Source organism: Serratia sp. P2ACOL2 (assembly GCF_003691565.1).
GTDB lineage: Bacteria > Pseudomonadota > Gammaproteobacteria > Enterobacterales > Enterobacteriaceae > Serratia > Serratia liquefaciens.
This window is the reverse complement of record NZ_CP033162.1, coordinates 634,386-692,056: the sequence shown is the minus strand read 5'-3', so window position 1 is coordinate 692,056 and position 57,671 is coordinate 634,386. Positions and strand designations below refer to the sequence as shown.

52 protein-coding genes, 6 tRNA genes, 3 rRNA genes and 1 other annotated feature (2 of these 62 cut by a window edge) are annotated in these 57,671 nt (G+C 53.8%); of the genes, 12 read left to right on the top strand and 49 right to left on the bottom strand.

Annotation, left to right across the window (positions count from 1 at the left end; all coding sequences use genetic code 11):
- The 16 genes in view from EBA31_RS03300 to EBA31_RS03225 are tightly spaced (at most 38 nt apart) and all read right to left on the bottom strand, a layout consistent with a single transcriptional unit that may run on beyond the window.
- Nucleotides 1–317, bottom strand: the beginning of a protein-coding gene (locus EBA31_RS03300; protein ID WP_122077349.1) for a beta-ketoacyl-ACP synthase. It extends 913 nt beyond the left edge of the window; only the first 317 of its 1,230 coding nucleotides appear in the window; the start codon lies at nt 315–317; its stop codon lies beyond the left edge, outside the window.
- Nucleotides 314–1,045, bottom strand: a complete 732-nt coding sequence (locus EBA31_RS03295; RefSeq protein ID WP_115060019.1) for a 3-ketoacyl-ACP reductase FabG2 — start codon at nt 1,043–1,045, stop codon at nt 314–316. Before EBA31_RS03295 ends, EBA31_RS03300 begins: the two co-directional genes overlap by 4 nt.
- Complete coding sequence (locus EBA31_RS03290; protein WP_122077346.1) at nt 1,042–1,515, bottom strand: hotdog family protein; 474 nt, start codon at nt 1,513–1,515, stop codon at nt 1,042–1,044. The genes EBA31_RS03295 and EBA31_RS03290 overlap by 4 nt, the downstream gene beginning before the upstream one ends.
- Nucleotides 1,512–2,681, bottom strand: a complete 1,170-nt coding sequence (locus tag EBA31_RS03285; RefSeq protein ID WP_122077343.1) for a beta-ketoacyl-[acyl-carrier-protein] synthase family protein — start codon at nt 2,679–2,681, stop codon at nt 1,512–1,514. Before EBA31_RS03285 ends, EBA31_RS03290 begins: the two co-directional genes overlap by 4 nt.
- Nucleotides 2,681–3,253, bottom strand: a complete 573-nt coding sequence (locus EBA31_RS03280; protein ID WP_020825314.1) for a DUF3261 domain-containing protein — start codon at nt 3,251–3,253, stop codon at nt 2,681–2,683. The genes EBA31_RS03285 and EBA31_RS03280 overlap by 1 nt, the downstream gene beginning before the upstream one ends.
- On the bottom strand, nt 3,253–5,559 hold the full coding sequence (locus EBA31_RS03275; RefSeq protein WP_122077339.1) for an MMPL family transporter: 2,307 nt from the start codon (nt 5,557–5,559) through the stop codon (nt 3,253–3,255). The genes EBA31_RS03280 and EBA31_RS03275 overlap by 1 nt, the downstream gene beginning before the upstream one ends.
- On the bottom strand, nt 5,549–6,154 hold the full coding sequence (locus tag EBA31_RS03270; RefSeq protein ID WP_122077335.1) for an outer membrane lipoprotein carrier protein LolA: 606 nt from the start codon (nt 6,152–6,154) through the stop codon (nt 5,549–5,551). Before EBA31_RS03270 ends, EBA31_RS03275 begins: the two co-directional genes overlap by 11 nt.
- Entirely contained in the window at nt 6,151–6,579 is a 429-nt protein-coding gene (locus EBA31_RS03265; RefSeq protein WP_046374459.1) for a thioesterase family protein, read from the bottom strand. The genes EBA31_RS03270 and EBA31_RS03265 overlap by 4 nt, the downstream gene beginning before the upstream one ends.
- Entirely contained in the window at nt 6,576–8,294 is a 1,719-nt protein-coding gene (locus EBA31_RS03260; RefSeq protein WP_122077331.1) for a glycosyltransferase, read from the bottom strand. The genes EBA31_RS03265 and EBA31_RS03260 overlap by 4 nt, the downstream gene beginning before the upstream one ends.
- Nucleotides 8,285–8,629 carry a 3-hydroxyacyl-ACP dehydratase FabZ family protein gene (locus EBA31_RS03255; RefSeq protein ID WP_020825309.1) on the bottom strand — a complete coding sequence of 115 codons (345 nt, stop codon included), beginning with the start codon at nt 8,627–8,629 and terminating at the stop codon, nt 8,285–8,287. The genes EBA31_RS03260 and EBA31_RS03255 overlap by 10 nt, the downstream gene beginning before the upstream one ends.
- Complete coding sequence (locus tag EBA31_RS03250) at nt 8,626–9,999, bottom strand: AMP-binding protein (protein ID WP_122077327.1); 1,374 nt, start codon at nt 9,997–9,999, stop codon at nt 8,626–8,628. The genes EBA31_RS03255 and EBA31_RS03250 overlap by 4 nt, the downstream gene beginning before the upstream one ends.
- Nucleotides 9,966–10,523 carry a hypothetical protein gene (locus tag EBA31_RS03245; RefSeq protein WP_122077323.1) on the bottom strand — a complete coding sequence of 186 codons (558 nt, stop codon included), beginning with the start codon at nt 10,521–10,523 and terminating at the stop codon, nt 9,966–9,968. Before EBA31_RS03245 ends, EBA31_RS03250 begins: the two co-directional genes overlap by 34 nt.
- 38 nt (nt 10,524–10,561) lie before the next feature.
- Complete coding sequence (locus tag EBA31_RS03240; RefSeq protein WP_046374464.1) at nt 10,562–10,813, bottom strand: acyl carrier protein; 252 nt, start codon at nt 10,811–10,813, stop codon at nt 10,562–10,564.
- A gap of 9 nt (nt 10,814–10,822) precedes the next feature.
- Nucleotides 10,823–11,083, bottom strand: a complete 261-nt coding sequence (locus EBA31_RS03235) for a phosphopantetheine-binding protein (RefSeq protein WP_122077320.1) — start codon at nt 11,081–11,083, stop codon at nt 10,823–10,825.
- Between the two features lie 4 nt (nt 11,084–11,087).
- Entirely contained in the window at nt 11,088–11,906 is an 819-nt protein-coding gene (locus EBA31_RS03230; protein WP_122077316.1) for a 1-acyl-sn-glycerol-3-phosphate acyltransferase, read from the bottom strand.
- Entirely contained in the window at nt 11,906–12,628 is a 723-nt protein-coding gene (locus EBA31_RS03225; protein WP_122077312.1) for a beta-ketoacyl synthase chain length factor, read from the bottom strand. The genes EBA31_RS03230 and EBA31_RS03225 overlap by 1 nt, the downstream gene beginning before the upstream one ends.
- 284 nt (nt 12,629–12,912) lie before the next feature.
- On the opposite strand from EBA31_RS03225, the gene EBA31_RS03220 reads away from it, so the two are divergent.
- Nucleotides 12,913–13,302, top strand: a complete 390-nt coding sequence (locus tag EBA31_RS03220; RefSeq protein ID WP_115060041.1) for a hypothetical protein — start codon at nt 12,913–12,915, stop codon at nt 13,300–13,302.
- Between the two features lie 188 nt (nt 13,303–13,490).
- Here the strand turns inward: EBA31_RS03220 and EBA31_RS03215 are convergent.
- The 8 genes from EBA31_RS03215 to rluD form a co-directional block, all read right to left on the bottom strand.
- A tRNA-Asp gene (locus EBA31_RS03215) sits at nt 13,491–13,567 on the bottom strand.
- Nucleotides 13,568–13,662: 95 nt separating this feature from the next.
- Nucleotides 13,663–13,778 (bottom strand): 5S ribosomal RNA (rrf, locus tag EBA31_RS03210).
- A gap of 102 nt (nt 13,779–13,880) precedes the next feature.
- A 23S ribosomal RNA gene (locus EBA31_RS03205) occupies nt 13,881–16,788 on the bottom strand.
- A 232-nt stretch (nt 16,789–17,020) separates the two neighbouring features.
- Nucleotides 17,021–17,096: transfer RNA gene (locus EBA31_RS03200), tRNA-Glu, on the bottom strand.
- A 145-nt stretch (nt 17,097–17,241) separates the two neighbouring features.
- Nucleotides 17,242–18,782, bottom strand: a 16S ribosomal RNA gene (locus tag EBA31_RS03195).
- The 16S, 23S and 5S rRNA genes sit together here with 2 tRNA genes alongside, the layout of an rRNA operon.
- A 564-nt stretch (nt 18,783–19,346) precedes the next feature.
- Nucleotides 19,347–21,920, bottom strand: a complete 2,574-nt coding sequence (gene clpB / locus EBA31_RS03190; RefSeq protein WP_122077308.1) for an ATP-dependent chaperone ClpB — start codon at nt 21,918–21,920, stop codon at nt 19,347–19,349.
- 130 nt (nt 21,921–22,050) lie between these two features.
- On the bottom strand, nt 22,051–22,782 hold the full coding sequence (yfiH, locus tag EBA31_RS03185) for a purine nucleoside phosphorylase YfiH (protein ID WP_122077305.1): 732 nt from the start codon (nt 22,780–22,782) through the stop codon (nt 22,051–22,053).
- A complete protein-coding gene (gene rluD, locus EBA31_RS03180; protein WP_020825300.1) occupies nt 22,782–23,759 on the bottom strand; it encodes a 23S rRNA pseudouridine(1911/1915/1917) synthase RluD in 978 nt (325 codons plus the stop codon). Before rluD ends, yfiH begins: the two co-directional genes overlap by 1 nt.
- A gap of 131 nt (nt 23,760–23,890) precedes the next feature.
- On the opposite strand from rluD, the gene bamD reads away from it, so the two are divergent.
- The 4 genes from bamD (at nt 23,891) to pheA (ending at nt 26,723) form a co-directional block, all read left to right on the top strand.
- Nucleotides 23,891–24,622 (top strand): outer membrane protein assembly factor BamD, encoded by a 732-nt coding sequence (gene bamD, locus EBA31_RS03170; protein ID WP_020825299.1) that lies wholly within the window; start codon nt 23,891–23,893, stop codon nt 24,620–24,622.
- Nucleotides 24,623–24,934: 312 nt separating this feature from the next.
- Complete coding sequence (raiA, locus tag EBA31_RS03165) at nt 24,935–25,276, top strand: ribosome-associated translation inhibitor RaiA (RefSeq protein WP_020825298.1); 342 nt, start codon at nt 24,935–24,937, stop codon at nt 25,274–25,276.
- Between the two features lie 120 nt (nt 25,277–25,396).
- Nucleotides 25,397–25,523 (top strand) — a sequence feature (Phe leader region).
- Entirely contained in the window at nt 25,398–25,445 is a 48-nt protein-coding gene (pheL, locus tag EBA31_RS26875) for a pheA operon leader peptide PheL (protein ID WP_187962929.1), read from the top strand. Its footprint overlaps the feature before it by 48 nt.
- Before the next feature lie 42 nt (nt 25,524–25,565).
- The gene (pheA, locus tag EBA31_RS03160) at nt 25,566–26,723 is read left to right on the top strand and encodes a bifunctional chorismate mutase/prephenate dehydratase (protein ID WP_020825297.1); all 1,158 of its coding nucleotides are present in this window, start codon (nt 25,566–25,568) and stop codon (nt 26,721–26,723) included.
- 40 nt (nt 26,724–26,763) lie between these two features.
- On the opposite strand, the gene tyrA is transcribed toward pheA, so the two are convergent.
- Together tyrA and EBA31_RS03150 are read right to left on the bottom strand one after the other, a co-directional pair.
- Entirely contained in the window at nt 26,764–27,885 is a 1,122-nt protein-coding gene (gene tyrA / locus EBA31_RS03155) for a bifunctional chorismate mutase/prephenate dehydrogenase (RefSeq protein WP_020825296.1), read from the bottom strand.
- Between the two features lie 6 nt (nt 27,886–27,891).
- Nucleotides 27,892–28,965 (bottom strand): 3-deoxy-7-phosphoheptulonate synthase, encoded by a 1,074-nt coding sequence (locus EBA31_RS03150; RefSeq protein ID WP_122077302.1) that lies wholly within the window; start codon nt 28,963–28,965, stop codon nt 27,892–27,894.
- Between the two features lie 643 nt (nt 28,966–29,608).
- Here EBA31_RS03150 and EBA31_RS03145 point away from each other — a divergent pair.
- The 3 genes from EBA31_RS03145 to EBA31_RS03135 all read left to right on the top strand — a co-directional run bounded on the left by EBA31_RS03145 (nt 29,609) and on the right by EBA31_RS03135 (nt 32,508).
- Nucleotides 29,609–30,955 (top strand): anaerobic C4-dicarboxylate transporter, encoded by a 1,347-nt coding sequence (locus EBA31_RS03145; RefSeq protein WP_122077298.1) that lies wholly within the window; start codon nt 29,609–29,611, stop codon nt 30,953–30,955.
- A 237-nt stretch (nt 30,956–31,192) separates the two neighbouring features.
- Complete coding sequence (locus EBA31_RS03140) at nt 31,193–31,957, top strand: YdiY family protein (RefSeq protein ID WP_020825294.1); 765 nt, start codon at nt 31,193–31,195, stop codon at nt 31,955–31,957.
- Between the two features lie 332 nt (nt 31,958–32,289).
- On the top strand, nt 32,290–32,508 hold the full coding sequence (locus tag EBA31_RS03135; protein ID WP_020825293.1) for a DNA-binding transcriptional regulator: 219 nt from the start codon (nt 32,290–32,292) through the stop codon (nt 32,506–32,508).
- Between the two features lie 158 nt (nt 32,509–32,666).
- Here the strand turns inward: EBA31_RS03135 and rplS are convergent, their stop codons facing one another.
- From rplS to ffh, 5 genes are all read right to left on the bottom strand, one after another.
- Nucleotides 32,667–33,023, bottom strand: coding sequence for a 50S ribosomal protein L19 (rplS, locus tag EBA31_RS03130; protein ID WP_004950372.1), 357 nt, complete (start codon nt 33,021–33,023; stop codon nt 32,667–32,669).
- Nucleotides 33,024–33,077: 54 nt separating this feature from the next.
- Nucleotides 33,078–33,845 (bottom strand): tRNA (guanosine(37)-N1)-methyltransferase TrmD, encoded by a 768-nt coding sequence (gene trmD / locus EBA31_RS03125; protein WP_020825292.1) that lies wholly within the window; start codon nt 33,843–33,845, stop codon nt 33,078–33,080.
- Nucleotides 33,846–33,897: 52 nt separating this feature from the next.
- The gene (rimM, locus tag EBA31_RS03120; RefSeq protein WP_020825291.1) at nt 33,898–34,446 is read right to left on the bottom strand and encodes a ribosome maturation factor RimM; all 549 of its coding nucleotides are present in this window, start codon (nt 34,444–34,446) and stop codon (nt 33,898–33,900) included.
- A gap of 18 nt (nt 34,447–34,464) precedes the next feature.
- Nucleotides 34,465–34,713, bottom strand: a complete 249-nt coding sequence (gene rpsP, locus EBA31_RS03115) for a 30S ribosomal protein S16 (protein WP_004932501.1) — start codon at nt 34,711–34,713, stop codon at nt 34,465–34,467.
- 216 nt (nt 34,714–34,929) lie between these two features.
- A complete protein-coding gene (gene ffh, locus EBA31_RS03110; protein ID WP_020825290.1) occupies nt 34,930–36,291 on the bottom strand; it encodes a signal recognition particle protein in 1,362 nt (453 codons plus the stop codon).
- 169 nt (nt 36,292–36,460) lie between these two features.
- Between ffh and EBA31_RS03105 the strand changes: the two genes are divergently transcribed.
- Together EBA31_RS03105 and EBA31_RS03100 are read left to right on the top strand one after the other, a co-directional pair.
- Nucleotides 36,461–37,252, top strand: a complete 792-nt coding sequence (locus tag EBA31_RS03105; RefSeq protein ID WP_020825289.1) for an inner membrane protein YpjD — start codon at nt 36,461–36,463, stop codon at nt 37,250–37,252.
- 40 nt (nt 37,253–37,292) lie between these two features.
- Nucleotides 37,293–38,582 (top strand): HlyC/CorC family transporter, encoded by a 1,290-nt coding sequence (locus EBA31_RS03100; RefSeq protein ID WP_046374472.1) that lies wholly within the window; start codon nt 37,293–37,295, stop codon nt 38,580–38,582.
- A gap of 68 nt (nt 38,583–38,650) precedes the next feature.
- Here EBA31_RS03100 and luxS read toward each other — a convergent pair whose 3' ends face one another.
- The 13 genes from luxS to pncC form a co-directional block, all read right to left on the bottom strand.
- Complete coding sequence (gene luxS / locus EBA31_RS03095; RefSeq protein WP_020825287.1) at nt 38,651–39,166, bottom strand: S-ribosylhomocysteine lyase; 516 nt, start codon at nt 39,164–39,166, stop codon at nt 38,651–38,653.
- A gap of 165 nt (nt 39,167–39,331) precedes the next feature.
- Nucleotides 39,332–40,894, bottom strand: a complete 1,563-nt coding sequence (gene gshA, locus EBA31_RS03090; protein ID WP_122077295.1) for a glutamate--cysteine ligase — start codon at nt 40,892–40,894, stop codon at nt 39,332–39,334.
- An 82-nt stretch (nt 40,895–40,976) separates the two neighbouring features.
- Entirely contained in the window at nt 40,977–41,405 is a 429-nt protein-coding gene (locus EBA31_RS03085) for a YqaA family protein (RefSeq protein ID WP_041414225.1), read from the bottom strand.
- Nucleotides 41,402–41,968, bottom strand: a complete 567-nt coding sequence (yqaB, locus tag EBA31_RS03080) for a fructose-1-phosphate/6-phosphogluconate phosphatase (RefSeq protein ID WP_020825284.1) — start codon at nt 41,966–41,968, stop codon at nt 41,402–41,404. Before yqaB ends, EBA31_RS03085 begins: the two co-directional genes overlap by 4 nt.
- A gap of 173 nt (nt 41,969–42,141) precedes the next feature.
- A tRNA-Arg gene (locus EBA31_RS03075) sits at nt 42,142–42,218 on the bottom strand.
- A 52-nt stretch (nt 42,219–42,270) separates the two neighbouring features.
- Nucleotides 42,271–42,347: transfer RNA gene (locus EBA31_RS03070), tRNA-Arg, on the bottom strand.
- A gap of 61 nt (nt 42,348–42,408) precedes the next feature.
- Nucleotides 42,409–42,485 (bottom strand) — tRNA-Arg (locus EBA31_RS03065).
- Between the two features lie 3 nt (nt 42,486–42,488).
- Nucleotides 42,489–42,581, bottom strand: a tRNA-Ser gene (locus EBA31_RS03060).
- A 310-nt stretch (nt 42,582–42,891) separates the two neighbouring features.
- Complete coding sequence (csrA, locus tag EBA31_RS03055; RefSeq protein WP_004091602.1) at nt 42,892–43,077, bottom strand: carbon storage regulator CsrA; 186 nt, start codon at nt 43,075–43,077, stop codon at nt 42,892–42,894.
- A gap of 252 nt (nt 43,078–43,329) precedes the next feature.
- Nucleotides 43,330–45,957, bottom strand: a complete 2,628-nt coding sequence (gene alaS / locus EBA31_RS03050; protein WP_020825283.1) for an alanine--tRNA ligase — start codon at nt 45,955–45,957, stop codon at nt 43,330–43,332.
- A gap of 133 nt (nt 45,958–46,090) precedes the next feature.
- Nucleotides 46,091–46,603: a recombination regulator RecX gene (gene recX, locus EBA31_RS03045; protein ID WP_020825282.1), complete on the bottom strand. Its 513-nt coding sequence runs from the start codon at nt 46,601–46,603 to the stop codon at nt 46,091–46,093.
- A 64-nt stretch (nt 46,604–46,667) separates the two neighbouring features.
- Entirely contained in the window at nt 46,668–47,729 is a 1,062-nt protein-coding gene (gene recA, locus EBA31_RS03040; protein WP_020825281.1) for a recombinase RecA, read from the bottom strand.
- Nucleotides 47,730–47,841: 112 nt separating this feature from the next.
- Complete coding sequence (gene pncC, locus EBA31_RS03035) at nt 47,842–48,330, bottom strand: nicotinamide-nucleotide amidase (RefSeq protein ID WP_020825280.1); 489 nt, start codon at nt 48,328–48,330, stop codon at nt 47,842–47,844.
- Between the two features lie 250 nt (nt 48,331–48,580).
- On the opposite strand from pncC, the gene EBA31_RS03030 reads away from it, so the two are divergent.
- Nucleotides 48,581–49,975, top strand: coding sequence for an MFS transporter (locus tag EBA31_RS03030; protein ID WP_122077292.1), 1,395 nt, complete (start codon nt 48,581–48,583; stop codon nt 49,973–49,975).
- A 28-nt stretch (nt 49,976–50,003) separates the two neighbouring features.
- Here the strand turns inward: EBA31_RS03030 and chbG are convergent, their stop codons facing one another.
- The 5 genes from chbG to EBA31_RS03005 form a co-directional block, all read right to left on the bottom strand.
- Complete coding sequence (gene chbG / locus EBA31_RS03025) at nt 50,004–50,765, bottom strand: chitin disaccharide deacetylase (protein ID WP_122077288.1); 762 nt, start codon at nt 50,763–50,765, stop codon at nt 50,004–50,006.
- 153 nt (nt 50,766–50,918) lie between these two features.
- The gene (chbR, locus tag EBA31_RS03020) at nt 50,919–51,767 is read right to left on the bottom strand and encodes a transcriptional regulator ChbR (RefSeq protein ID WP_122077284.1); all 849 of its coding nucleotides are present in this window, start codon (nt 51,765–51,767) and stop codon (nt 50,919–50,921) included.
- A 14-nt stretch (nt 51,768–51,781) separates the two neighbouring features.
- Nucleotides 51,782–53,167: a glycoside hydrolase family 1 protein gene (locus EBA31_RS03015; RefSeq protein WP_122077280.1), complete on the bottom strand. Its 1,386-nt coding sequence runs from the start codon at nt 53,165–53,167 to the stop codon at nt 51,782–51,784.
- Nucleotides 53,168–53,215: 48 nt separating this feature from the next.
- Nucleotides 53,216–54,577, bottom strand: a complete 1,362-nt coding sequence (gene chbC / locus EBA31_RS03010) for a PTS N,N'-diacetylchitobiose transporter subunit IIC (RefSeq protein ID WP_020825275.1) — start codon at nt 54,575–54,577, stop codon at nt 53,216–53,218.
- An 11-nt stretch (nt 54,578–54,588) separates the two neighbouring features.
- On the bottom strand, nt 54,589–54,906 hold the full coding sequence (locus EBA31_RS03005; RefSeq protein WP_020825274.1) for a PTS sugar transporter subunit IIB: 318 nt from the start codon (nt 54,904–54,906) through the stop codon (nt 54,589–54,591).
- 780 nt (nt 54,907–55,686) lie between these two features.
- Here EBA31_RS03005 and mutS point away from each other — a divergent pair.
- Nucleotides 55,687–57,671, top strand: partial view of a DNA mismatch repair protein MutS gene (gene mutS, locus EBA31_RS03000; RefSeq protein WP_020825273.1) — the 5' portion only. It continues 571 nt past the right edge of the window; only the first 1,985 of its 2,556 coding nucleotides appear in the window; the start codon lies at nt 55,687–55,689; its stop codon lies beyond the right edge, outside the window.

Sequence of the window (57,671 nt, the reverse complement as noted above, 5' to 3'; positions counted from 1 at the left end):
TAGGCGATACCGGTCTCACCGTTAATCAGCACCTTCTCGCCCAGCAACCCGGCCTGTTCGAGCGCAAGTTCCGTCGCTCGAGTCGCCAACAGCGAAACACGGCCCATGGAACGAATACGCTTGCGCGTATAGTGATCAGGCAGTACGAAATTCTCGATCGGGGCACCGAGGTGGGTGTTCAACCCCTGGTATTCTTCCCATTGCGTCATGTAACGCACCGCATTCTTGCCCTGCTTCAACCGGCTGGACACCTCTGCCCAGCTATTGCCGAACGCCGTAACGCCCGCCATGCCGGTGACGACCACTCGTTGCGTCATACCATTCCTCCATTAATGGAAATGACCTGCCGCGTTACATAGCCGGCGATATCCGACATCAGGTAGCTGGCCAACCCCGCCACCTCTTCCGCCGATCCCATACGCTTAAGCGGGATTGCCCGCATCGCTTCATCCAGCGCCGCCGGCTCGATGTCGATCATGCCAGTGTCGATCAAACCCGGAGCGATGCAGTTAACGGTAATTTTGCGTTTCGCCAGTTCGATAGCCAACGCCTTACAGGCACCAATCACACCTGCCTTGGCCGCACTGTAGTTTACCTGTCCACGGTTGCCCATGACGCCCGACACCGACGACAGCGCGATGATCCGCCCGCCCTTGCGCAGGCCAATCATTGGCATGACACAGGGGTGAAGCACGTTGTAGAAGCTGTCGAGATTGGTATGGATCACCCCATCCCAATCCTCCTCGCTTAACGCCGGGAAAGCGCCGTCGCGGGTGATCCCTGCATTATTCACTACGCCGTAGTAGGCGCCGTGGGTTTCAATATCCTGCTCCAACACCTCACGGCACTGCATGCGGTTGCTGATATCAAACTGCATCAATCGCCCTTGCCCGCCGGCACTGACAATTTGCTGCAAGGTGTGTTCTGCCCCGGTCTTATCGCTGTGGTAGTGGACTACAATCAAAAAGCCATCCGCAGCCAGGCGGCAGGCTATGGCCTGACCGATCCCTTTACTGGCGCCGGTGACTAAAACGGAACGCATCATGCGTCTCCCCTTAAGGTCGTCAATTGAATAATTTCTTGTTGATCAGGTTGATAGGTGTTCAACCTGCCCTGTGCGATCGGCACATTATCGATACTGATTTCACACTCAAAACTGGCTAATTTCTCGTCTTTCAACAACTGTTGCACGCTAACCACCAGCTCGCTGCCGACAGGAAAAGCGGGCAACTCACAGTGAATGGCCCGCCCGCCAAGCAGCATACCCAGCTGCGGCGGCTTGGCACTCTGGCGACCGTGCCAGCCACTCCAAACCCCAATCGCCTGCGCCATCAGCTCAATGCCGTACCAACCAGGAAGTGCCCCCTGCTCGTCGAGAAACGGCGCCAGCACGCTATTCGCACTGACGTTGACCGCGCAGCGTGCATGCTCTTCACCCACTTCCAGCACCCGTTCCAGCAGCACCATCGGTGAGGCATGAGGTAAGTAATATTCAGCCGTCCGGTAAGCATTCATGGAGCATCTCCCAACAGCAAACAGGCATTGTTGCCGCCGAAGGCAAATGAATTGGAGAGGATAGCGCGCGCTCCCAACGTCTGGGGCTCACACACCAGACCGATCGGCGCCAGTTCGGCATCGCGGGGAACTGCACTGAAATCTTGCTGCGGCAGCAGCAATGACTGGGTCAACAACAGCCAGCTCAGCGCTGCCTCCACCGCTCCAGCCGCCCCCAGCGTATGGCCGGTAAGATGCTTGGTTGAACTGCACGGCGTTTGTTCGCCAAACAGGCGATTTACCACCAGGGCTTCAACCTGATCGTTAAGCCGCGTGGCCGTGCCGTGCAAATTAATATAACCAACTTGGTCGGTACTCAAACCGGCCTGCTGCAATGCCATGGTCATTGCACGCTCGGCGCCTTCACCGGCTGGATGCGGTGCCGACATGTGCCAGGCATCCGAAGATTCGCCAACGCCCAACAACGCCACCGGCGCAGGTTCCCGCGTCAACAGCATTAACGCCGCCGCCTCACCGATATTAATCCCGCTGCGTCCTGTTGCAAAAGGCGTGCAGCGCTCCGCGGACAGTGACTCCAGGCTGTGGAAACCGTTAATCGGCATTTGGCACAGGCTGTCTGCCCCGCCTACAATCGCCGCGTCCACTAACCCGGCGTCAATCAGACGTTTACCGCTGATGATGGCCCGCGCGCTTGAGGAACAGGCCGTCGACAGAGTATAGGCCGGACCACGCGTCGAGATAAAATCGCTGAGAAACTGGCTCGGATCGCCCAGCTCCTGCTGGTGATAATGGTAACCCGGTGGCCACTGTCCCACCTGATACTGTTGCAGCGCCAGTTCGCCTTCGTGAATGCCGGAAGTGCTGGTGCCCATAATCACCGCGACACGATCGGCGCCGTAACGGGCAATGGCCTCGCGTACCGGCGTCTCGATCTGCGCCAAAGCGGCCAACAGCAGGCGATTATTGCGAGAATTATGCCGCTTGAGCGACTCGGGGATCACCGGTAAATCACCCTGTACGTTGCCAAACCAGGATGGCGCACCGCCCGTCAGCCACTGCGTCTGCTGCTGCATGCCGGGCGAAATACCGCGCGCCAGGTTTTGCGCGATCTGGGGCAGATCGTTGCCCAGCGCATTCACCATCCCTACGGCGGAGAAATAGATCATTATTCGTTCCCCAGCGTTTGAATGATGATGCGGTAATGGAAGGCGGATTGAGCGATCGACACCGGTTCTCGCCTTCCGTCCATCTGCTGGTAACGGATTTCATTGATCACCGCCCCATGCTCGTCATACAAGCGACGTACCAGCGCCTGGTCTTCCAGTCGCCACCCTGCTGGCAGCAAGGGTTGCCAGTCCTTCACCGGCCAGTAGCTCAACATGATATCCGCCAGCACCTGGCTGGCTGGCGGCAGTTCCCCCACCTTGATCAATTGTTCGGTGTGGATCCCCTGACGATCGTAGGTCAGGTTAAACAGACGGATACCGAGCGGCGACATGCCCACCAGTTGCAAGTGCTGACCGTCGGCATTGAGCAGCACCAGCATCGAGTGCTGTTGCCCTTTGACTTCGGCGGTCAGCAACTGTTGCTGATTAATCGGCTGAACCAGCGCAGGAGGTGGTAAGGTCACCTGCGTACCGGGTTTTAGCCACGCCTGCGGCAGCGTCGGATCCTGCGAACCAGCGCAGCCGGCCAGCACGACAATCCACATTAACAGCACCATTCGTAAGCCGCGCATCAGGCTTTCCCTCTTTTTCTTTTCGATACTAACGTCAGCGGTGCCAATAAAAATGCCACGGCAATTCCGCTGCTCAATACGATACCAAAACTGCTGATAGCCTGAGTGTGGCTCAGTACCAGCATGCCGAACGTCAGTTGGGTGGTGAATACCGCCATAAAAATGGCGAACATCGAGGTGGTCGGCGTGCCCCGGGGATTGGTAAAGAACAACGTATAGTTAATGCCGATCCCCAAAACCAGCACCAGCGCCAACAGCGAAAACAGATTTAGCGTATGGCCACTCAGTGCCAATACCGCAATACCGCTACCCAGTGAAAATAGCGTCGGCACCATGCAGCGCAAGCCATGACGCAGACCAAAACGCCACAGGTAAATCAGCACAATCGCTGCAACCGACAATGCCAACAGATAAGAAAGATACAGGCGATATTGACCAAACAGATCACTGAACTCGGTTTTCCGATCGATCCAACCGGTGCCGGGAACCTGCTCCGCCAGTGTCTTCATCATCGCACTGTTCTTCACGCCGTTAACGGGCACCAGCGCCGCACTGCGCCCATCGGGCAACGTCAGCCACAGCAGACGCCAACCCTCGCTAACCACGCTGCCCAGCCACTGCTGCGGGCTCACCCATTCAGGCGTTAAATCTGGTGTACTCAGTACCAACTCTGCCTGCTGCAGGTTGTTCATCACCTGCGGCGCCACGCGCTGCAATAAAGCGCTGTTTTCTTGCTGGCGTTGGAGAGAAGGCAGAGGCAACAGACGATAATCCGCCAGCACGCCTTGCCGTTTGGCCTCAGCCAGTTTGGGTTGCAACAACTCGATACGTTGCAACAGCTGCTCGGCATTGGCGCCGTAGACCACCAGCCACTTCTGATCGTTATGTTGGCCCGTCAGTGCGGCGATACGCTGCTCCTGCTGCTGTAACGCCACAGGTAATGCCTGCAGTTGGCCAATGTCGTCATCTACCTTCAACTGGCTGAACCCCGCGACCACCAGCAACAGCACCGCGCCGGGCAACCCATAACGCAACAGCAGCCGATGGCGCCAGGCATGCAGCCAATTCAGGATCAGCGTTAACCCCGGCGCTGGGCGTACCGGCAACCGTCGCGACAATTGCGGGTACCAGCAAATAACGGTAATGCAGGCGGCGCTCAATCCGGCAGCGGCAAATACCGCCAACTGCTGCAAACCGGGGAACGGCGCAATCAACAGCGCCAGGTAGGCCACTACGGTGGTCAGCAACGCCATCGACAATGCCGGCAACAGCTTTTGCAAACTGGCTAATGGCGTCGACTGCCCACCATGCACCATTCGCTCGGTCAGGAAATAGAGCGTGTAGTCAGCCGAAATGCCGACGATGCTGATGCTCAGCACCAGCGTCATCAAATGTATTTCGCCAAAGGCCAGCAGCGTAGCGACGGTGCCGGCCAGAGCGCCAATACCCACCGACAGCGCGCACAACAACAGCGGCAAAGGTGAGCGGAACATAAACAACACCAATAAAAACACGCCCGCCACCGACGCCAGGCCAATCGTGGAAATATCCTTTTCGGCCTGTTGGCTGGCGTAGTTGCTGTAAAACAACGTGCCGCGGCTGAGCACTTCGGTTCCCGGCCAGCGCTGCTGCAGCTGTTGCTGCAACGCTGTCAGTTTATCTACCGTTAGCCGGGCACTGCTGATGTCATAAGATGATGCGCTAAGCTCGGCGTGCAACAAATACCAACTGCGCCCCTGTACATCCCGCGCCACCAGCCACCCCTTGGATAGGCTCAGCAAGCCGCCGTTCTGTTGCTGCGCCAACTGTGAGGCACGTACCAGCATCAACGGATCGTTCGACAGCTCTTTGCCGCTGACGCCGGCGAAAGCAGAATAGAGTTGGCCGAGAATCCACTGGCTCTGCGCGTCTGCCCCCTGCTGCAAACGTTGCCGAGTGGCATCATCCAGCAGCACATTGCGATGCTGGTTGAAAAAACGCCCCCACTGCTGCTGACGTTGTGCATCCATAGGCCCGCCAACCCGCTGCAGCTCGGGCATCTGACGTAGCTGCTGCCACCACCAATCCACTGCGGCGTTATCCGCCCCTGGCGGCGGGCTGACTAGCCACATCAGTTGACGATCCAGGCGGCGGCTGAAGCCGTCGGCCAATTCATCCGGCACGCCAACCAGTTGCTGTTTCGGCAATAACGCCAGGACGCTGCTGTTGATTTGACTGCGCGGCAACAGCCAGCACAAGGCCGCAATCAGCAGCAGGCAAATCGCCAGCCAGCCAAATGCCAGCCGCCGATGCAGTTCAGGACGCAAAACGCTGTTGCTCCTCGTCAGTCAGCGCCTGCGGCACCGTACGTTGATTAAAGAAGCGAATATGGGTGGCGTCACTTTGCATATCGTCGATATCAATAGTTTCCAGGTACTGTTCACCGTTGAGGGTAATGCGCTTGAACAGTTTGTCGAGCGGCGTGGTTTTCGGCGTCAGCACCAGCCGCCAGTGGTTATGCCCCAAATCGGTGAACTGCAGAGCAAAGTTTTGTTCCAGCGCCTGGCTGTCGGCATGAAACAGCGCGGTCAGCAGGTGATTGAACTGGAACATCTGCGGGTTGTTGTCCGCCGTTATCACCTGCGGCGGCTGGCCCGCCAGGGTTTGCACCATGCGTTTATCATCCAGCAGCAGGGTCAGCGGGAAAGGCTTCTGTTGCGCCCACCACAATCCTTTCTGCTGGGAAATCAACAGCTCACCGCTGGACTTTAACGGTTTTGCCATGCCGCTGATACTGCGCTGCTGCTCAAATTCGGCGCGCAGCACCGGCTGTTGGCTAAACCGCTGCTGCAGCTCCGGCAGCGTTACCGCCTGCACACCCAGACTGAAGAAGGTCACAACAGCCAGCATCCAAAATTTCATTGCGCCCCCTCGATGTTATCCAACAGTACTTGCGGGGAGACAAAGCACATTTCTTTGCTGTCGGCGTCCACCGCGACCTGAATAGTATGGCCGCGGGTGGTGGTTATTCCGCTCTCTGCATCCAGAATGCGGTAGCCGATGCGCAGGCGGTTTTCATACTCTTCCAGCTCTGCACAGACGATGATGCGCTGCTCAAACAGGACAGGCGCAATATATTTCACCCGCGTATCTACGATCGGCCAGACATAGCCCGAGGCCTGCATCTGCCGGTATCCGTAATTAAACTGTTTGAGCAAGGCTTCGCGGGCAATCTCGAAATAACGGAAGTAGTTCCCGTGCCAGACCACGCCCATGGCATCGGTATCATGGAAAGGGATGGTGATTTCAACCCTGACGGAGAATCGCGGATTGTCTTTAAGCTTCATGTCTCAGGCCCCTGTTGCGTTGGCGACGGTGCCGCCAACTGCCAGAAATCGAAAAAATTAAACCAGTCGAGCGGCGCCAGCAGGCAATAATGCTCCAGCCGGGCGGCATAGCGGTCCACCGCATCCTGCAACGCCTGTTGGCGCTGCTGCCGGGGTAATGACAGCGGATCGGCAAACGGTTCGAAATAAACGTTCAGACGCCCCTGCTGTTTGAGACCGAACATCAGGTATACCGGACAACGCAGCGCAGCGGCCAGAACAAAAGGCCCCTGAGGGAAAGGTGCCGATTGACCGAGAAAGCGGCTCCACACCACCCTCGGTTGCTCACCGCGCTGATGTTTTCCGGCCGAGGTGCGATCGCCAACGATAGCCACCCACTCGCCGGCGTCGAGTTTGTCCTGCAGACGCATGGCGGTTTCAGGCCCCAATGAAGTCACCGGTATCAGGTTAAGGTTGGCACGAGGGTTGACCTCTTTCATCACCTGATTGAAGCGCTCGGCATGCTCGGTAAACACCAGAGCATTCACCTTGACGCCAGAATTCAACTCACCCAAAGCGCGGCAAGACTCGATATCCCCCAAGTGCGAGGCCAGGATCAGCGTACCTCTGCCGGAAGCGATCTGCCGTTCACAGGCTGCGGGATCTACCAGCCGAACGTCACGAAGTTCACCACGCCAGCTCGCCAGCTTGTCGAGCATCGCATCGCCAAAACGCATAAAGTGCCGAAAGCTGTTGAGCGGCGTGGGTAATGGTTGCTGTCGATTGTGGGCAAACTGCCGCAGACGTTGCAGATAATCACGCGAAGCTTCACGTTGGGCACGCCCGGTCAGCCAAAAGTAGCCGATCACCGGGTACAGCAGCCATTGAAATGCCCGGCGGCCAAACATCCGGTAGACCTGCAGCATAACTCGGATCCCCCACAGGCCATGACGCTCCTGAGTTGCTGACCAATGCTGCGCTTTCTTCGCCCGTTGGCGTTGACGCAGTAAACGCGGAATCCGCGGCAACATGCCGAAAAACAACCGGGTGTGCATCCAGGAAATACGCAAGTTATCGCGCAGCGCATCGAAATGCGAAACGCCATCGACCGGGTAAGTAACCCGCGTCGGCAAGAAACGGCTTTGCACCCCCTGCCAATACAGCCGGACCATCACTTCGGTATCGAAATCCATGCGTTTGCCAAGCGGTTGGCGCGCCGTCAACGCCAGCGTCGGCGCTACCGGGTAAACGCGGAAACCGCACATGCTGTCCTTTAATGACAGCGACAGGGTTTCGATCCACACCCAGACGTGGGTGACGTAACGCCCATACAGGCGCGCTTTGGGTACCGAGCTGTCATAGACTGGCCGGCCGGAAATCAGACAGTCCGGATGAGCGCGCGCTTCGGCAATCATGGCCGGTATATCACTCAGTTGATGCTGACCGTCGGCATCCACCTGCAAAGCATGGCTGTAGCCCTGTCGCTGAGCCAATTGCAGACCGGCGATGACCGCTGCGCCCTTCCCCTGGTTTTTTTCCAACCGCAACAGGCTAACCCAGGGCAGTTCGGCGGCCAGCCGCTGTAGCGTTTCGGCGGTGGCAGCAGCGCTGCCGTCGTCCACCACCAGGCAAGGCAGGCCATAATCCGCCAACGATGTCAGTACCGCGGCCATCATCTGCCCGTGATTAAAACAAGGGATAAGAAGACAGGGGGAAAAAGGGGCGCTTACTGACATAACGAGATCTTGCCGCTGCTGGCGATCGCCTCACCGACGCGATAGCTGAACAACAGCTTGTGCCGTTCCGGTTGCCATTCGAGTTGCAGCAACACCCTCTGCCCCGGCAGTAACGGTTGTTGGAACTTGACCACCTCGATCCCTTTGAATCCGGCCTCGATAGCCAGCAACTGACGGGCATACTGCATGACCCAGTTCAGTTGCGTGACCCCCGGCAGGATTGGATGCTGCGGAAAGTGGCCGCGAAACCAAAACAGTTCAGCGGGCAAATGCAGCTGCAGGCTGGCATGGGTAGCATCGCTCACCTGCTGTTGCAGCACCTCAGGTTGCATCATAAGAACAGCTCCTGTAGCTCAGCATAGGCGCGCTTGCCCTGCGGATTAAGCGGAATGGCATCGATAATGCGCCAACTGCGCGGCAGAGCCACCGACTCCAGCCAGCCCCGCAGCGCCTGGTGCAGTTCACGGGTAAAAGCCCCTTCGGACAAGCTTTGTCGGCGGAGCTCGCCGTACGGAGATAGCACGACAACGGCCACCAGCAGCGTGCGCCCTCTTTGCTGCTGCGTTAGCACGGCAGCATCGGCAACCTCCGGCAAGGCCACCAGGCGACGTTCCACCTCGGTTAACGACAACCGTTTCTCTTCCAGCTTGATAATGCGGTCGGCGCGGCCATTTAACTGGAATTGTCGACCATCCGGCGCCAGTTCGATAATGTCGCTCAGCAACGTTTTACCCGTGTCAGGTATCAGGGGTGACATAACCTCAATCCGATTGTCTGAATCCACCTTTAACCTGACGCAAGCAAACGGCTGCCACAGGGCAATGTCCCGATTTTGCCTGCGCCAGGCCAGTGAACCGGTTTCCGTGGTACCGTAGATTTCCAGTGGCAATACCCCCAGCATTTGCCGGGCAAGCTGTGCTTCCACCTCGGATAACGGGCCGCCGGCGGAAAAAACCTCCACGCACTCGGCGAGCGTCAAACGATTATCCAAACGCTTGAGCCACGCCGGGCTGCTGACAAACACCAAACGCCGGCCCTGATGTCGGGCAATCAACTGCTCTTGGTATTGCGTCAACTGCGCATCAAACGGCAGCCCTAAAGCCAGCGGCAGAAACAGCCGGAAGCTCAGGCCATACATATGCTGATGGGATACCGATGCGACGACGCAGCATCCTCGCAAGACGTCACCAAAAGCGGCTGCCAACAGTTCGCTTTCACGGTCCATGCAGGCGACGGATTTGCACACAGCCTGCGGTTGGCCGGTCGAGCCGGAAGTGTAAAGAATAAAACGAGGATCCTGAGGCCAGGCGGGTAGCGCGATATCCTCACAACCGCCCTCGCGCACAGCCAAAACGGGCACGCCAGGATCGAGAGGCAAGTCGGTCAGTAGCGCATCGTAATCCGCTCGTTGCTCTTTGAGGATAGCTTCTCGCTGGTGACCAAAAATCACCGGCAGCCTGCCGGCATACAGCGACGCCAGCAAGGCGACGGCAAAGCGATAGCTATCATCAAAGCACAGCGCCCAGCGGTGCTCTTCCCTACTCGCCAGTATCGCGGCCAATGCGGCAACATCACGGCGAAATTGGCCGAGACAGAATAGCTGATCGCCACGCCAGGCGATCGGCACCGAATCATCGCGTTGCGTGCTGAGCCAGCGGTTCATTGGCAAACTCAGGCGTGCCGGATCCTTTTCCTGACTATCCATTCAATACCCATTAATGCCCCCATCAGCAGATAGCTGATGCCGCCGTTATACAGCGTCCAGAGTGTGATATCACCGGACAGACAGGTTGTCAGCGCTATCGCACCGTTAACAATAAAGAACCCGCACCACACCTGAGTCACCCGGCGAGTATAAGCAATGCCGGCAGCGTCCAACTGCGGTTCCGTTATACGGGCCAATCGCTCCACCACCGTAGGCGGGGCAAACAGCGAGTAGGCAAACAGCAGCAGCAGTATTACGTTGACCAGCACCGGGTAGTACAGCAACCAGTGGCTCTGCTTTAACGCCCAACTGGCGAGCGCCAGCAAGATGCCCACTATGGCCAAGGCTTTTCCCAGCCACATTTGTTGGCGCAGTTTCCCGCGCAACATCAGCAGGCGCAAGCTAAAGACCCCCACCAATAACGGTGCCAGGAGAGCGGTTCCCCAATGCGTCAGGCCGACCCAAACCGCCAGCGGATACAGCAACAGCACCAGCCATACTGCGCCCTGCAGCAACCGCAACATCGGGGTCAGCCAACGACTCTCCACCTTAGCCCGCAGCCTTAGCTTTCTGACTTCAGCAGTTCATCAATGGCGTCAACCACGTCTTGTACGGTTCGCACCGACTTGAACATTTCCGGTTTGATCTTTTTGCCGGTCGTTTTCTGCAGGTGCACCACCAGATCCACCGCATCGATGCTGTCTAGCTCCAGCTCTTCGTACAAACGGGACTCTGGCTTGATGTCATCGGCGTCCAGCTCGAACAGTTTGACCAGCAGCGCCTGAATTTGCAGATAAATTTCTTGCTTATCCATGAAAACCCCTTATTGGCTACGCTGTGCAGAAACAAACTTCGCCAGCGTTTCCACGGAATAAAAGTGTTGGCGCATATCCTGGCTTTCAGCCGACAGCACCACGCAGTAACGGTTCTTTAAAGCCAGCCCCAGTTCCAATGCATCAATGGAGTCCAGACCCAGTCCATCACCAAACAGCGGCGCTTCGGCGTCAATCTCCTCCGGTGTCATACCTTCAAGATTGAGCGTATCAATGATCAATTGCTTGATTTCGGTGCTCAATAAATTCATTACGCTATTTCTCATTATTTATAGGTTCTGACTGTAAAGCGTCAGTTAAATGCTGGGTTAATCTTCTTGCCGCAAGGGCGGGCGAAACATCATTTGCATGAATGAATGCGCGGGTGTCGATCTTATCCTGAACGGTGATCCGGAATTGCGGTTTTACCGCCGGGATCTTATACCATTTGCCTTGCTTCGTCAGCATGGGGGGGTGGCAGTGGATATGCACAATGCGGATGCTACATTGACCGCGCAGCGCAATATTGGCCGCTCCTCGCTGCAGTGCCAGAGCCTTGCCTGGTGTGGTGCGGGTGCCTTCCGGGAAGATTAAGATTGTCCCCCCGGCAGCCAGCCTTTGTCCGCACTGTTCCAACAATATATCCGACTGCGCATTGGCCAGATATCCGGCGGCCTTGATCACTCCGCTGACAAACACATTGCTCAGCAAAGCCTCTTTCACTATGCAGTCGCAACGTGGCATTTGCGAAGCCAATAACACGTAATCCAACAGGCTGGGATGATTGGCGATCACCAAACAGCCGGGATCTTCGCGAAAGCGCTCCGCATTGTCGAAATGGTAGTCCAGTACGCCGAAAAACCTCGTGGTAGCCAGGAAGAAACGGAAACTGTGGCGGATAGAACTTTGCGTCAGTTGGTTGCGACGAGCAGGATCACGCACTGCAAGACGCATAAGATTAAACCAAACACCGGACAATAACAGACCGCCCAGGCCAAACAACGAGAAACAAAAACCCGTAGCTATCACCCGCCAACAACGGTTAAACCATGAGGATTGTTCCGGCGTATTTTCTGCAGGCATCGCATTTTCCATCAGCGTCCCCACACCCAGTCATGCCGTTGGCCGGGGACCGTGAATGCATCATCAGCGCCAAGCCAACCGCGTAAAAATGCCATACTCTGTGGTTCCCGACGGCTAGCCTCAACCTGCGCCGATTCAGCAACCTTGCAGTGTAACGAGCCACCGTTTTCCAGCAACAGGGCGACGGCATAAGGGAATGTATTTTCTGGCGCGAAAGGCCGGTAGACATCCGGTACGGTACCGTCGAAATCAATTAATAACACCCGCTGCGCACTGCCCGTAGCTAACAAGGCCTGAGCCTCTATCATGCCCTGCTGAAAACTGTCCTCGCCGGCAGCCAACGAGGTGGTTGGCAAGGTATTCTTCGCTATAATCGTTAACCATCCCGCCGCCGTGTTATGCACCGACATGGCAAAATCCGTTGGCGATAGCGGTTGTTCCTGATGCAGATGTTGAAGAATCTTGTGCGTCCGCTCCAGCTCACCATGCCGACTGGTGAAGATCGCCATATCTGCCCGATAGTCCTTCAATAAGATCAGCCCGCTTTCTACTGCCAAACGCGTTCCGGCGCTCATTCGGCGCAGCGACATCATGGGGATATGAGAACAGGCAGGCAACGAGCCCTGATAATCGGAGGCAAGAAAGTCATCTGATGACCATTGACGCCATGCTTCACGCGTTCCACGATCGGGAGCCATTGCCCACCAACTGAGTATATTCATGTCGCCCGCCATTAATGGTATTACCGGTCAGAAAAGTTCCGTGGCTAAATCTATTATATTTAATCCTGGATTGCATTCCCAAAATTCCTATTTTTAGTTGAAATGCGCGATTAACCGATTAGAGTTATTTATCGACATAACGCCATGAGACTTGAGCGCAGAGGGAATTATCACAATGAAAAGCCGCAATATTTGTCGAAAATCTCCCGGAGGAGTATCTTATTGAGGGTAAGCATACATAACATCTCATGTATGAATATTACACATCTTAATAACGAACACTCATGGAAAAGAGTATGAAACCTTTAAAACTCATTTTAACTGGTGTATTCGCAGCGATTCTGGTCAGCGGCTGTGCAGGCACTGCGCCAGTAAAAAACGTCAGTCAAAACGTTGCAGGTAGCCACAGTAATGCGCAGGTGCGTCAGGCCATTCTCGCCGCAGGGCTTAACCGTGGTTGGATCATGAACCCAGTCAGTGACGGTGTGATCGATGGCAAGATCTTACTGCGTGGCCATAGCGCCGATATTCGTATAAATTACAATTCGAATAGTTATCAGATTAAGTATATTGCCAGCAGTAATATGGATGCCAAAGGCGGAAATATTCACCCGAATTATAACCGCTGGGTCGCCAACCTGGATAAAGATATTCAACTGGAACTGGCCCGTCAGAATATCAAATAACGATAAAGAAAAAGACTACCCGGCGAGAATAACATTGCCGGGTATATTATTCTTTATATTGGTGCACAATTCAGACAATGATTTATAAAAGCAGATTTTCATCGCATAAATCACGTAGTGATTTGGATTTTCTTGAATTTTGCATATGAAAAAGCCCTGAGTCATAGACTCAGGGCTTATCAAATAAGTGGCGGAACGGACGGGGCTCGAACCCGCGACCCCCTGCGTGACAGGCAGGTATTCTAACCAACTGAACTACCGCTCCACCGATTCTTTTACGTCACATCTTTCGATGTGGGCAAAACCGCGCTTGGCGATCCTGCTCATTACCAGTTGTCAGGCTGATAACGTTTAATTGATGCCTGGCAGTGTCCTACTCTCGCATGGGGAGACCCCACACTACCATCGGCGCTACGGCGTTTCACTTCTGAGTTCGGCATGGGGTCAGGTGGGACCACCGCGCTATTGCCGCCAGGCAAATTCTGTTTCATTCCAACCGCCACTCCCGCAGCCATTGAAACCAATCTCGGAACTCGCTGAAAATCTCTACAATCTCTCTAAAACACCTTTGGTGTTGTAAGGTTAAGCCTCACGGATCATTAGTACTGGTTAGCTCAATGCATCGCTGCACTTACACACCCAGCCTATCAACGTCTTAGTCTTAAACGTTCCTTCAGGGACCTTAAAGGCCCAGGGAAGACTCATCTCGAGGCAAGTTTCGCGCTTAGATGCTTTCAGCGCTTATCTTTTCCGCACTTAGCTACCGGGCAGTGCCATTGGCATGACAACCCGAACACCAGTGGTGCGTTCACTCCGGTCCTCTCGTACTAGGAGCAACCCCTCTCAATCTTCCAACGCCCACGGCAGATAGGGACCGAACTGTCTCACGACGTTCTAAACCCAGCTCGCGTACCACTTTAAATGGCGAACAGCCATACCCTTGGGACCTACTTCAGCCCCAGGATGTGATGAGCCGACATCGAGGTGCCAAACACCGCCGTCGATATGAACTCTTGGGCGGTATCAGCCTGTTATCCCCGGAGTACCTTTTATCCGTTGAGCGATGGCCCTTCCATTCAGAACCACCGGATCACTAAGACCTACTTTCGTACCTGCTCGAGCCGTCACTCTCGCAGTCAAGCTAGCTTATGCCTTTGCACTAACCTCACGATGTCCGACCGTGATTAGCTAACCTTCGTGCTCCTCCGTTACTCTTTGGGAGGAGACCGCCCCAGTCAAACTACCCACCAGACACTGTCCTCACCCCAGATTATGGGGCCGAGTTAGAACATCAAACATTAAAGGGTGGTATTTCAAGGTTGGCTCCACGCAGACTGGCGTCCACGCTTCAAAGCCTCCCACCTATCCTACACATCAAGGCTCAATGTTCAGTGTCAAGCTATAGTAAAGGTTCACGGGGTCTTTCCGTCTTGCCGCGGGTACACTGCATCTTCACAGCGAGTTCAATTTCACTGAGTCTCGGGTGGAGACAGCCTGGCCATCATTACGCCATTCGTGCAGGTCGGAACTTACCCGACAAGGAATTTCGCTACCTTAGGACCGTTATAGTTACGGCCGCCGTTTACTGGGGCTTCGATCAAGAGCTTCGCCTTGCGGCTGACCCCATCAATTAACCTTCCAGCACCGGGCAGGCGTCACACCGTATACGTCCACTTTCGTGTTTGCACAGTGCTGTGTTTTTATTAAACAGTTGCAGCCAGCTGGTATCTGCGACTGGCTTCAGCTCCGAGAGCAAGTCTCTTCACCTACGCGCCAGCGTGCCTTCTCCCGAAGTTACGGCACCATTTTGCCTAGTTCCTTCACCCGAGTTCTCTCAAGCGCCTTGGTATTCTCTACCTGACCACCTGTGTCGGTTTGGGGTACGATTCTGTGTTACCTGATGCTTAGAGGCTTTTCCTGGAAGCTTGGCATCAACTACTTCTGCACCGTAGTGCATCGTCATCACGCCTCAGGGTTGATAAGTAACCGGATTTACCAGGTCACTCCCCCTACACGCTTAAACCGGGACAACCGTCGCCCGGCTAGCCTAGCCTTCTCCGTCCCCCCTTCGCAGTAACACCGAGTACAGGAATATTAACCTGTTTCCCATCGACTACGCCTTTCGGCCTCGCCTTAGGGGTCGACTCACCCTGCCCCGATTAACGTTGGACAGGAACCCTTGGTCTTCCGGCGAGCGGGCTTTTCACCCGCTTTATCGTTACTTATGTCAGCATTCGCACTTCTGATACCTCCAGCAACCCTCACAGGTCACCTTCAACGGCTTACAGAACGCTCCCCTACCCAACAACGCCTAAGCGTCGCTGCCGCAGCTTCGGTGCATGGTTTAGCCCCGTTACATCTTCCGCGCAGGCCGACTCGACCAGTGAGCTATTACGCTTTCTTTAAATGATGGCTGCTTCTAAGCCAACATCCTGGCTGTCTATGCCTTCCCACATCGTTTCCCACTTAACCATGACTTTGGGACCTTAGCTGGCGGTCTGGGTTGTTTCCCTCTTCACGACGGACGTTAGCACCCGCCGTGTGTCTCCCGTGATAACATTCTTCGGTATTCGGAGTTTGCATCGGTTTGGTAAGCCGGGATGGCCCCCTAGCCGAAACAGTGCTCTACCCCCGAAGATGAGTTCACGAGGCGCTACCTAAATAGCTTTCGGGGAGAACCAGCTATCTCCCGGTTTGATTGGCCTTTCACCCCCAGCCACAAGTCATCCGCTAATTTTTCAACATTAGTCGGTTCGGTCCTCCAGTTAGTGTTACCCAACCTTCAACCTGCCCATGGCTAGATCACCGGGTTTCGGGTCTATACCTTGCAACTATTCGCCCAGTTAAGACTCGGTTTCCCTACGGCTCCCCTATACGGTTAACCTTGCTACAAAATATAAGTCGCTGACCCATTATACAAAAGGTACGCAGTCACACCACGAAGGTGCTCCCACTGCTTGTACGTACACGGTTTCAGGTTCTATTTCACTCCCCTCGCCGGGGTTCTTTTCGCCTTTCCCTCACGGTACTGGTTCACTATCGGTCAGTCAGGAGTATTTAGCCTTGGAGGATGGTCCCCCCATATTCAGACAGGATGTCACGTGTCCCGCCCTACTCATCGAACTCACAATTAATGCATTTTAGTGTACGGGACTATCACCCTTTACTGTGCGACTTTCCAGACGCTTCCACTAACACAAGAACTGATTCAGGTTCTGGGCTCCTCCCCGTTCGCTCGCCGCTACTGGGGGAATCTCGGTTGATTTCTTTTCCTCGGGGTACTTAGATGTTTCAGTTCCCCCGGTTCGCCTCATACGACTATGTATTCATCGTATGATAGTGCAACGAATTGCACTGGGTTTCCCCATTCGGGTATCGCCGGTTATTACGGTTCATATCACCTTACCGACGCTTATCGCAGATTAGCACGCCCTTCATCGCCTCTGACTGCCTAGGCATCCACCGTGTACGCTTAGTCACTTAACCTCACAACCCGAAGGTGTTTCCACTTTCGTGCTGCTACATTTGAGAGACTCTATGACAGGTTAATCCTTATCCCAATACTTCTACGGAGGGATAAGTTTCAGCTGTCATGTTTCAATTTTCAGCTTGTTCCAGATTGTTAAAGAGCAATATCTTAAACACGACTCGCAAGAGTCATCTTTAAGATGTTTTCGGTTTCAAGAACCGGTGATAATGTCTTTCACTCATTATCGGATGGCGTCCCCAAGGGGATTCGAACCCCTGTTACAGCCGTGAAAGGGCAGTGTCCTAGGCCTCTAGACGATGGGGACACGAAAATCCGATTAAACTGACTGTCTTAATCGGTTCGTATCAGCATGAGTCAGTGACTCATTACATCAACAGGTAGCGCTTTTGCTCATTACGTTTCTATCAGACAATCTGTGTGAGCACTTCACGCGAATCAATATCATTAGGTAAGGAGGTGATCCAACCGCAGGTTCCCCTACGGTTACCTTGTTACGACTTCACCCCAGTCATGAATCACAAAGTGGTAAGCGCCCTCCCGAAGGTTAAGCTACCTACTTCTTTTGCAACCCACTCCCATGGTGTGACGGGCGGTGTGTACAAGGCCCGGGAACGTATTCACCGTAGCATTCTGATCTACGATTACTAGCGATTCCGACTTCACGGAGTCGAGTTGCAGACTCCGATCCGGACTACGACGTACTTTATGAGGTCCGCTTGCTCTCGCGAGTTCGCTTCTCTTTGTATACGCCATTGTAGCACGTGTGTAGCCCTACTCGTAAGGGCCATGATGACTTGACGTCATCCCCACCTTCCTCCGGTTTATCACCGGCAGTCTCCTTTGAGTTCCCACCATTACGTGCTGGCAACAAAGGATAAGGGTTGCGCTCGTTGCGGGACTTAACCCAACATTTCACAACACGAGCTGACGACAGCCATGCAGCACCTGTCTCAGAGTTCCCGAAGGCACTAAGCTATCTCTAGCGAATTCTCTGGATGTCAAGAGTAGGTAAGGTTCTTCGCGTTGCATCGAATTAAACCACATGCTCCACCGCTTGTGCGGGCCCCCGTCAATTCATTTGAGTTTTAACCTTGCGGCCGTACTCCCCAGGCGGTCGACTTAACGCGTTAGCTCCGGAAGCCACGCCTCAAGGGCACAACCTCCAAGTCGACATCGTTTACAGCGTGGACTACCAGGGTATCTAATCCTGTTTGCTCCCCACGCTTTCGCACCTGAGCGTCAGTCTTTGTCCAGGGGGCCGCCTTCGCCACCGGTATTCCTCCAGATCTCTACGCATTTCACCGCTACACCTGGAATTCTACCCCCCTCTACAAGACTCTAGCTTGCCAGTTTCAAATGCAGTTCCCACGTTAAGCGCGGGGATTTCACATCTGACTTAACAAACCGCCTGCGTGCGCTTTACGCCCAGTAATTCCGATTAACGCTTGCACCCTCCGTATTACCGCGGCTGCTGGCACGGAGTTAGCCGGTGCTTCTTCTGCGAGTAACGTCAATGCAATGTGCTATTAACACACTACCCTTCCTCCTCGCTGAAAGTGCTTTACAACCCGAAGGCCTTCTTCACACACGCGGCATGGCTGCATCAGGCTTGCGCCCATTGTGCAATATTCCCCACTGCTGCCTCCCGTAGGAGTCTGGACCGTGTCTCAGTTCCAGTGTGGCTGGTCATCCTCTCAGACCAGCTAGGGATCGTCGCCTAGGTGAGCCATTACCCCACCTACTAGCTAATCCCATCTGGGCACATCTGATGGCATGAGGCCCGAAGGTCCCCCACTTTGGTCCGTAGACGTTATGCGGTATTAGCTACCGTTTCCAGTAGTTATCCCCCTCCATCAGGCAGTTTCCCAGACATTACTCACCCGTCCGCCGCTCGTCACCCAGGAGCAAGCTCCCTGTGCTACCGCTCGACTTGCATGTGTTAGGCCTGCCGCCAGCGTTCAATCTGAGCCATGATCAAACTCTTCAATTAAAAGCTTGATTTGCTTCAACTCGTGAAGCGATGCTCGAAAATTAACTTTCGTAATAATTCAACTAAATGAATTACTGCTTGGTCACTCTTCAAGACTTGATATTTTTTTGAACCCGAAGGTTCTGGATATCGTCTTGTGGAGTGCCCACACAGATTGTCTGATAAATTGTTAAAGAGCAGTGAGTTAGGTTGCTAACTCGAGGTGGCGTATATTACACTTTTCACCTGAAGAGTCAAGCTTTTTTCTTATTAAGAAACGGTGTTTTCACCGGCTTGAATCTTTCTGGCTGGGCGACTGGTTCTCGTTAGAGGAGTCGTTGTTCCCGGTCAGTGGAGGCGCATTATAGGGAGTTCTCAGAAGGCCGCAACCCCTAAATGCAAAAAACTTTTCAAGCGCTCAAATAACCACCAATAAAGCCATTTTAGGATATTTATTAGACGAAATTACGGGATTTTAGCGCCATTGCCAGGGCAAACAGCTTAAACCCAACCAAAGCCGATATAAAAAGGGAGCGGTCGCCCGCTCCCTTTTATCGTAATCACTATATAGATAATAGATAGCCGTTACTGTTTGGCGACGATATGCTCGTCTTCGACATCCAGCGTCACCGGTATACCCGGGATCAGCTTGCCGGAAAGGATTTGCTGCGCCAGCGGGTTCTCGATCTCCTGCTGAATAGCTCGTTTCAGTGGACGAGCCCCATACACAGGATCGAAACCGGTTTTGCCCAACAGCTCCAACGCCGGTTCGGTCATAGTCACTTCGTAACCACGCTCTTCCAAACGTTTGTACAGACGTGCCAACTGAATCTTGGCGATCTCGGCGATGTGTTTCTGACCGAGCGGGTGGAACACTACCACCTCATCTATACGGTTGATGAATTCCGGGCGGAAGTGGTGCGTTACCATTTCCATTACCGATTCTTTCATCTGCGTATAGTTCATCTGACCAAAGTGTTCCTGGATCAGATCAGACCCCAGGTTGGAAGTCATGATCACCACCGTATTGCGGAAATCGACGGTACGGCCCTGGCCATCGGTCAGGCGGCCATCATCCAATACCTGCAGCAGGATGTTGAACACATCCGGGGGCGCTTTCTCCACTTCATCCAGCAGGATCACTGAATAAGGTCTGCGACGCACTGCCTCGGTCAGATAACCGCCCTCTTCATAACCGACATAACCTGGAGGCGCACCCACCAGCCGGGATACCGAATGTTTCTCCATAAACTCGGACATGTCGATACGCACCATAGCGTCGTCGCTGTCGAACAGGAACGAAGCCAACGCTTTACACAGTTCGGTTTTACCTACCCCGGTCGGACCGAGGAACAGGAACGAACCGATAGGTCGGTTCGGATCTGACAGCCCGGCACGGCTGCGACGGATCGCGTTGGATACCGCGCTCACCGCTTCGTTCTGGCCAATGACCCGCGAATGCAGCTCTTGTTCCAGACGTAACAGCTTATCCCGTTCGCCTTCCAGCATTCTGGCGACAGGAATACCGGTAGCGCGCGCCAGCACTTCAGCGATTTCTGCATCGGTCACCCGGTTACGCAGCAGTTTCATAGTCTTGCCTTCGGCCAGCGTGGCAGCGGCAAGCTGTTTTTCCAGCTCTGGGATCTTGCCGTACTGCAGCTCCGACATCCGCCCCAGGTCGCCAACGCGACGCGCCTGCTCCAGGCTGATTTTGGCCTGCTCAAGATCCGCTTTAATATTTTGCGTGCCGGAGAGCGAAGCTTTTTCCGCTTTCCACTCTTCTTCCAGCTCTGAATACTCGCGTTCTTTCTGCTCCAGCTCACCGCTCAGCATTTCCAGGCGTTTCTTGCTGGCGTCGTCCGACTCTTTACTCAACGCCTGCTGCTCCAGCTTGAGCTGAATAATCCGGCGCTCAAGGCGATCGAGCGATTCCGGTTTGGAGTCCATCTGCATGCGGATGCTGGACGCCGCCTCATCAATCAGGTCAATGGCCTTATCCGGCAGTTGACGATCGGAAATATAGCGGTGCGACAGCGTCGCCGCCGCAACGATTGCCGGGTCGGTGATCTGCACGTGGTGATGCAGTTCATAACGTTCTTTCAAACCGCGCAAGATAGCGATGGTGTCTTCAACACTGGGTTCGGCGACAAACACTTTCTGGAAACGACGTTCAAGCGCCGCGTCCTTCTCTATATATTGACGATATTCGTCGAGAGTTGTCGCGCCGACACAGTGAAGCTCCCCGCGTGCCAACGCAGGTTTCAACATATTGCCCGCATCCATCGCACCATCGGCTTTACCTGCACCAACCATTGTGTGCAGCTCATCTATAAACAGGATGACGCTGCCTTCCTGTTTAGACAGATCGCTCAAAACGGCTTTCAGACGCTCTTCAAACTCGCCGCGATATTTAGCACCAGCGATCAACGCCCCCATATCGAGGGACAACACGCGCTTATGCTTCAAACCTTCCGGCACTTCGCCATTGATGATGCGCTGAGCCAGGCCTTCGACGATGGCGGTTTTACCCACGCCAGGTTCGCCGATCAACACAGGGTTGTTTTTGGTACGACGTTGCAGCACCTGAATGGTACGGCGTATCTCTTCGTCACGGCCGATAACCGGGTCCAGTTTGCCCTGCTCAGCACGCTCGGTCAGATCGATAGTGTATTTCTTCAACGCCTGACGTTGGTCTTCAGCACCTTGATCTTCCACGCTATCACCGCCTCGCATTTGCTCAATGGCCTTACTGATTTTATCGGTCGTTGCACCGGCTGCTTTCAACAGATCGGTCAAGTTACCGCGATCTTCAAGCACCGCCAGAACAAAGAGTTCGGATGAGATAAATTTGTCCGCCCGCTTTTGTGCCAGCTTGTCGCACAAATTCAGGACACGCACCAGCTCATGCGACGGTTGAACGTCACCACCGGTACCTTCAACTTGAGGCAGACGAGACAAGGCCTGTTCGATCTCGGTGCGCACGCGCCCAGCATCGATACCGGCAGAAGTTAATAATGGGCGAACCGTGCCCCCATCCTGATTGAGCAGAGCGCTCATCAGATGTAACGGTTCAATAAATTGGTTGTCGCGCCCAAGGGCTAGAGATTGGGCATCGGCGAGGGCAAGCTGGAATTTGTTAGTAAGACGATCCAGACGCATAACACCTCCAAGATTGGTCGAAATTGCTACTGGAGATTAAATGAGGTCATCCCTCAAATTTTCAAGGTTATTTCGACTGTATATTTTCGGTACTACATCATGCGCCGTTGGACCGTCCTAATTCAATAGGTTATATCAGCCAGATTAAACTTGCCAGACGTCCGGTTATTCCGTCGCGTCGATAGGAGAAAAAATGACTGATTTCGCTCACCGTACAACGGTCTCCGCCATAGATAGCATGAACCCCTGCGCGTTGTAGACGCTGACGAGCCAGTAAATAGATATCTGCGAGGTATTTATCGCCGCGAGGGGCAAAAGCCAGCTCAGCGCCGGGATCAACAGCAATAAATGCCGCGCGGACCTCCGGCCCTACCTCAAACTGCTGCGGGCCGATCGCCGGGCCGAGCCAAACGCTGATGCCTGCAGGCTGAGTGGAAAACGCCGCTAAAGTCTGCTCCAGCACGCCGTTACACAATCCACGCCAACCGGCATGAGCTGCAGCGACTTCATCACCAGACTGCGAGCAGAATAAAACCGGCAAGCAGTCTGCTGTCATCACTGCGCACACCTGCCCTGACACATTGCTGTAAACCGCGTCCGCTTGCAAATCGACAGGCGTTTGCCCATCCAGTCGCACCACGCGCGTGCCATGCACTTGCTCCAGCCAGACTGGCATCTGCGGCAGGTTCGCCGCCGCGACCAGACGTTGACGGTTATCCGCCACCACCTGAGTCTCGTCACCCACGTGAGTGCCGAGATTGAGCGAACCGTACGGCGGCCGACTTACGCCACCGTTACGGGTGCTGCTGCAGGCTTTTACCCCTGCAGGCAGTGGCCAATCGGGCAAGATAAGCGAATCCATTACCAGTTCATCTGATCTTTGAATTCTTCGGTATCGAGCTTCAGTGCGTTAATCAGATCGACCATATCCTGCGGCAGCGGCGCATGCCACTCCATCTGGATACCGCTGATTGGATGATATAAACGCAGCATGGTGGCGTGCAGTGCCTGGCGATCGAAACCGCGCAGTGTGGCAATGAATGCCTCCGAAGCCCCTTTTGGCGGACGTGGACGACCACCGTACAGCTGATCGCCCACCAGCGGGTGGTTAATGTGCGACATATGCACACGGATCTGGTGGGTACGGCCGGTTTCCAGACGCAGACGCAGGCGAGTGTGTGCGCGGAAGTGTTCCATAATGCGGTAATGCGTCACCGCCGGTTTACCCATCGGGTGGACCGCCATGTGGGTACGTTTGGTTGAATGGCGCGAAATCGGCTCTTCGACGGTACCGCCGGCGGTCATGGTACCGATGGCGACAGCTTCGTATTCACGGGTGATTTCACGTGCCTGCAACGCTTCCACCAACCGGGTCTGCGCCGGAACGGTTTTCGCCACTACCATCAGACCGGTCGTGTCTTTGTCCAAACGGTGCACGATACCGGCACGCGGTACGTCGGCGATTTCAGGATAGTAATGCAGCAACGCATTGAGCACCGTGCCGTCCGGGTTACCGGCGCCAGGATGCACAACCAGGTCGCGCGGCTTGTTGATGACCAAAATGTCGCTGTCTTCGTAGACGATATTCAGCGCGATGTCCTGCGGTTCCCAACGGGCCTCTTCTTCTATCTGTGCATCAATGGCGACCGTCTCTCCCCCCAGCACCTTCTCTTTCGGTTTGTTTATCGTTTTGCCATTGACCTGCACCCGATCGTCCAGGATCCAATCTTTTATGCGAGATCGTGAATAATCAGGGAACAATTCGGCCAAAGCCTGATCTAAACGTTGTCCGAGTTGAGATTCGGCCACCGTTGCGGTGAGTTGTACTTGTTGTGCCATATGCAGCTTCTTCGTTAACGTTGGGTTTTCACGGCGATGCCGTTTAATATAATGTGCTATTGTAACTGGTCTTTGTCGGGAGCTTAACGGACAGTCTCCCGGAATAACACCCTGAGGATAATCAAAACGTCATGACGCGTATGAAATATCTGGTGGCGGCAGCCACGTTGAGCCTGGCGCTGGCAGGTTGCTCCACATCCAAGGATGCGGTTCCCGACAACCCGCCTTCGGAAATCTATGCTACTGCCCAGCAAAAACTGCAGGACGGTAACTTTAAGGGCGCGATTACGCAACTCGAAGCGTTAGATAACCGCTATCCTTTCGGACCCTACTCTCAGCAGGTACAGTTGGACCTGATTTATGCCTACTATAAATCTGCCGATTTACCTATGGCTCAGGCATCTATCGATCGTTTCATGCGTCTGAACCCAACGCACCCAAACATCGACTACGTGATGTATATGCGTGGCCTGACCGATATGGCGTTGGATGACAGTGCACTGCAAGGCTTCTTCGGGGTCGATCGTTCAGACCGCGATCCACAGCATGCTCGCGCTGCATTTCGCGATTTCAGCCAGCTGATTCAGCAGTACCCGAACAGCCAGTATGTAACCGATGCCAACAAGCGTCTGGTGTATCTGAAAGACCGCCTGGCCAAGTATGAGCTTTCGGTGGTGGAATACTACACTAAACGCGGTGCCTACGTCGCGGTCGTTAATCGTGCTGAACAGATGCTGCGTGAATTCCCTGATACTCAAGCGACGCGCGACGCGCTGCCGCTGATGGAAAATGCGTACAAGCAGTTGCAACTGAACGGCCAGGCCGACAAAGTGGCCAAAGTGATTAGCGCCAACCCGGCATAGTCTGATGGGTAACGGCAGGAAAACAAAACGGCAGCTTCGGCTGCCGTTTTTATTTGCTGTAAATTCACCCAGACCCGGATAAATACACAAGCAAAAACAAGATGTTAGCAAGACTGCAACACCGCTTATCCTTTCAATAATGCGCGTTCCGCTTCCAAGACTCAAGCGTTAGATGGCCATTTCAGATGCTGAATCACAGATTGAACTAACTTTGCAAAAAGTGACAAAAAAACGTGATTTTCATCACGTATTTCAGCAAAAAGCGGGGTATGCTGGACTCATCCAAGACGGAAAGACAGAGAGGTAAGTTATATGACATTGAACATTACCAGCAAACAAATGGATATCACTCCCGCAATCCGCAGTCACGTCGAAGACCGTCTCACCAAACTGGAAAAATGGCAGGCCCAACTGATTAACCCGCATATCGTCTTATCCAAAGAACCGAAAGGGTTTGTTGCCGACGCCACCATTACCACACCTAACGGCCCGCTGGTCGCCAGCGCAAAACATGAAGACATGTATACCGCCGTTAACGAACTGATCGCCAAGCTGGAGCGTCAGTTGAACAAGGTGCAGCACAAAGGCGAAGCACGCCGTGCCGCCGCCAGCGTGAAGGACATCGTTCCGGAAGTGGAGCCGGAACAGGAATAACCGTTTAGCGGCTGTTTCACATCAAACGCGCCTGAGGGCGCGTTTTTTGTCTGGTTTTTTTATTGACGAGATAAAAACCTGCGGTTACTTTAAAACCTGTCTCACACACTTTGGATAGTACATGGTCCGTAAACCGTTTTTCTTCGCATTCTTTTTTACCTTCCCCTGATTGGGAGGCGTTTCGTCGTGTGATAAAGAATGCGAAGACGAACAGCAAAGCCTCCTGAAACCAGGGGGCTTTTTTTATGGCTATTTTACGACGTATAAAAATATAAGGCAGAAGCTGATTATGACCGACAACCCGTTACTCGTGCTGCGCCAACGCATCAGCGCACTGGATCTTAAACTGCTGTCCTTGCTGGCAGAACGCCGTGAGCTGGCGGTAGAGGTAGGTAAAACCAAGTTGCACTCTCATCGGCCAATCCGTGATAAAGAGCGTGAACGCGACCTGCTGGACGCCCTGATCGCCGCAGCCAAGCCCTACGATCTGGACGGATTTTACGTCACCCGTCTGTTTCAACTGATTATCGAAGACTCCGTACTGACTCAGCAGGCGCTGTTGCAGCATCAACTCAATCAAATCAGCCAGCATTCTGCCCGCATCGCTTTCCTTGGCCCGAAAGGCTCTTATTCGCACCTGGCAGCCCGCCAATACGCCGCTCGCCATTTCGATCAGTTGATCGAGTGCGGCTGCCAGAAATTCCAGGATATCTTCACCCAGGTTGAAACCGGCCAGGCGGATTACGCCATCCTGCCGATCGAAAACACCAGCTCCGGCTCGATTAATGACGTTTACGACCTGCTGCAACACACCAGTTTGTCGATCGTCGGCGAACTGACTAACCCTATCGATCACTGTGTGCTGATCGCCAGCGATACTGACCTTGATCAGATCGAAACCGTATATAGCCACCCGCAACCTTTCCAACAGTGCAGCCAGTTTATTAATCGCTACCCGCACTGGAAAATCGAATACTGTGAAAGCACCGCTGCGGCAATGGAAAAAGTGGCAAAGTTGAACTCGCCAAAAGCGGCGGCGCTGGGCAGCGAAGCCGGCGGTGCACTCTATGGCCTGCAGGTACTGGAACATAACCTGGCCAATCAGCAGCAGAACATTACCCGCTTTATCGTATTGGCGCGCAAGGCTATCGAAGTTTCCGAGCAGGTGCCCGCTAAGACCACGCTGATTATGGCCACCGGCCAGCAGTCGGGTGCCTTGGTAGAAGCGCTGCTGGTACTACGCGACAACGGCATCATCATGACCAAGCTGGAATCTCGCCCGATTAACGGCAACCCGTGGGAAGAGATGTTTTATATCGATGTGCAGGCTAACCTGCGTTCTGAGGCGATGCAGAAGGCATTGAGAGATCTGACGCCTATCACCCGCTCGCTGAAGGTGTTGGGGTGTTACCCGAGCGACACCGTGGTGCCAGTCAACCCGTCCTGAATACCATTAAAAAGGGTTCGGCATAACCGAACCCTTATCATTATTGGCGACTGTCATTCGCCTGACGTAGCAGCGAACGGCTTTCCACCAGGAAACGTTGCGCATAGTCGCCAAACCAATGTTCGACCTTCTGAAAGCTTTGGATAAACGCCTGTTTATCGCCCTGCTCCAACAGTTTTATTGCCTCACCAAACCGCTGATAGTAACGCTTGATCAGCGCAATGTTCTCTTCGGAAGACATAATGATATCCGCGTACAGCTGCGGGTCTTGAGCAAACAGCCGCCCGACCATCGCCAACTCCAGCCGATAGATCGGTGAAGAAAGGGCCAGCAACTGCTCCAACTGCACGTTTTCCTCCGCCAGATGCAAACCATAAGCAAAGGTCGCAAAGTGGCGCAGGGCTTGAATAAACGCCATGTTCTGATCGTGCTCAACCGCGCTGATACGGTGCAAACGCGCCCCCCATACCTGCAGCTGTTCTAGCAACCATTGGTAGGCTTGCGGTTCGCGGCCATCGCAATAGACCACCACCTGCTTGGCCACGCTGCCTACGTCTGGGCCAAACATGGGATGCAGCCCCACCACTGGGCCATGGTGCGCCGCCAGCATGGCATTCAACGGGCGATTTTTTACCGAGGCCAGATCAACCAGAATACAGTCTGCAGGCAATGGCGGTAACCGCTCAATCACCTGTTCGGTGACGTGAATAGGGACGCTGACAATCACCATTCCGGCATCGGCAAGCAGCGTATCAGCCTGATTCCAGTCTTCCTGGTCCAACACTTTGACCTGGTAACCGGACAGCGTCAGCAAGCGATTAAACAACCGCCCCATTTGACCGTTGCCGCCGATAATGACGATCGGGCGCAGTTGCGGATGTAGCGTTTTAAAGCCTTTGTCGTTCTCGCTAACGTAAGACTCGCGCATCACCCGACGCAGCACGTCCTCAATCAAATCGGGCGGCACACCCAGGTTTTCCGCTTCTTGACGCCGTGAGGCCAGCATTGCCGCCTCACGCTCAGGAACATACACCGGTAAGCCATGGTGGCTTTTAACCTCTCCCACTTCCGCCACCAACTGCAGGCGTTTAGCCAGCAGCTCCAGCAGCGCCTTATCCACTTCGTCGATTTGATCGCGCAACGCGGTCAGTTCAGCCACCATAACTTACTACTCTCCAGTGCGTGCCGTCAGCGCGGTGCCGAGTTCCTGGTGCATATGGCGCAACAGCGTCTCTGTACTTTCCCAGTTAATACAGGCGTCGGTAACAGAAACCCCATAGCGCATATCTGCACGCGGTTGCTCAGAAGACTGGCTGCCTTCGTGCAAGTGGCTTTCCAGCATGATGCCGGTGATCGAACGGTTACCCGCTTTGATCTGCTCTACCACGGACTCGGCAACCGCCGGTTGACGGCGATAGTCTTTATTCGAGTTGCCATGGCTGCAATCTATCATCAAGGACGGGTGGAGTCCCGCATCCAGCATCTGTTTTTCACAGGCTGCCACGTCCTCAGCGCTGTAGTTTGGCGTTTTACCACCGCGCAGGATCACATGGCCATCAGGGTTACCCTGCGTCTGCAGCAGGCACACTTGCCCAGCCTGATTTATACCGACAAAACGGTGTGGCATTGCTGCGGCGCGCATAGCATTGATCGCCGTGCCCAAGCTGCCGTCGGTACCGTTTTTAAAACCTACCGGCATTGACAGCCCTGAAGCCATCTCACGGTGAGTTTGCGATTCAGTCGTGCGCGCACCAATCGCTGACCAGCTGAACAAATCGCCCAGGTATTGCGGACTGTTCGGATCCAACGCTTCGGTCGCCAACGGCAAGCCCATACCAACCAGATCCAGCAGCAGGCGACGCGCAATGTGCAGACCTGCTTCAACGTCAAACGAACCGTCCATGTATGGGTCGTTAATCAGACCTTTCCAGCCGACGGTGGTACGAGGTTTTTCAAAATAGACACGCATAACGATATACAGCTGATCGCTCAATTCAGCTGACAGGGTTTTCAAATGACGGGCGTAATCGAGTGCCGCATCCGGGTCGTGAATAGAACAAGGTCCGCACACCACCAGCAGGCGATGATCGCGCCCCTGCAGAATATCGGCGATGGTTTTGCGTGCCGTGGCGATTTCATTCTCGTCGCTGGCACTAAGCGGGAACTGGTTCTTCAGCTCTTCCGGAGTAATCAGAATCTGTTCTGCACTGATATGAACGTTATTGAGCGCGTCTTTTTGCATGATGCTATTCCTGTCGTTTGCCGTTATGCGTAAGCGTTGATAGAACATTGAGCGTTTCAGGTTCTTACCCTATCACGAAATGTAAAGATTTCAATCCATTTGGTGTAAATAAAAAATTACCACAAATAAAAAGCGCTAAATAAGTCATGAAAACAACACAAAAAATAGCCTAATATAATGATTATTAGTTATTTTTAAGACTTTCACCCACACGAAGCCTCCTTGCACACCAAAATGCTAAAACCCGACAAAATCGTAAACAATTCGATACACCAGAAACGCAACGACCCATATGCCTCATCCACCGAACGTTCAAAAGCCTGATGTTTACCCTTTCCACAGCAGAGAACCTTAACGGGTAAATCAAATCACCCAAAAATTAAACAACTGAAACACAAATAACAAACAATAAACCGGCAATTTATTTTCAATTACTTTCCTCTATTAATTAAAATACAAAAATATGAGTAAAACCTATTGAATAAATATTGCGGAACTTCACAGTTATCGCGCGAAAAATAAATAATTATGGTGTTATTCGTTCGCACCTCTTTAGGGTTAATCTGCGTAGACAGAGCCCGTATCACCTGCATTGAGAATGTATGAGCGTTAGCTGCTTTTCATTTCTTGACAAGGGACTATCATGATCACTTTGCAGTTCTTAATTATTATAATCTGCTTATTAGTCGGCACTCGGTTTGGCGGTATGGGGCTGGGCCTAATAAGCGGTATTGGTTTAATCCTCTTATGTTTTATATTCGGGTTGGAACCAGGTAAACCTCCCGTTGAGGTTATGCTGACTATTCTTGCCGTAATCGGTTGTGCTTCAGTGTTGCAAACTGCCGGCGGTTTGAACGTGATGATGCAATATGCAGAGCGACTGCTGCGCCGCCACCCACAGCACATCACGCTGCTTGCTCCTTTCACCACCTGGACTCTGACGTTCCTCTGCGGCACGGGGCATGTGGTGTACACCATGTTCCCGATCATTTCCGATATCGCCATCAAAAAAGGGATCCGCCCAGAACGCCCAATGGCCGTGGCTTCCGTCGCCTCGCAAATGGCCATCACAGCTTCGCCGGTTTCCGTGGCCGTTGTGTCTCTGGTTTCAATCATTGCCGCAGGACATGGGATTGGCAAAGCTTACACGCTGGTAGAAATCCTTGCCGTCTCGATCCCGGCTTCATTAGTCGGGGTGCTAATGGCGGCCTTATGGAGCCTGCGCCGCGGTAAAGATCTGGATAAGGACGCTGAATTCCAGGAAAAAATCAAAGATCCAGAACAACGGGCCTATATTTTTGGCAGCACCGAAACACTGCTCAATCAGAGATTCCCCAAGCAGGCTTACTGGTCCACAGCGATCTTCTTTGCGGCTATCGCCATCGTCGTGCTCTTGGGGGCTTTTGCTGATTTACGCCCTTCCTTTGCCAACGCCAAAGGGGTACTGAAACCGCTGTCTATGAATCTGGTGATCCAGATGATGATGCTGATCGCCGGTGCCGTTATTCTGATGGGCTGCAAAGTCAAACCCGGCGATATTGCCAATGGTGCGGTTTTCAAAGCCGGCATGGTCGCCATTTTTTCCGTATTCGGCGTGGCGTGGATGAGTGATACCTTCTTCCAGGCACATATGGGAGAGTTAAAACTCCTGCTTGAAGACGTGGTAAAAAGTCAGCCGTGGACTTACGCGATCGTTCTGTTCCTGGTTTCCAAGCTGGTCAACAGCCAGGCAGCTGCGCTCACCGCGATTGCCCCAATGGCGCTGCAGTTGGGCGTCGACCCCAAAATGCTGCTGGCTTTCTTCCCGGCCGCGTACGGTTACTTCGTCTTGCCCACTTATCCAAGCGATTTGGCCTGCATCGGTTTTGACCGTTCTGGAACAACGCGCATCGGCAAATTTATCATCAACCACAGCTTTATTATTCCTGGCCTGATCGGCGTGCTGTGTTCCTGTATCACCGGATATCTTCTGGTCACCACCTTCCTGTAATCATTTCCCCAACGGCAACGGTATTCCCCGTTGCCGCCCACACCATTGACCACATAAATAATAATGGCAATCAGTATTTTATGCCGTTAACAGAGTTAAAAGTCAGTAGAAGAAAAGTGAATAAGTGAGGACGAAAAATTAAAAACTTAAGCTAATAGTCGCTATTTTGGTCGCAATGGCGAACCGATATAATGTGACCGAAATCACTTATAACCACTCTTAACAACTGGATCAAAAATGCTCTCTTTACGCGCTCGCCGCGCTATTCCGCTGTTCATTAGCTGCTTAACGACTTTCACCAGTGTTTCAGCCCTTGCCGACAATACGCTTTTCACCGCGATGGACGATCCGGCCACCGCCAAAAAACCGTTTGAAGGCAACGTCCAGGCCGGTTACAACTCGCAGTCAGGCAACTCACAAAGCTCTACCCTGTTGGCCAATACCAGCATGACCTGGTTCAACAGCGATGCCGCTTACAGCCTGTGGGGTGCGGCCAACAACACCACATCCTCCAACGTGCGCTCGTCAGAAAAGTATCAGGCCGGCGGCCGTACCCGTTATAACCTGTCCGATCGTAATTACCTGTTCGGTCAGGCGAGCTGGCTAAGCGATCGCTTCAACGGTTATGATTCCCGCTCGACCCTGACCGGCGGTTATGGTCGCCAAATCCTTAATGGGCCGCTTAGCGATCTGCGAGTTGAATTCGGTCCGGGCGTGCGTCACGACGAATACCATGGCGGTGGGCGTTCCACCAAAGCGCTGGCTTACGGTGCGGCCAACTATTCGTACCAATTGACCGACAATACCAAGTTCTCTGAAGGCGTTTCCGCGCTGGCGAACGAAGAAACCACGCTGAACTCCGAAACCGCACTCAGCGTCGCCATTAACGAAAAGTTCGCATTGCGTCTGGCTTACACCGTGACTTACAACAGCAAGCCTCCAGCCTCTGCGCCAAAGAATACCGACACCACCACTTCTATCAGCCTGGTGTACGGTTTGTAATCCTTCTTACTTCTGCACCTGTTATACGACTAAGCCCATCATTGATGGGCTTTTTTTATGCCTGAAAATCAAATTTAGACATTTTGCTAAAAACATAACGTTTACTATTGACGAGTTTAGCAAATAGCTTAATACTGTATGTATACACAGTATTAATTAAATGGGTGCAGAGCATGAGAAAACTCAATCATCGCGGCTGAAGCCGTTACTACCATCAGGAGTGTCCGTTAATAAGCTGGGGTGTAACTCCCACCTAATTAGGCAGGCTGCTGATTTTGATTGTGGCTTAATGCCCAACCCGTTTTCACTTAAAATATTGCAAGGGGGTTTTTATGATGCACTGTCCACTCTGCGGTAGCGTGGCCCATACTCGCTCCAGCCGTTATCTGAGCGAAGCGACCAAAGAGCGCTATCACCAATGCCAAAACATTAACTGCAGCTGTACCTTTGCCACGCACGAGTCTGTCGCTCGCGTGATTGTAAAGCCTGGCGATATCGTTCCTGCACAGCCACATCCGGAAAAAAGCAAACAGCGCGCCGCGGCGCTGTAATGCAAAGAGCCTGCAAACGCAGGCTTTTTTATGCCTGTAAAAACGGGCGTCCTGGGAGCATTTTCGCATCTTGCAGATGCAATCCCCGATCTGCAGGCATAAAAAAAGGGGTTGGCACAGTGCCAACCCCTTCATAGCTATTAACTTTGGATGCAGCGTTAGCCGACGCGGTTCAGACGCTCTTTGATACGAGCAGACTTACCAGTACGCTCACGCAGATAGTACAGTTTGGCTTTACGAACGGCACCACGACGTTTAACAGTAATGCTGTCGATTACTGGGGAGTGAGTCTGGAATACACGCTCAACACCTTCGCCGTTGGAAATCTTACGAACAGTGAATGCAGAGTGCAGACCGCGGTTACGGATAGCGATAACCACGCCCTCGAATGCCTGCAGACGTTTTTTGCTACCTTCAACGACCCATACCTTAACTTCCACGGAATCACCCGGACGGAATGCAGGTACGTCTTGCTTCATCTGCTCTTGTTCAATTTGCTTAATAATGTTGCTCATAATATGTCTCTTACCCTAGGTAAACTGATATATCGGTCCCGTCGAGCCAGTTGCTCAGACGTTCCCTTCATAGTCCTGTTGCTTGGCCTGATGTTCCCGTTGGAACTCAGCCAGCAACACCGCTTGCTCGTCAGTCAGAGCTAGGCTTTCTAGAAGTTCAGGTCTTCTAAGCCAGGTACGGCCCAGCGACTGCTTTAAGCGCCAGCGACGTATCTCGGCATGGTTGCCCGACAGTAAGACTGGCGGAACCTCCATCCCTTCCAACACCTCAGGACGGGTATAGTGCGGGCAGTCCAGCAATCCATCGACAAAAGAATCTTCTTCTGCTGAGGCCTGATGGCCCAGCACACCCGGTATAAAACGGGCGACTGAATCAATCAGGGTCATTGCCGGCAGTTCCCCGCCGCTGAGTACGTAATCACCGATTGACCATTCTTCATCAATTTCGGTTTGGATTACGCGCTCGTCCACCCCTTCATAACGACCGCACACCAGAATCATCTTCTGATTGGTCGCCAGTTCGCATACGCCGGTTTGATCCAGCTTACGCCCCTGAGGTGACAGATAAATCACCTTTGCTCCCTCGCCTGCCGCTGCTTTTGCTGCATGAATGGCTTCCCGCAAGGGTTGCACCATCATCAACATTCCCGGGCCGCCGCCATAAGGGCGATCGTCCACGGTACGATGCCGGTCGTAGGTGAAGTCACGCGGACTCCAACACTGCACGCTCAGCAGGCCATTTTTTACTGCCCGGCCAGTCACCCCGTAATCGGTGATTGCGCGGAACATCTCAGGAAACAGGCTTACAATACCAATGAACACAAGCCAATCCCCATACTGTCATTCCACTTGTTTCGACCGTTTGATTCGGAGGTCAAAAACCAGGATCCCAATCTGCTTCAATCACGCGAGCAGTGAGATCGACTTTCTTGATAACCTGCCCATGAAGAAACGGGACCAACCGTTCCTTCATGCCGAACGCATCTTTCAGGTTAGCTTTCACTACCATCACGTCGTTTGAACCGGTTTCCATCATATCGACGACTTTACCCAGTTCGTAACCGGTGGTCGTGACTACCTGGCAGCCCATAAGGTCTTTCCAGTAGTAATCATCACCCACCAACGGAGGAAGTTGTTCCGAATCCACCTGAATTTCGCAATTGGTCAGTAGATTCGCAGCATCCCGATCATCAACGCCTTTGACTTTGATGATCAGATCCTGACTGTGGCGCTTCCAGTCTTCCAACTCGACAAGCTGCCATTGACCCGCCCGCTGGATAAACCACGGCTGATAGTCAAAAATGCTTTCGGCGTTCTCGGTGGATGAAAATACTCTGAGCCAACCACGAATGCCGTAAGTAGACCCCATTTTACCGAGTACAATCGGCTGCTTAGGTGCTACCGGTTTGAGTTGCTTGCTCATTGCCACCACCGCGACAGATTAAGCTGCTTTCTTAGCGTCTTTGATCAGCGCGTGAACGCGATCAGAAACGGTTGCACCCAGACCGACCCAATGTTCGATGCGGTCCAGGTCCAGACGCAGTGCTTCAGCCTGACCAGATGCGATCGGGTTGAAGAAGCCTACGCGCTCGATGAAACGACCATCACGAGCATTGCGGCTGTCGGTCACTACTACTTGATAGAACGGACGCTTTTTAGCGCCGCCACGTGCCAAACGAATTGTTACCATAACATCCTCTTTAGTTAATAAAACAGCCGGGCCCCATTGAGGGAACGGGGCCCGGTTGCAATATAAAAAGCCCGAAAATTTTACTCATTTTGGCGCAAAAAGCAATCTAAAGCGTAGATCAGCGTCAACTACTTTTTGCAGCCGGTAATATTCCGGGCGGTTTTTGCCGCGAACGGCAAATGCTTAAACACGCTCACCCCAAGGGGCACGCGCCTGTCAGCGGCCTGGGAAGCCCGGCGGCATCATACCTTTCATGCCGCGCATCATCTTCGCCATTCCGCCTTTCTTCATCTTTTTCATCATGCGCTGCATTTCGTCGAACTGCTTCAACAAGCGGTTAACGTCCTGTACCTGCATACCGGAACCCATCGCAATGCGGCGCTTACGCGAGCCTTTGATGATTTCCGGTTTGGCGCGCTCTTTCAGCGTCATCGAGTTGATGATTGCCTCCATACGCACCAGAACCTTGTCGTCCATTTGCGATTTCACATTGTCCGGCAGTTGGCCGGCACCAGGCAGTTTGCTCAGCATGCTGGCCATACCACCCATGTTACGCATCTGCTTCAGCTGTTCCAGGAAGTCGGTCAGATCAAAACCGTCACCTTTCTTCAGCTTGTTAGCCAGTTTCTCCGCCTGCTCGCGGTCAACTTTGCTTTCGATATCTTCGATCAGCGACAGCACATCGCCCATGCCCAGAATGCGTGATGCCACGCGGTCCGGATGGAAGGGCTCCAGCGCTTCGGTCTTCTCGCCCACGCCGAGGAACTTGATCGGCTTGCCCGTGATGTGACGGATAGACAACGCGGCACCGCCACGCGCATCACCGTCGACCTTGGTCAGTACCACACCGGTCAGCGGTAATGCTTCATTAAAGGCCTTGGCCGTGTTGGCAGCATCCTGGCCGGTCATGGCGTCAACCACAAACAGGGTTTCCACCGGCTTGATCGCCGCGTGCACCTGCTTGATTTCGTCCATCATCGCTTCGTCAACGTGCAAACGGCCGGCGGTATCGACGATCAGTACGTCGTAGAACTTCAGCTTGGCCTGTTGCAGCGCACGGTTAACGATGTCGATCGGTTTTTCTTTGACATCAGACGGGAAGAAGTCGATGCCGACGCTTTCCGCCAGGGTTTCCAGCTGTTTGATCGCCGCAGGGCGATAAACGTCGGCGGAAACCACCAGAACTTTTTTCTTCTGTTTTTCTTTCAGGAATTTACCAAGCTTGGCGACGCTGGTGGTTTTACCGGCACCCTGCAGGCCCGCCATCAGCACCACTGCTGGCGGTTGCGCCGCCAGGTTCAGCTCGGTGTTCACTTCGCCCATCGCGGCAATCAGCTCGCTCTTGACGATCTTGACGAACTCTTGCCCCGGCGTCAGGCTTTTGTTGACTTCATGACCTACCGCGCTCTCTTTCACGCGGTTGATAAAGTCCCGCACGACCGGTAGCGCAACGTCCGCTTCCAGCAATGCCATGCGCACTTCACGCAGGGTTTCCTTGATATTTTCTTCGGTCAGCCGCCCACGGCCGCTGATATTGCGCAGGGTGCGCGACAAACGATCGGTTAAATTTTCAAACATCGTCTCATGCTCAACGTGTAATGACAGGCCGCTCTGGCGACATAATTGCGGCGATTATAACACGAAGCGTAGAGGATCTCTGCCTCAGCGTTGGAGATCGGTTGGAGTGGGACGCGCTCGACGCTATACTGACAATCCAATTCACCACGTCGAAGCAAAATTAAACGCTATGCCAGTTTTCTCCATTGTGGCTTTGATCGCCTACCTGCTCAGCCTTGGACTGATTATTCCCAGCTTGTTGCGGAAGAACAGCGCATACCGTCGGCTTGCTCTCGTCTCGGCGGTGGTGGCGCTAATTTGCCACGCCATCGCACTTCAGCAGCGTATCTTTGACGTTAGCGCCGGGCAAAATCTCAGCTTGCTGAACATAGGTTCGATAGTCAGCCTGATCATTTGCTCGGTCATGACCTTCGTGGCTTCGCGCGATCGCGGCTGGTTCCTGCTGCCTATCGTTTACAGCTTCGCGATGATCAACCTGGCCTTCGCCAGCTTTATGCCGGGTGAATTTATTACGCATCTGGAAGCCAGCCCGGAACTGATGGTGCATATCGGCCTGGCGCTGTTCTCCTACGCTACGCTGATCATTGCCGCGCTGTATGCGCTGCAACTGGCCTGGCTGGATTACCTGCTGAAAAACAAAAAGCTGTCTTTCAGCGCCGATATGCCGCCGTTGATGAGCATCGAACGCAAGATGTTCCACATCACCCAGATAGGCGTCGTGTTGCTCACGCTCACGTTGTGCACCGGGCTGCTTTATATGGATAACCTGTTCAGCAAAGAGAACGTGCACAAAGCCGTGTTGTCCATCATGGCGTGGTTTGTGTATATCGTCTTGCTGTGGGGCCATTATCACGAAGGCTGGCGCGGTCGCCGCGTCGTTTGGTTCAGCTTTGCCGGTGCCTTCCTACTCACGCTGGCCTACTTTGGCAGCCGTCTGATTCAGCAAGTGATGGTTCGCTAAGCTCTCAGGCACTCTTTCTCCATACATAAGGAATACCGCGTTGGAGCACGTTTCGACAGGGACCCTGATCATTATCCTGGTGGTCATGATTGTGGTTTCCGCTTACTTCTCAGCATCCGAAACCGGCATGATGACGCTGAACCGCTATCGTCTGCGTCATCTCTCCAAACAGGGCAACCGTTCCGCCCGCCGGGTCGAAAAGCTGCTGCAAAAACCGGATCGCCTGATAGGCCTGGTGCTGATTGGCAATAACCTGGTCAACATTCTGGCTTCGGCGCTGGCCACCATTGTCGGCATGCGCCTGTATGGCGATTTGGGCGTTGCCATCGCCACCGGCGTACTGACCTTCGCCGTGCTGCTGTTCGCCGAAGTACTGCCAAAAACCTTTGCCGCCCTGTATCCGGAACGCATCGCATTCCCCAGCAGCTTCTTGCTGGCACCGCTGCAAAAGGTGATGTTCCCACTGGTGTGGCTGCTCAATGGCATCACCACGCTGATTTTACGGCTGTTCGGCATTCGCACCAATGTGCGGATCAGCGACGCAGTCAGCAAGGACGAGCTGCGCACCATTGTGAAGGAATCGCACTCGCAGATTTCTCGTCGCAATCAGGACATGCTGATCTCGGTGTTGGATCTGGAGAAGGTGACGGTCGATGACATTATGGTGCCACGCAATGAGATTGTCGGCATCGATGTCAACGACGACTGGAAGTCGATCATGCGTCAGCTTACTCACTCCCCGCACGGCCGCATCGTGCTTTACCGCACCTCGCTGGATGATGCCATCGGCATGCTGCGGGTACGTGAAGCCTACCGCCTGATGACCGAGAAGAAAGAGTTCAACAAAGAGAACCTGCTGCGCGCCGCCGACGAAATTTACTATGTGCCCGAAGGTACGCCGCTGAACGTCCAGTTGGTGAAGTTCCAGCGCAACAAAGAGAAAGTCGGCATCGTGGTCGATGAATACGGCGACATTCAGGGGCTGGTGACGGTCGAGGATATCCTGGAGGAGATCGTCGGCGATTTCACCACGTCCATGTCGCCAACGCTGGCAGAAGAGGTTAATCCGCAAAGTGACGGCTCCGTGCTGATAGACGGTACAGCCAACGTGCGCGAGTTAAACAAGGCATTCAACTGGACGTTGCCGGCCACCGACGCGCGTACCATCAACGGCATGCTTTTGGAAGAACTGGAAGAGATCCCGGAGGTCGGCACCCGTGTTCGCATCGGCCATTACGACATCAGCATCCTTGACGTGCAGGACAATATGATCAAACAAGTGCGGGTCACGCCGATCAAGTCGCTGCAGTCCAGCGTTCAGCAACGCTGACCAGCCGCCAGAAAGGAAAAAAGACGCGAATATCGCGTCTTTTTTTATCGCTGTAGCCCGATGGCGAACTAGATGTGCAGTTCCTGCAGTTTCTCTTTCGGCAGCGCCAGCTCTTCGTTGTGGTTCACTACGACGTCATGGTCAAGAATGTGCTTCGCGATTTCCTGCGCTTCTTCCAGCGAGTGCATATGGTAAGTCCCGCACTGGAATTCGTTCAACTCAGGAATTTTACGCTGGTCAGTCACTTTCAGTACGTCGGCCATCGCCGCTTTCCACGCATCGGCAACACGCTGCTCTTCCGGCACGCCAATCAGGCTCATGTAGAAACCGGTGCGGCATCCCATCGGGGAGATATCGATAATCTCGACGCCCTGACCATTCAGGTGGTCACGCATAAAGCCGGCAAACAGGTGTTCCAGCGTATGAATGCCGCGCTCTGGCATCACTTCCAGGTTCGGCCGGCAGAAGCGCAGATCGAACACGGTGATGGTATCGCCATGAGGAGTTTTCATGGTTTTCGCGACGCGGACAGCCGGGGCTGCCATGCGGGTATGGTCTACGGTGAAGCTATCCAGCAGTGGCATTTCGTTACCTCCTCGTAAAAGAGTATTTATTTCGAAACTTTTTTATCTAACCAGGAAACCTTTTCCAACCCAGCGAGTCTGAGTATGTGAAAGACGCGCATTTGTTATCATCATCCCTGTCATCAGAGATGCATATTTGGCCACATTGATGTGGCCTTTTCTTTTTTAGCCCCCGCCGTGTTGCTTCAGGAACTCTTCAAAGCTTAGCGTATCACTGGCTTCTATGTTGCGTTGACGCTGCCACGAGGCTTTCTGCTCTTGTGCCAACTCAGCCTCCGTCAAAATCTCTAGCGGCTCTTCCGTCAGCATCTGACGATACTGCTCGGCCAGCTGCAGGCCCACACGCCCCGTCCCCTCTTCCTTCATCGCCTTCAGGATACGAGCGGAAAACGTCAAATCAGGATCGTCAAACGCCGCGACCAGTTCGTCACACACCTGCTGATACTGGCGATCGCCGGCTTCGCTATCCAACACTTCAGCCACGCGACGCAGATCGTCAAACAGTGCTTTACCTACTTTTGCCAGCGGTTCACGGCTGTCATCACACCCGATGCCGATGGTTTGGCTCGGCTTACGCCCTTCCAGGATCACCCGATTCCAGTTCTTGCGCGTACACAGCAATTCATCGCTGCTCATCTCTGGCGCATCGGCCAGCACGCACCACACCAGGAACAGGTCCAGGAAACGCGCCTGAACCGCATCCACGCCGATAGGCGAGAATGGGTTGATGTCCAGCGAGCGAACTTCAATGTATTCGATACCGCCGCGCAAAAGCGCATCTGACGGCGTCTCGCCACTTTTGGTCACACGCTTCGGCCGGATTGGCGCATAGAGTTCGTTTTCGATCTGAAGCACGTTACTGTTCAGTTGCAGATAACGATCGCCATCCTTCACGCCCAGTTTGGCAAACTCTTCGGAAGGCGTGGCAATTGCTCGCTTCAGGCCTTCGACATAGCTTTGTAGATCGTTGAAGGTGATACCCAAATTGCTCTGAGATTTATTGGTGTAACCCAGGTCACTCAACCGCAGCGAGGTGGCATACGGCAGATAACACATGCCCTGCTCGGTTCGCTCAAACGGCAACGAGGTTTCACGCCCTTTCAGGAACGAGGAACAGATTGCCGGCGATGCACCGAACAGATACGGGATCACCCAGCCAAAACGGTAATAGTTACGGATCAGGCGGAAATAGCCCGCAGAAATCTGCTCTTTACCGCTTTCGGCATCTTTGACGCCAGCCCATGCCTGCCAGAACTCCAGCGGCAATGAGAAATTGTAGTGCACGCCAGAAATGGTCTGCATCAGCGCACCGTAGCGGTTCTTCAACCCTTCACGGTAGAGCGTTTTCATGCGGCCAATGTTCGACGAACCGAACTGTGCCAGCTCAATGTCCTGCTCGGCTTCAATAAAGCACGGCATGCTGAGTGGCCACATACGCTCATCACCCAGATTGCGCGCTACGTAACGGTGAATATCACGCAAGAACGTCAGCATGTGATCGAGGTTATCGTCAACCGGCGTAATAAACTCTAACAGCGCCTCAGCAAAGTCTGTGGTTATCCAGTGGTGCGTTAATGCCGCCCCCAGTTTCTCCGGATGTCCGGTTGTTGCCAGCGTTCCGTTTTCGGTGACACGCAGCGTTTCACGCTCAATGCCGCGACGGATGCCTTTTAATGCATGGGGATGGGCTTCCAACCAAGAAAGCGCCTGGGATACGTCCGGGATCAAATTGACCTCCCGCTTCTAAAAACAATAACTCGTAAGCATACTGAATCTGCACCCGAGAGAATATTGAGTTATATTCACGTCGTTAATGCCACCAGGCCATTCCCTGTAACGTTATCATAGTCAAAATGATGTAACGCAGCGCCTTTCCGATACACAGAAACAGCGCGACAGGGCCCCAGGGCATGCGCAGCCAGCCTGCCAACACGCACAACAAATCGCCCACTACCGGTACCCAACTGAGCAACAGCGCAGCCGGGCCAAAGCGTTGCATCCACCCGAGCGCTGTATCCAGCCCTCGCTGCGGTTTCAACGCCGGTAACAGACGCCCGATAATGACATTGGTCAGCCCGCCAAGGGTATTTCCCAACGTCGCGGCCAACACCAGCAACTCTGGTGAGACACGGCTGTTGGTCAGCAAGGCAACCAAAACAATTTCTGAATTTCCCGGCAGCAACGTCGCACTGAGAAAGCTGCTACCGAATAACGACATGACGGCCAGCGTACTACTCACAGCGTACGGACGTCTACCACGGCCATATTGGCGCTTTTCGCTGCCTGGATACCGAAGTCTGCGTCTTCAAACACCACGCATTTCTCCGGCGGCACACCTATCAGTTCGGCGCAGCGCAGGAAGGTATCCGGTTCCGGCTTGTGGCGTTGCACGTCATCGGCACCCACAATCGCATCGAAGCAGTGGAACAGGCCCAGATGGCGCAGCAGGGTTTCTGCCATGCGATGCTCACTGCCGGTGCCCACCGCCATTGGACGGCGACCATGATAAGCTTTGACCACCTCGATTAACGGCAATGGGCGCACGCTGTCCAACAGCATCGCTTCTACCGCGCGGGTTTTCTCTGCAGCCAACTGATGGGGATCGAGATCGGCTTGATGACTGGCAAGGATCGCCTGGGCAATGCGCCAGGTCGGAGAACCGCTCAATGCCACCATCGCCGCCTCATCAAACGTCATACCGTAACGGGACAGCACCTCGTGCCACGCCTTGCGATGCGTCGGCTCGGTATCGAGAATGGTGCCGTCCATGTCGAAAATAAGACCCTGATAGCGGTCGTACATCGTTACTCCATGATCGTTGAGGAAAGAAAACTACTTTAGCGTAAAGCCGGAAGGTTGTCGCTGATCGCGTAATAGCGGAATGTGCTGTGCGTGAGAGTGAAGGACCGGGGGTTCAATAATCTATGTTCGGGGCCAGAAAGCGAAAAACCCGCCGAAGCGGGTTTTTCTTTAGATGGTGCATCCAGGAGGATTCGAACCTCCGACCGCTCGGTTCGTAGCCGAGTACTCTATCCAGCTGAGCTATGGATGCATTACTAATTTTTTGGTTTGTCTGCTTGAAGAAACAAGTTCGACAGAAAGAATGGTGCATCCAGGAGGATTCGAACCTCCGACCGCTCGGTTCGTAGCCGAGTACTCTATCCAGCTGAGCTATGGATGCACAGGAATTCTTTTTTGATACCGTATGGTACGTTGTTACTACCCCACCATACTGCAAAATATGGTGCATCCAGGAGGATTCGAACCTCCGACCGCTCGGTTCGTAGCCGAGTACTCTATCCAGCTGAGCTATGGATGCAAATGGCGGTGAGGCGGGGATTCGAACCCCGGATGCAGCTTTTGACCGCATACTCCCTTAGCAGGGGAGCGCCTTCAGCCTCTCGGCCACCTCACCATACGCTTCTTTCGAATTGTGCCTAACTTGCTTTGGAGAAGCTCATCGGCACTGCGTGGCGCACATATTACTTTCTCCGACTTTTAAGTCAAACAATTTTTCCCAACTCATGCGCGTTTGCACAATTCACACTCAACATGGGCGATTTCACGGCAAAAAGAGTGTTTTATCAACAGGCAACCATAGCGAAATAGCAAACAAAGTCAGGGAGGCAGCAAAAAGATTTAATCGGAGAAGTCAGGAAAGGAACGGTGATAGGCACAAAAAAGCGCAGTAGCGTCTCGCTGAGCAACGAGACGCTGCTTCGAAATCAGTAAGTCGTCTGTTGAGACTTCTCTGCCTGAATGCGCTGATAGATTTCTTCGCGGTGAACTGACACCTCTTTGGGGGCATTCACACCAATACGAACCTGGTTGCCCTTGACCCCTAGCACTGTGACCGTGACCTCATCGCCAATCATGAGGGTTTCACCAACTCGACGAGTCAGAATTAACATTCTTTGCTCCTTGAAAGATTAAAAGAGTCGGGTCTCTCAGTTTCCCCGTCATTATCCATCATATGCTGTGAAAACGTAAGTCATGTAACCCACAATAAGTGTAAGCAGACTTGGTCTCACCTCAGATAATGATAAGTTTAGCCGACCTGAAAAACTTTGTTCCCGTAATTGTAACCAAATTGTGTTAGCACAGTTTAAAAACGCCATAATCAACAATGAGTTATGGCGTTTGTAAGTGCTATTTATTTATATTCACAGTTTCGAGGCCACCCAGGCTTCTACGCTGTCTAGTGCCGCCGGCAGGGCACTGACGTCTGTCCCGCCTGCCTGCGCCATATCAGGGCGTCCGCCCCCTTTGCCGCCAACCTGCTGCGCCACGTTGCCGATCAACTCGCCGGCTTTAACCCGGTCGGTCAGATCTTTGGTCACGCCGGCAATCAGGCTCACCTTATCATCGGCCGTGGTAGCCAGCACGATAATTGCGGAACCCAGTTGATTTTTCAGATCATCAACCATGGTACGCAACATTTTTGGCTCGACGTTATCAAGCTTGCTGACCAACAGCGGGACGCCGTTAACCATTTTGGCCTTGCTGGACAATGAAGCGCTCTCCTGCGCCGCCTGCTGATCCTTCAACTGCTGCAGTTCTTTTTCCAACGCGCGAGTGCGATCGAGTACCGCACGCACTTTGTCCGTCAGGTTGTTGCTATCCCCTTTCACCAGGTGCGCAACGTCCTGCAACAAATCATTTTGCTGATGCAGGGTAGCAATCGCACCTTCGCCGGTGACGGCTTCAATACGACGAATACCCGCAGCGGTACCTGACTCGCTCAGAATGCGGAACAGACCGATGTCACCGGTACGGCTGGCATGAGTGCCGCCGCACAGTTCGGTCGAGAAGTCGCCCATGGTCAGTACGCGCACGTTATCGTCGTACTTCTCACCGAACAGCGCCATAGCGCCCTTCTCTTTGGCATCATCCAGCGCCATGACTTCGGTTTGTACCGGCAGGTTGCGACGTATCTGCTGGTTCACCAAGTCTTCTACAATGCGGATCTGCTCCGGCTTCATCGCTTCGAAATGCGAGAAATCGAAACGCAGGTATTTATCGTTAACCAACGATCCCTTCTGCGCCACATGCTCACCCAGCGTCTGACGCAGTGCAGCGTGCAGCAGGTGGGTAGCGGAGTGATTCAGACGGATGCGATTGCGGCGAACGGTATCGATCTGCGCATCAACGCGATCGTTCACTTTCAAGGAACCTTGAGACAGCTTGCCCTGATGACCGATGGCCTGGCCGTATTTCTGGGTATCGCTCACTTCAAAATCGGCGCCAGCGGCTTTCAGCACGCCTTTATCGCCAACCTGGCCACCGGATTCACCGTAGAACGGAGTTTCATCCAGTACCACTACGGCTTCTTCACCGGCGTGGATCTCATTGACCGACTGACCGTCGCGGAACAGCGCGATCACGGTTGATTGCTGCTGCTCGTGGTCATAGCCGCAGAACTGGCTGGCGCCATCAACGCGGATCATGCTGTTGTAGTCTGCGCCGAAACCGCTGGACTCACGTGCACGACGACGCTGCGCTTCCATCGCCAGTTCAAAACCGGCTTCATCCACTTTCAGGCCACGTTCACGGCACACGTCCGCCGTCAGATCGACCGGGAAACCGTAGGTGTCGTAAAGACGGAAGGCTGTTTCGCCATCCAGGGTATCGCCCTGCAGGTTAGCCAGTTCTTCGTCCAGCAGCGTCAAACCACGCTCCAGGGTGCGAGCAAACTGATCTTCTTCAGTTTTCAGTACCTGTTCAACCAAAGACTGTTGACGCTTCAGTTCGTCAGCGGCCGGCCCCATCACTTCGATCAACGGAGCAACCAGCTTGTAGAAGAAGCTGTCTTTCGCGCCCAGCATATTGCCGTGGCGAACAGCGCGGCGAATGATGCGGCGCAGCACGTAACCACGGCCTTCGTTTGACGGCGTCACGCCATCGGACACCAGGAAAGCACAGGAGCGGATGTGGTCAGCGATAACGCGCAAAGATTTGTTATTCAAATCTGCCGCGCCTGTCACCTTGGCCACTGCAGCGATCAGCGTGCTGAACAAGTCGATTTCATAGTTGGAGTTCACGTGTTGCAGGACTGCCGCAATACGCTCCAGACCCATACCGGTATCTACCGAAGGTTTTGGCAGCGGCAGCATGGTGCCGTCGGATTGACGGTTGAACTGCATGAAAACGATGTTCCAGATCTCAATGTAACGATCGCCGTCTTCTTCCGGACTGCCCGGAGGGCCACCCCAGATATGATCGCCATGATCGTAGAAAATCTCGGTGCACGGACCGCACGGGCCGGTATCGCCCATCTGCCAGAAGTTGTCAGAGGCAAAAGCCGCGCCTTTATTGTCGCCAATACGGATAATGCGCTCTGCCGGCACACCAATCTGCTTCTGCCAGATGTCGAAAGCTTCGTCATCGGTTTCATAGACGGTCACCCACAGCCTTTCTTTAGGCAGGTTAAACCAGTTTTCACCGGTCAACAGTTCCCAGGCGAAGCTGATAGCGTCATGTTTGAAATAGTCGCCGAAACTGAAGTTGCCCAGCATTTCGAAGAAGGTATGGTGACGTGCGGTATAACCGACGTTCTCCAGATCGTTATGCTTACCGCCTGCACGTACGCAACGTTGTGAGGTGGTGGCTCGGGAATAGGCGCGCTTGTCCAGCCCCAGGAAAACATCTTTAAATTGGTTCATGCCGGCATTGGTAAACAGCAATGTCGGATCATTGTTAGGCACCAGGGAGCTGCTTGCTACAACCTGGTGGCCCTTACTATGAAAGAAATCGAGAAACGCTTGACGGATCTCAGCGGTGCTCTTGCTCATAATTTTCCCGGAAAGGCTAGAATAACGACACGTGAGCAAGATACGCGACATCCTGACGATGGCATCTAACTCACGAACAAAAAGTGGGGATAAGATAAATTTTCTTCAAGGGGAAGTAAAACCCCGTGTGCGTTCATTGCGCAAAATCACGGTAAATTGACTGAATTTCTTCCTGGAAGAAGCCACGATAGAGCAGATAACGCTGAACTTTGGCTTTCTCTTTCCAGTCAGTTGGCAGTTTGTCGCCAAATTTACGCTGCGCAACCTGTTTAGCCTGCTCACACCAGTCGATATCACAGTCTGCCAGGGCAGTTTGCGTCAGCTCTTTGTCTACGCCCTTTTGCATCAGTTCCGAGCGGATACGCTGCGCACCGTAACCTTTACGGCTGCGGCTACCGATATAGCTGCGGGCAAAGCGTTGATCGTCCAACCAATTATGCTGATAGCAATAGGCAATCACCTGTTCGATAACGGCAGGATCAATCGGTTCTTCGGAAGACGGAGCAGGTGTGGAGGAGGTAGGCGTTTTGGTGCCAAATCTGGCTTTCGCCATAAATGGCTGCGCCGCAAGCTTGCGGCGCAGTTCAGCTTCACTATGATCGCGTTGCGACAGCAGGCGCATGGCGCGGCTTAGCAAGTCATTCATTATTCAAGCCTGATGTAGTCGACGCCCGTAAACCCATAACGGCATTCACAGGCGTCAGCAGCGATTAAAACTCTTCGCTGGTTTCAGCTTCGTCATCGAAGCCTTCGTCAGTTGCCGCAACCAGTTCACCGTTGCTGTGCAGCAGCAGGTCACGCAGTTTCTTGTCCAACTCAGCGGCAACCGCCGGGTTTTCTTTCAGGAAGTTACAGGCATTTGCCTTACCCTGACCGATTTTATCGCCGTTGTAGCTGTACCAGGCACCGGCTTTCTCGATCATCTTGTGCTTCACGCCCAGATCGACCAGTTCGCCGCGGCTGTTGATACCTTCGCCGTACAGGATTTGGAATTCGGCCTGTTTGAACGGCGCAGCAATTTTGTTTTTGACGACTTTCACGCGGGTTTCACTGCCGACGACTTCATCGCCTTCTTTCACCGCGCCGATACGGCGGATATCCAGACGGACTGATGCGTAGAACTTCAGTGCGTTACCGCCAGTGGTGGTTTCAGGGTTACCGAACATCACACCGATTTTCATACGGATCTGGTTGATGAAGATCAGCAGGGTGTTGGCGTTTTTCAGGTTACCAGCCAGCTTACGCATCGCCTGGCTCATCATACGTGCCGCCAGACCCATGTGTGAGTCACCGATTTCACCTTCGATTTCCGCTTTCGGCGTCAAGGCCGCCACGGAGTCAACGATAATCACGTCAACCGCGCCAGAACGGGTTAAGGCATCACAGATTTCCAACGCCTGCTCACCGGTGTCCGGCTGAGAACACAGCAGGTTGTCGATATCAACACCCAGCTTCTTCGCATAAATCGGATCCAGCGCGTGCTCTGCATCGATAAAGGCACAGGTTTTACCTTCGCGCTGCGCCGCAGCGATAACCTGCAGCGTCAGGGTGGTTTTACCGGAAGATTCCGGACCATAAATTTCAACGATACGGCCCATTGGCAGGCCGCCTGCACCCAGTGCGATATCAAGTGACAGCGAGCCGGTAGAGATCGTTTCTACGTCCATAGAACGGTCTTCACCCAGACGCATGATGGAGCCTTTGCCGAACTGTTTCTCAATCTGGCCCAGTGCCGCAGCTAGCGCCTTTTGCTTGTTCTCATCAATAGCCATTGTTGCTCCTTCGTTACGCAATGTCGGTGTTACCCCACACTGCCACTGAATGTATGTTGTGCAGGAAATGTCACTAATTATACTGTATGGTCATACAGTATCAAGCCTAATTTCACAAAAATTCGTCAAGGGCGGTTTGCAGCGCGAAAATTGTCGCCTGAAGCCGCACTGCATCACGATCGCCGGAAAATTGCATCTTTTGCGCCAGCACGCGTCCTGAGGATTCGGCAAAACCAAACCAGACCGTACCCACCGGTTTTTCCACGCTGCCACCGTCCGGTCCGGCAATGCCGCTAACCGACAGCGCCAGGTTGGCCCGAGCCGCATGCAGAGCCCCCTGAGCCATCTCGCGCACCACCTCTTCGCTTACGGCGCCATGGGCATTCAGGGTCGCTTCCGCCACGCCTAGAAGCTCATGCTTCGCCGTATTGCTGTAGGTGACAAAACCACGATCGAAATAAGCGGAACTGCCGGCAATATCGGTGATGGCCTTGGCGATAGCCCCCCCGGTGCAAGATTCTGCACAGGTGATCCACTGGCCATTAGCCTTCAGTTTTTCCCCTACTGCAACGCTGAGTTTACGCAGTTGCTGTTCACTCATAACCTCTCCTTAGCGAATCAGGTATATGCGCCCGATAGTAGCATTTATCAAGCTTATCTGACGCGGCGATGACAGAAATGCGCGACGCTTCGCAGGCGATGCGGTGTTAAGCCTTAACCCAAACTGCTAGTATCGAATGTAACGTTCGGGTTAATGAGCGGCGTTTTCTCACGAGGGATCTCACAGGGTTGTTTTTGCCGCCGGCATGGCCAGCCCATGGCAAACCAGGATAAAAGATTAGGATGATAGAGTGAAAAAAACGTTAGGCGTCTTCTTTCCGTTGTATACCACCACCCTGCTGATGCTGCTGGGTTCAGGGTTACTCACCACCTACATCTCCCTGCGTTTAACGTCTATTCACGTGACCGGCGCGTTGATCGGCGCGATTATTGCCGCCAACTACATCGGTTTGGTGATCGGCGGCAAGGTCGGCCATTTTCTGATTGCTCGTGTCGGCCATATCCGCGCTTACGTTTCCTGCGCCGGCATTATTACCGCGGCGGTGCTGGGACATGGCCTGACGGAATACATCCCCGTGTGGGTGGTGCTGCGGCTGATTATCGGCCTGTGCATGATGTGTCAGTTCATGGTGCTGGAAAGCTGGCTTAACGATCAGTCGGAATCCAATCAGCGCGGGATGGTGTTCGGCTTCTATATGGCGGCTACCTATTTGGGCATGTCGTTAGGCCAGGTGGTGCTGATGCTGCAGGCCAACCTAGGTATTACCACTTTGCTGGTGATCGCCCTGTGCTTTGCGCTCTGCCTGGTGCCTATCGCCCTGACTACCCGCACCAATGCACGCCATATGTCACCGGCACCGATGGAGCTACGCTATTTTATCGGCGCCATCCCCAAGGTGCTGGCGACCACGCTGGTCATCGGCATGGTAGTGGGATCTTTCTACGGGCTGGCCCCGGTCTATGCCAGCATGCAGGCACTGACCACCCAGCAGACCGGCTTGTTTATGGCGATATCGATCTTCGCCGGGCTGGTGGCGCAATTCCCGCTTAGCTGGCTGTCGGATCGCTATAACCGTACGCTGTTGATGCGCATCAACGCCATTTTATTGATCGTAGCCGCGCTGCCGTTGGCATTGGTACCGCACATTGATTTCCCAGTGCTATTGGTGGTGGGCTTTATCGTCAGCATGCTGCAGTTTACGCTCTATCCCTTGGTGGTTGCCCTGGCAAACGATTTGATAGAGCCGGAGCGGCGCGTCTCGTTAGCCGCCTGTTTGCTGATGGCCTTCGGCGTGGGTGCCAGTGTCGGCCCCCTGGCGGTCGGCGCGCTGATAGAGCCGCTGGGTGGGAATACGCTGTATGCCTTCTTTGCACTGTGTGGTGTGCTGCTGGTGGCCTTCAGCCGGACGGTAAAACAAGACGAATCGCAGTTTGTGCAGGATGCGCCATTACCGCACATTCCCCTGCCGGACAGCCTGACCAGTTCGCCGCTCTCTCCGGCGCTGAACCCAACCTTTGATGAACAGATTATCCACGACACCATGCCGCCACCGGAGGCGGCTCCCGATCCGATAGAGCCGCAGGCCAGCGATGCGTCGGACGAGGAAGAAGCGGAGCCCCCTGTTCCGCAGGGAGCCGATCCTGATGAAGATACCGGATTGAAAAAGGCCCATTCAATGCTTTAAGCGGCCATCGCTGTATACGATGGGCTGGCTACAGATCGAGGAAAGATCCCAGACGGTAACCGCGTTCCGCGATGGCGTTTTTCATGCCTGGCGAAGTCAGAACGTCCACTTCGGCAAGCCGCGGGTAGCAATATTTACTCGCCAAAATAGTGTTATCCAGGAACGCCGGGTGGCACATCATCTCCACCGACTTGGCACCACGTTGATCGGCACGATCGAGCACCTGTAAAAACAGCGCTTCGGATATCGATTCGCCATAGAAACCCGCATCAAACCACTCGGTACTGCGGTCATAACGCAATGGGATATCTTGCCGTTCAACCTCCTGACGCCCAATACGCAGCGGGATGGCACGGGACTGAGCGAACGCCTCGACCAGCGGGTAAATCTGCGGCAGCATATGCACGTGATGATGGCTGTCGATATGCGTCGGCGCTTTGCCAAACACCGCCATGAACCTGTCGTATTGGCTCACCAACTCATCGTGGATTTCGTCCATGCTCAGCAGCCCAGACTCTGCCCTTTCCCATAACCACTTGCCCAGCTCTCCGCGTTCGTTAACCAGCGAAGGCATGGCCGTCAATGGATGCCCGTGAGTCAGCACAAAATGCAGGCCGATCTTCAGCCCAGGATAAAGCCGGCTGAGGCTGGCGGCATGCTGTACGTCCGGGCTATTCACCATTGCCGTGGTTGAAGTGACCACCCCATAGTGAAACGCCTCAATCACCCCATAGTTCTGTCCCTTGCTCAGACCAAAATCGTCGGCATTCACTATCAGTAACTTTTCCATTTTGGCATCCATTTAACAAATTTTTGGCAAGGGAATACCGTCCGTCAGGTACGGCAATTCCCCTTCGCTTAAGCAAAGAAATTTATTTCATCAGGCTATTGGCGGCCTGAAAGGCATTCGGAATATCGGCGTTAATGCTTATCGGGAGCGGCCCTAAACAGGGCCGTAGAACTTTTTTCGGTAATTACCCGGCGTCACTTCGGTGAGTCTCTTAAAGTTTTTAATAAACAGGCTCACGTCGCCATAGCCAGAGTCGAAGGCAATATCCGAAACCGAATAGTTGGTGACTTCAAGCTGCGTTTTGGCAAAGTTGATGCGGATTTCATTGATCACCTGCATTGGCGTTTTATGGTAATAGCGTCGCATCGCCCGGGTCAGGTACTCCTGCGTTTTTCCCGACAACTCCACCATATTGAGCAGTGCCTTTTCACCAAACATGGCTTTATCATGCATGCCGGCCAGGGTGTTTTTCAGCCACTGCGGGATATCGTCCCCCTCGCCGCTCTCTTCCTTATAGTGACGAATGCGGCTGATGATATAAAAGGTCAGCGTTTCCAGGAATTCGGCAAAATCATCCTCGCGAAACTGCGGGGAACCCACCACCGACTCGATATAATCCAGGAATTCATTCTTCAGGCTATAGGCCTGGGAGGCGACAAAACAGCGTGGCAACTGCTGCAAATAGTTCTCTTCGAAGAACACCTTGCCAACCGCCACGTTGAAGATTTTCGCGGCACCGAACTCATAAAAGCTCTGATGGCGCGAACCAATGGGGATGAAAACAAAATCGCCCCGTTCCAGCAGCACGCGCTTGCCGTTGATCTCCTGATAACATTTGCCGCTCAGGACGATGGTGAATTCATAGTAGTCATGCTGATGCAGCCCAGTGGCGCTTTCCACCTTGTTATAAATGAACAAATGGAAATCTTTGCAGTTAAAGAAATCCTGCTCCCGAATCAGCTTAACGTCGTTCGCATTCAGCGAAACCAGGTTCTCAGACATCGCATGCGCTCCCGTTAATCAAAGCCGTTCTGCCGGGCCGTCTCGGCAAACCAATAGCCACTCTTCTTCAACGTGCGCTGTTGGCTCTCCCGCTCCAGCCGAACTAACCCGTAGCGATTCTTGTAGGCATTAAGCCAGGACCAGCAGTCGATAAAGGTCCACAAATGATAGCCTTTGCAGTTGGAACCCTCCGACAGCGCCTGATGCAGCCATTTCAGATGATCGCGGATAAAGTCGATTCGATAATCGTCCTCCACCCGCCCAGTAGGGCCGATAAAGGCCTCTTCACCCTCTACGCCCATGCCATTTTCTGAAATATAGCAGGGAATGTTGCCGTAGTTTTCCTTCAGATCCATCAGGATGTCATACAGCCCTTTTTCATAGATCTCCCAGCCCCGATGCGGATTGATCTTGCGGCCAGGCATGTCGTAATAGCTGAACAGATCTTCCGGCATCGTCACGGGTGCGTCGGCCCGGTAGCTTTCTTTCGCTTTAACCCTGCGCGGTTGATAGTAATTGACGCCCAGAATATCTACCACGCCGTCGGCAATCAGCTGTGCGTCCTCCGGTGCCGTTTGTGGCAACAAATCATTGGCGCGCAGTAAATCAACCAAATCTTGCGGATAACGCCCTTTGGTCACAGGATCAAGGAAGCTTTTGTTCAGCAACAGATCCGCATGATGGGCGGCCACGCCATCTTCCTGGCTGTTCGAACGCGGATAGGTCGGGCTCAGGTTCAAAATAATACCTATCGCGCCTTGGTGGCCCAACGCCCTGAACTCCTTCACCGCTTTGGCATGGGCCAGCACGCTGTGGTAAGCCACCGCGACTGCCCTTTTAAAATCAACCACGCAAGGATAATGCAGGTCATTCAGATAGCCCGCTTCGACCGGCACAATCGGCTCGTTAAAAGTAAACCAATGAGTGACCCGATCGCCGAACAGGCTGAAACAGGTTTTGGCATAGCGGGCATAGGCTTCCACCACCGCCCGGCTTTCCCAGCCGCCTTTCCGCTGCATGCACATCGGCATGTCGAAATGGTAAAGGTTGATAAATGGCGTAATGCCCTCAGCCAGCAGGCCATCGATAAGCGCGTTATAGAAAGCGACGGCTTTCGGATTCACCTCGCCCTCCCCGTCCGGGATCAGCCGTGACCAGGAAATAGAGGTTCTGAAGGTGTTATGCCCAAGCTTTTTTAACAGCAGGATGTCTTGCTGGAAACGGTCATAAAAGGTGGATGCCTCGGACGGACCGACCTGATGATGAAAGCGTTCTGGCGCAATGTCATACCAGTAATCGAAGATGTTCTGACTTTTGCCATCCCGTGCAGAGGCCCCTTCCGACTGCGGCGCAGAGGTCGCACTTCCCCACCAGAAATCGTCAGCAAATTGATATTTCATCCAAACGCCCCTAAAACCGGGGCAGCAAGGGCTGCCCCAGACTGACAGTTAGAATTTCAGCGCCTTGGCGATGTCTTCTTCGCTTTCGGTAGCCTGATCGATCTGGCTCTGCGCCTTGTTGGATATCATCACAAACGGCAGGTAAATCAAGGTCGCCACGCCCAGGTTGAAGAAGCTCAGCAACATGGCGACGATACTGCCGTTAGTATTGAAGAACGCCCCCAGGCCTACCGGCATGGTCCAGGGCGCAATGTTGGTGATCGGCGGAATCATTCCGGTGTAATAGGCCACCGTGGTGATGATCGTCAATACCGGTTGAACCAGAATGAACGGGATAAACATCACCGGGTTCATGATTACCGGCAGGCCGAACAGGATAGGTTCGTTAATCTGGAAGATGCCCGACGGGGTAGCCAGCTTGGCGACCTGGCGATAGTCTTCACGGCGCGAGGCGATAAAGATGGCGATAATCAGCCCCAGCGTAGACCCGGTGCCGCCCAGATAGATATAAGAGTCGACGAAAGGTTTCGCCCACATATGGAACTCTTTGCCGGCGGCAACGGCGGCTTCGACCGAACCATACTTGTTGTAAAGCTCTACGTTTTCCAACGCGAATGGCGTCATGATGCCGCTGTCCAGCGCGGCCAGCGCCATCGAGCCATGCACCCCGAAGAACCACAGCAGCGAGGAGAACATCACATACACCCAGCCGACCACGCTGCCCATTTTCGCCAGCGGAGCCGAGATGCTGTCCATGATGATTTGGTGGAAGTTGGTTCCCCACAGCGTCAGGCAATAGGCAATCACGCCCATGATCGACAGGATCAGGAATCCGGGGATCAGTGCGGAGAACGAGCGAGACACGGAAGAAGGTACGCTGTCGGGCAGGCTGATGACCCAGTTGCGGCGCACCACAAAGGTAAACATCTCCGCCACCACCAGGCCGATCACCATGCCGGAAATGATGTTGGCGCCGCCAAGCCAGTTAGCACCGACGGCATAAGCCTCACCGACGCTGAACGGCGTTACCGTCATAAAGGCGGCAACCGCCAGTAGCGCGGCCGCCAGCGGGTCAACCTTACGCTCCTCCGCTAAAGCCATGCTGATAAAGAAGGGCGTCATCAGGGACATAATCCCCAGGGTGCCGTTATAAACGCTGCCACCGATGGTCTTCAGGCTGTTTAGCGTTTCAATGGTGGACGCATCCAGCCGTACCCCCAATGAAAAGAAGAACGAGCCTTCGCCGAAACTGAGGAATACGTTGTTGATCAGAACGAACATCGCCCCGGTCAACGTCAGCGGCATTAATCGAATGAACCCGTTTTTGATGGCATTAACATGGGGCTGTTTACCAATTTTCACGGCAAAAGGCAGTATGACCTTTTCCAACGAGGCAATTAACGTATTCACGGCAGACCCCTTTATTGGTTAGCTTTTTTTATGGTGGCGACCGCGGCCTTCAACACCCCAAGGCCATCAAGCTTGCCGTATAAAGCGGAATCGATCACTTCGACGGGCTTATTGGGCAGCTGTTTTTGTACTTCGGCTAACGTATAGGCAATCTGCGGCCCCAGCAGGATCAAATCTGCCTCTGCGCCCTTTTCCGCTGCCAGCGCTTCGGGATAAGCTGCAATGATCACTGGCACTTCGTACTTCTCGGCCTGCGCCTTCATTTTTGAGACCAGCAGAGAAGTCGACATACCGGCAGAACAAAACAGATAGATTTTTTTCTTTTCCATACCCAATCCCTCAAGATAATCAAAAAAGCCCCGTGTCATTTGTTTGCCAGATGCAATAGCGATTGCCTCGCGCACATTCCTTATGAAAATTTCCGTTGCTCTGCCCTGGTTACGAACAGTATACGGAGGCATCGGAGCGGACCGGTAAGCCATCGGCGTAAAGAACCGTCTCTCCTTGACCTTCCCGATTGACCCTCTTCACATTTTGCATAAAAAATTAGTGTGACCGGGCTCACAAATAACCTTAAATTACCGAATTAATTCATCCAAAATAAACAAATACCAATTATAAACAATACGTTATAAACATGCAGGGTATTTATGGATTATTCTTCTCGCGGGATCGTGCAACGGGGGATAAGTGAGCACAGAATAGTTCGCCCTTGATTAGAACTGGTCATCAAGGGAAGGCGTCGAGACCGAAGGAAAAACGGATGGGAATGGGGTGATTTCTGAGCAGATACGCTTGGTTTTTAGCGCCAGAACGGGGATTGTAACGCCTTTCGTTCATTATAACCCCAGTTTGCGTAAAGCTCCCCATTTTTACCTGTGACAGCGGATTGCCCGCTGGGCTAGTATAGCGTCGGTATAAAAGCTTATTGATCCCCATCGTCGGTAGCCGCAGCGCCCTCCGTTCCGTTTGGGACTGGTTTGATCAATGGCTTTACCTCGCCCTGCGACCGCCTGCAGGCGTGATTTTTGTAACACGGCGTGATACCTAATGATGAAAAACAACGTCAAAACTCATTTCAAATTCAATGGATTGGAAACAGTAATCTTATGAATAGCACCGACAAGCTCGATTCACACACGCCGATGATGCAGCAGTACCTGCGCCTCAAGGCTCAGCATCCCGAGATCCTGCTGTTCTACCGCATGGGCGACTTTTACGAGCTGTTCTATGATGATGCCAAACGCGCGTCCCAACTGCTGGATATCTCGCTGACCAAACGCGGTGCCTCAGCAGGGGAGCCTATTCCCATGGCCGGCGTTCCCCATCATGCGGTGGAAAACTATTTAGCCAAACTGGTGCAGCTTGGCGAATCCGTTGCCCTGTGCGAACAAATCGGCGATCCGGCCACCAGTAAAGGCCCGGTTGAGCGCAAAGTGGTGCGTATTGTCACGCCTGGCACCATCACCGACGAAGCCTTGCTACAGGAGCGTCAGGACAACCTGCTGGCCGCCATCTGGCAAGACGCACGTGGCTTTGGTTACGCGACGCTGGATATCAGCTCCGGCCGTTTCCGCGTTGCCGAACCAGCAGATATTGAGACCATGGCGGCCGAGCTGCAACGCACCAACCCCGCCGAACTGCTTTATCCCGAAACCTTTGAACAGATGTCGCTGATTGAACAGCGCCATGGTCTGCGTCGTCGCCCGCTGTGGGAATTCGAACCGGAGACCGCCCGTCAGCAGCTTAACCTGCAGTTCGGCACTCGCGATCTTACCGGCTTCGGCGTTGAACAGGCCCATCAGGCACTGCGTGCCGCCGGCTGCCTGCTGCAGTACGTAAAAGATACCCAGCGCACCTCATTGCCGCATATCCGTGGCATCACCATGGAGCGTCAACAGGATGGCATCATCATGGACGCCGCTACCCGGCGTAACCTCGAGCTGACCCAGAGCCTGTCCGGCGGCACTGAAAACACCCTGGCGGCGATCCTCGATCACAGCGTTACGGCCATGGGCAGCCGCATGCTTAAGCGCTGGCTGCATATGCCTACTCGTGACATCAAAGTACTGAATGATCGCCAGCAGGCCATCGGTGCACTGCAGGATCTGTATGCTGAACTGCAACCTTCTTTGCGTCAGGTCGGCGATCTGGAACGTATCCTCGCCCGTCTGGCGTTGCGCAGCGCACGTCCGCGCGATCTGGCACGCATGCGTCATGCCTTCCAGCAGTTACCGGATATCCATGCGCTGTTAAAAGGCGTAAATACTCCGCATGTGCAGCACCTGCTGTCCCAGGTGGGTCAGTTTGATGAACTGCAGGACTTGCTGGAACGCGCCGTGGTGGAAGCCCCGCCGGTGCTGGTCCGCGACGGTGGCGTTATCGCTCCCGGCTACAACAGTGAGCTGGACGAATGGCGGGCCTTGGCCGATGGTGCCAGCGACTATCTCGACCGTCTCGAGATCCGCGAGCGCGAAAAACTGGGGCTGGATACGCTGAAGGTCGGTTTCAATGGTGTTCATGGCTATTACATTCAGGTCAGTCGCGGGCAAAGCCACCTGGTACCGATCCATTACGTACGCCGTCAGACGCTGAAAAACGCCGAACGCTACATCATTCCCGAATTGAAAGAGTACGAAGACAAGGTGCTGACCTCTAAAGGGAAAGCGCTGGCCATCGAGAAAGGTCTGTACGAAGAGCTGTTCGATTTGCTGTTGCCGCATCTGGGTGAATTGCAACAAAGCGCGGCGGCATTGGCGGAACTGGACGTGCTGGCCAACCTGGCTGAACGCGCCGAAACGCTGAACTACGCCTGCCCGACCATGAGCGAGCAGCCTGGCGTGCGCATCACCGAGGGTCGCCACCCGGTGGTGGAGCAGGTGTTGAGCGAACCCTTTATTTCCAACCCGCTGTCACTGTCGCCCCAACGCCGAATGTTGATCATTACCGGCCCTAACATGGGCGGTAAAAGCACCTATATGCGCCAAACAGCGCTGATCGTACTGATGGCCCATATCGGCAGCTACGTGCCGGCAAGCAAGGCGGTCATCGGCCCGGTCGATCGCATATTTACCCGCGTAGGTGCAGCGGACGA

What these genes read in the sequence shown, in the direction of transcription:
- EBA31_RS03295 (WP_115060019.1), bottom strand. Translation starts at nt 1,045, where the DNA reads ATGATGCGTTCCGTTTTAGTCACCGGCGCCAGTAAAGGGATCGGTCAG.
- EBA31_RS03290 (WP_122077346.1), bottom strand. Translation starts at nt 1,515, where the DNA reads ATGAATGCTTACCGGACGGCTGAATATTACTTACCTCATGCCTCACCG.
- EBA31_RS03285 (WP_122077343.1), bottom strand. Translation starts at nt 2,681, where the DNA reads ATGATCTATTTCTCCGCCGTAGGGATGGTGAATGCGCTGGGCAACGAT.
- EBA31_RS03280 (WP_020825314.1), bottom strand. Translation starts at nt 3,253, where the DNA reads ATGCGCGGCTTACGAATGGTGCTGTTAATGTGGATTGTCGTGCTGGCC.
- EBA31_RS03270 (WP_122077335.1), bottom strand. Translation starts at nt 6,154, where the DNA reads ATGAAATTTTGGATGCTGGCTGTTGTGACCTTCTTCAGTCTGGGTGTG.
- EBA31_RS03265 (WP_046374459.1), bottom strand. Translation starts at nt 6,579, where the DNA reads ATGAAGCTTAAAGACAATCCGCGATTCTCCGTCAGGGTTGAAATCACC.
- EBA31_RS03260 (WP_122077331.1), bottom strand. Translation starts at nt 8,294, where the DNA reads ATGTCAGTAAGCGCCCCTTTTTCCCCCTGTCTTCTTATCCCTTGTTTT.
- EBA31_RS03255 (WP_020825309.1), bottom strand. Translation starts at nt 8,629, where the DNA reads ATGATGCAACCTGAGGTGCTGCAACAGCAGGTGAGCGATGCTACCCAT.
- EBA31_RS03250 (WP_122077327.1), bottom strand. Translation starts at nt 9,999, where the DNA reads ATGGATAGTCAGGAAAAGGATCCGGCACGCCTGAGTTTGCCAATGAAC.
- EBA31_RS03245 (WP_122077323.1), bottom strand. Translation starts at nt 10,523, where the DNA reads ATGTTGCGGTTGCTGCAGGGCGCAGTATGGCTGGTGCTGTTGCTGTAT.
- EBA31_RS03240 (WP_046374464.1), bottom strand. Translation starts at nt 10,813, where the DNA reads ATGGATAAGCAAGAAATTTATCTGCAAATTCAGGCGCTGCTGGTCAAA.
- EBA31_RS03235 (WP_122077320.1), bottom strand. Translation starts at nt 11,083, where the DNA reads ATGAATTTATTGAGCACCGAAATCAAGCAATTGATCATTGATACGCTC.
- EBA31_RS03230 (WP_122077316.1), bottom strand. Translation starts at nt 11,906, where the DNA reads ATGGAAAATGCGATGCCTGCAGAAAATACGCCGGAACAATCCTCATGG.
- EBA31_RS03225 (WP_122077312.1), bottom strand. Translation starts at nt 12,628, where the DNA reads ATGGCGGGCGACATGAATATACTCAGTTGGTGGGCAATGGCTCCCGAT.
- EBA31_RS03220 (WP_115060041.1), top strand. Translation starts at nt 12,913, where the DNA reads ATGAAACCTTTAAAACTCATTTTAACTGGTGTATTCGCAGCGATTCTG.
- clpB (WP_122077308.1), bottom strand. Translation starts at nt 21,920, where the DNA reads ATGCGTCTGGATCGTCTTACTAACAAATTCCAGCTTGCCCTCGCCGAT.
- yfiH (WP_122077305.1), bottom strand. Translation starts at nt 22,782, where the DNA reads ATGGATTCGCTTATCTTGCCCGATTGGCCACTGCCTGCAGGGGTAAAA.
- rluD (WP_020825300.1), bottom strand. Translation starts at nt 23,759, where the DNA reads ATGGCACAACAAGTACAACTCACCGCAACGGTGGCCGAATCTCAACTC.
- bamD (WP_020825299.1), top strand. Translation starts at nt 23,891, where the DNA reads ATGACGCGTATGAAATATCTGGTGGCGGCAGCCACGTTGAGCCTGGCG.
- raiA (WP_020825298.1), top strand. Translation starts at nt 24,935, where the DNA reads ATGACATTGAACATTACCAGCAAACAAATGGATATCACTCCCGCAATC.
- pheA (WP_020825297.1), top strand. Translation starts at nt 25,566, where the DNA reads ATGACCGACAACCCGTTACTCGTGCTGCGCCAACGCATCAGCGCACTG.
- tyrA (WP_020825296.1), bottom strand. Translation starts at nt 27,885, where the DNA reads ATGGTGGCTGAACTGACCGCGTTGCGCGATCAAATCGACGAAGTGGAT.
- EBA31_RS03150 (WP_122077302.1), bottom strand. Translation starts at nt 28,965, where the DNA reads ATGCAAAAAGACGCGCTCAATAACGTTCATATCAGTGCAGAACAGATT.
- EBA31_RS03145 (WP_122077298.1), top strand. Translation starts at nt 29,609, where the DNA reads ATGATCACTTTGCAGTTCTTAATTATTATAATCTGCTTATTAGTCGGC.
- EBA31_RS03140 (WP_020825294.1), top strand. Translation starts at nt 31,193, where the DNA reads ATGCTCTCTTTACGCGCTCGCCGCGCTATTCCGCTGTTCATTAGCTGC.
- EBA31_RS03135 (WP_020825293.1), top strand. Translation starts at nt 32,290, where the DNA reads ATGATGCACTGTCCACTCTGCGGTAGCGTGGCCCATACTCGCTCCAGC.
- rplS (WP_004950372.1), bottom strand. Translation starts at nt 33,023, where the DNA reads ATGAGCAACATTATTAAGCAAATTGAACAAGAGCAGATGAAGCAAGAC.
- rimM (WP_020825291.1), bottom strand. Translation starts at nt 34,446, where the DNA reads ATGAGCAAGCAACTCAAACCGGTAGCACCTAAGCAGCCGATTGTACTC.
- rpsP (WP_004932501.1), bottom strand. Translation starts at nt 34,713, where the DNA reads ATGGTAACAATTCGTTTGGCACGTGGCGGCGCTAAAAAGCGTCCGTTC.
- ffh (WP_020825290.1), bottom strand. Translation starts at nt 36,291, where the DNA reads ATGTTTGAAAATTTAACCGATCGTTTGTCGCGCACCCTGCGCAATATC.
- EBA31_RS03105 (WP_020825289.1), top strand. Translation starts at nt 36,461, where the DNA reads ATGCCAGTTTTCTCCATTGTGGCTTTGATCGCCTACCTGCTCAGCCTT.
- luxS (WP_020825287.1), bottom strand. Translation starts at nt 39,166, where the DNA reads ATGCCACTGCTGGATAGCTTCACCGTAGACCATACCCGCATGGCAGCC.
- yqaB (WP_020825284.1), bottom strand. Translation starts at nt 41,968, where the DNA reads ATGTACGACCGCTATCAGGGTCTTATTTTCGACATGGACGGCACCATT.
- csrA (WP_004091602.1), bottom strand. Translation starts at nt 43,077, where the DNA reads ATGTTAATTCTGACTCGTCGAGTTGGTGAAACCCTCATGATTGGCGAT.
- alaS (WP_020825283.1), bottom strand. Translation starts at nt 45,957, where the DNA reads ATGAGCAAGAGCACCGCTGAGATCCGTCAAGCGTTTCTCGATTTCTTT.
- recX (WP_020825282.1), bottom strand. Translation starts at nt 46,603, where the DNA reads ATGAATGACTTGCTAAGCCGCGCCATGCGCCTGCTGTCGCAACGCGAT.
- recA (WP_020825281.1), bottom strand. Translation starts at nt 47,729, where the DNA reads ATGGCTATTGATGAGAACAAGCAAAAGGCGCTAGCTGCGGCACTGGGC.
- pncC (WP_020825280.1), bottom strand. Translation starts at nt 48,330, where the DNA reads ATGAGTGAACAGCAACTGCGTAAACTCAGCGTTGCAGTAGGGGAAAAA.
- chbG (WP_122077288.1), bottom strand. Translation starts at nt 50,765, where the DNA reads ATGGAAAAGTTACTGATAGTGAATGCCGACGATTTTGGTCTGAGCAAG.
- chbR (WP_122077284.1), bottom strand. Translation starts at nt 51,767, where the DNA reads ATGTCTGAGAACCTGGTTTCGCTGAATGCGAACGACGTTAAGCTGATT.
- EBA31_RS03015 (WP_122077280.1), bottom strand. Translation starts at nt 53,167, where the DNA reads ATGAAATATCAATTTGCTGACGATTTCTGGTGGGGAAGTGCGACCTCT.
- EBA31_RS03005 (WP_020825274.1), bottom strand. Translation starts at nt 54,906, where the DNA reads ATGGAAAAGAAAAAAATCTATCTGTTTTGTTCTGCCGGTATGTCGACT.